Origin of the sequence: Flavobacterium sp. DSP2-3-1 (assembly GCF_049896865.1) — a bacterium.
In the GTDB taxonomy this organism is placed as follows: Bacteria; Bacteroidota; Bacteroidia; order Flavobacteriales; family Flavobacteriaceae; genus Flavobacterium.
In genome coordinates this window covers 173,014-230,684 of sequence record NZ_JAFCVD010000003.1, presented here as the reverse complement: position 1 = coordinate 230,684, position 57,671 = coordinate 173,014, and the positions used below count along the sequence as shown (strand labels likewise).

Below are 57,671 nucleotides of genomic sequence, written 5' to 3'. Positions count from 1 at the left end.
CAATATAAAAACGGAAACAAAAGATAGTTATGATTATTGAACCAAGAATGAGAGGATTTATTTGTACGACATCACACCCAAAGGGATGCGAGCAAAATGTTAAAAATCAAATAGAATACATACAATCAAAAGGCGCAATTGACGGTGCTAAAAAAGTATTAGTAATTGGAGCTTCAACCGGTTTTGGATTGGCTTCCAGAATTACAAGTGCTTTTGGTTCTAATGCAGCAACTATTGGTGTATTTTTTGAAAAAGCTCCTTCTGAAGGAAAAACAGCTTCTCCAGGTTGGTACAATTCTGCTGCTTTTGAAACGGAAGCACATAAAGTGGGTTTGTATGCAAAAAGTGTTAATGGTGATGCGTTTTCAAATGAAATAAAACAACAAACATTAGATCTTATAAAAGCTGATTTAGGGCAAGTAGACTTAATTATCTATAGTTTAGCTTCTCCGGTTCGTATGCATCCGGTTACCGGTGTTTTGCATCGTTCTGTATTGAAACCTATCGGTGGAACGTATACCAATAAAACGGTTGATTTTCACTCAGGTAAAGTTTCTGAAATCTCAATCGAGCCATGCAGTGGAGACGATATTCAAAACACAGTTGCCGTTATGGGCGGTGAAGATTGGGCGATGTGGATTGATGCTTTAAAAGCAGAAAATCTTCTCGCTGCAGGAGCTACAACGGTTGCTTATTCTTATATTGGACCGTCATTGACAGAAGCAGTGTATAGAAAAGGAACTATTGGTCGTGCCAAAGATCATCTTGAAGCGACAGCCTTCGCTATCACGGATAGTTTAGCTGCTATTGATGGAAAAGCATATGTTTCAGTAAATAAAGCATTGGTTACACAAGCAAGTTCCGCCATTCCGGTTATTCCATTGTATATTTCTTTATTGTATAAAATAATGAAAGAAGAAGGAATTCATGAAGGTTGTATCGAACAAATTCAACGTTTGTATCAAGAAAGATTGTATACTGGAAGAGACGTTCCGGTTGATGAGAAAGGAAGAATCCGTATTGACGATTTAGAAATGCGCCCGGATGTTCAGGAAAAAGTAGCTAAATTATGGATTGAAGCTGTAACTGAAAATTTAGCTGAAATTGGAGATTTAGAAGGATATAGAAAAGATTTCTACAATCTATTTGGCTTTGACGTAGCGGGAGTAGATTATAAAACAGATGCAAACGAAGTGGTAAACATCGAAAGTATTGGCTAATCAAATTAATGAATTTAAAATTTATAAAACCATCAATTAATAGTTGATGGTTTTTTTATCGATAAAGATTACATTTGTTAAAATTTTTTAAGTCTAAAAATACACATTATATTTATGTTTTTTTCCCTAATTATACCTGTTTATAATCGTCCTGACGAAGTTGATGAGCTTTTAGAAAGTTTATCGCATGCAACGTATCCTGAAATATTTGAAATTGTTTTAGTTGAAGATGGGTCTACTTTAGTTTGTAAAGATGTTGCTCAAAAATATGGTGACAGATTGAATATTTCTTATTATTATAAAAAAAATACAGGACCTGGCGATTCCAGAAATTACGGAATGCAGAAAGCCAGAGGAGATTATTTTATCATTTTCGATTCGGATTGTATTATTCCAAAACAATATTTATCGGAAGTTGACGAAGCCTTAAAACAAAATTATGTGGATTGTTTTGGAGGATCTGATAAAGCTTTAGATAGTTTTTCGGATATTCAAAAAGCGATCAATTTTGCAATGACTTCGTTTCTGACTACAGGAGGAATTAGAGGCGGTTCGGAAAAAATTGATAAATTTCAACCCAGAAGTTTTAATATGGGATTATCCAGAAAAGCTTTTGAAGCATCAAAAGGTTTTGGAAATATCCATCCTGGAGAAGATCCTGATTTGTCAATTCGTTTGTGGAATTTGGGTTTTGAAACCAAACTGTTTCCTAATGCTTACGTGTATCATAAGAGAAGAATTGATTGGGAAAAGTTTTCAATTCAGGTGAATAAATTTGGAAAAGCAAGGCCTATTCTCAACAGTTGGTATCCAAAATGTAGTAAACTGACTTTTTTCTTTCCTTCCGTTTTCATCATTGGATTTTTTGCTTCCGTTGTATTGTTGTTTGTTTTTAATTTTGATTACCTACTTCAGTTGTATTTTTTTTACTTTTTCGTACTGTTTTTGGTGTCTTCTTACCAGAATAGAAGTGTTAAAATAGGCTACTTATCAATAATAGCGGTTTGGAAACAGTTTTATGGATACGGTTTAGGCTTTATAAAATCGTATTATAAGGTAATTATTTTGAAACAAAAACCGCAAGAAGCTTTTCCCGAATTATTTTTTAAAGTGTAACATGACAAAAATTATTGGTTTAACTGGCGGTATCGGAAGCGGAAAAACTACTATTGCAAAGTATTTTCAATCCTTTGGGATTCCAGTTTATATTGCTGATGATGAAGCGAAAAACATTATGCAATCTGCGGAAATTATTGCTGCGATAAAAAATACATTTGGCGAAGCAATTTTTGAACACGGAACATTGAATAGAGAGAAACTGGCCAACATCGTATTTAATGAACCGGAAAAATTAGAATTACTTAACAATATTGTTCACCCTGCCGTAAAAAAGCATTTTGAACACTGGCTTTTGCAGTATAAAAAAATTCATTATGTAATTTATGAAGCTGCTATTTTATTTGAAAGTGGAGGTTATAAAAACTGCGATTTTATTATAACTGTCACAGCTCCAACAGATACAAGGATTCAACGTGTTGTCGAACGTGATAAAACCACTCGTGAACTTGTTTTAAAAAGGATAAAAGCACAGTGGACAGATGAAAAACGAATTTCTAAAAGTGATTTTGTCATCGAAAATATTTCATTTGAAAATGCAAAACTGGAAGTGTATCGAATTCTTAAAATTTTAAAGATTAAACAAAAACATTCATAGGTGTTAATGTTTGGTTAATCTATTATTTAATATATTGTTAAAATACTAAATTTGTTTTGATGAATAAACTTTTTTTTAGAGTACTTGTTTTATTAATGAGCTTGTCCCTAATTGGGATTATTCTAGTTCAGGTGTATTGGTTTAATACCTCATTTAAAAATAATGACGAGCAATTTAAATTTCATGTTAAGCAAGTTATTGGCAGTGTGGCTGATAAGATTCAAAAACAGGAAGCGTATAACTTTTATGATAAAATAAATCACTATCGTGACAGTACAGGAAAAGTACCAAAAAAGGATGATATATTGGAGTTTTATTACGTTCAAAAAAATCCAAGGACCAATAAAACAATAATATACTCAAACAGTATAATTTCTGAAGATTACAATATTTCACCTACGTTCTTTGATAAAAAATTTGATAGTGAAAAGTTTAAGAGCTTCAATTCTAAACGTGTTACAGAAGTTTATAACAATAATTCTATTGATAAATCCAACGTAACACAAAGTTTAATACCAGATATCAGGATTGAAAAAACGGGTAATTTAGATGTGTTAGATAATGCTTCATTTGAAATATTTTACAAAGATTTCGCTTCCGTTTTACCAATTCAGGAAAGAGTTTCAAAAGAGACGTTGAATAAACTCATTAAAAAAGAATTAGAGGAATCAGGTGTAAATACGAAGTTTGAATTTAGTATTTACAATAATAATTTGGCCACTAATGTAAAATCAAACGAATTTAAATACAACAAAGAAGCAACGTACTCCACTCCAGTATTTTCTGATAATGAAGGGAATAGTAAGTACCAACTGTTAGTTACGTTTCCCCACAAAAAGAAATTTTTACTATCTGAATTGGTAAGTATAACGGTTCTGTCAATAATTTTTACATTAATTATTTTAATTGCGTATTCAAGCGCTTTAAATCAGTTAATACGCCAGCGTCAGATTTCTGAAATCAAGAATGATTTTATCAATAACATGACACACGAGTTCAAAACTCCTATTGCCACGATAAACTTAGCTCTGGATGCCATCAGAAATCCAAAAATAATAGATGATAGAGAAAAGGTATTGCGATATCTGCAGATGATAAAAGATGAAAACAAGCGGATGCATGCACAAGTAGAAAATGTACTGCGCATCTCTAAATTAGAAAAGAAGGAATTAAATATCATCAAAGAATCACATAATATCCATGATATAATAAACGACGCGATTGAGCACGTGAATTTGATTCTGGAAGATAGAGAAGGTACAATTAAAAGTCATTTTGATGCTGTAAGAACCACAGTTTTGATCAATGATGTTCATTTTACCAATGTAATTGTAAATATTCTGGAGAATGCTATAAAATATTCTCCAAACGTTCCTGAAATTGAGATTTTTACTGAAAATATCAAGGACATGATTATTATCAAAGTAAAAGATAAAGGATTGGGAATGAGTAAGATTGCTCAAAAAAGAATTTTTGAAAAATTTTACAGAGAACATACTGGCGATATTCACAATGTCAAAGGACATGGTTTAGGTTTAGCGTATGTAAAAAGAATTGTTGACGACCATAACGGTCAAGTTTATGTAGAAAGTGAAAAGGGAAAAGGTAGTACCTTCATAATAAAATTACCATTAATAAATTAGAATATGGAAAATGTAAATAAAAAAATACTTCTAGTCGAAGATGACCTTAATTTTGGTGCAGTTTTAAAAGATTATTTAATGCTAAATGATTTTGATGTCACTTTAGCGAAAAATGGAATGGAAGGATTTGAAAAATTCAAGAAAGATACTTTTGATTTATGTATTCTTGATGTGATGATGCCGTATAAAGATGGTTATACATTAGCCAAAGAAATCAGAGAAAAAAACAATGAAGTGCCAATCATTTTCTTGACAGCAAAATCGATGAAAGAAGATGTCTTGAAAGGATATAAAGCAGGTGCTGATGATTACTTGAATAAACCTTTTGATTCGGAAGTATTGTTGATGAAAATAAAAGCCATAATTCAAAGAAAATCATCTGATACGAAAGCAGAGCAAGTACAATTTGAATTTAATATTGGTAAATTTCATTTGAATTCAAAGCTTCGTTTTTTAACTTTTAATAATGAAGAACCAATAAAACTGTCTCCAAAAGAGAATGAATTATTGAAAATGTTAATTCTTTATGAAAATGATTTGATGCCAAGGGAATTAGCCTTGACAAAAATCTGGAGAGATGATAACTATTTTACTTCAAGAAGTATGGACGTGTACATCGCTAAGCTGAGAAAGTATTTGAAACTGGACGAAGATGTAGAAATTTTAAACATCCACGGAGAAGGATTTAGATTAGTGGTTAAAAATAAAGTAGCAGAATAAATAGAAGCAAGCCTCAAGAAATTGAGGCTTTTTTTTAGAACAAAAAGACGTATTTTATTTCCAGTTCAATTGTAGAGCAAAACTCGTTTTGTCCTCTTTTGTGATACTAAAAACAGTTTCACTCTCTGCAATACTTTCGTGAATGATAACCTTATCATTTAGGGATAATTCTTTTAAAAAATTCATCTCAAAACTTTCAATTTTTTGATTTAGGATTAATTTTTCATCGACAAAATCCAAACACCATTCCAGATATTTGACATTATTGACATGATTTACAATATCTAAATCGGATAAAAAGACGTTTTTTTCGAAAAGAATTTCTTTCTCATTATTGAAATTTATTTTGGAGAAACCATCTTTAGTAGCTCTTTTTTCGGGATATAATTCAAAATGTTCGAATGGCAATTTCAATCCTTCCGGCCGACGCTTTTTAGTATTAAAAACAGCCCAAAAAGTCTCAGAACCCACAATTTTTTCTCCATTTACATGCATTTCCAACGCACGAACGGAACGAGAATTTTCTAGGGAATTGATCCATGTTTTCACAGTTACAGTATCTCCCCATTTTGGTAATTTAGTGATTTCAACTCTCATTCGGCTTAATACCCAAGCTTGGTTAAATTCTTGCATGTCTTTAAAACTGATTCCGCCAACTTCGGAATGTGCTGCTGCTGTTAATTGCAAAATATTGCACAAATCAGTATATTTTAAAAATCCATTTGGCGCACATTGGGTAAAATTAATTTCCCAGTCTTTGTTTAAAACAGATGTGAAGTTAGGAGAGATAGGCATAAAGAGAATTATGAATTATAAATTATTAATGTGGATTCTTTAGTTTTATTTTTTCGAATTGATGTAATCCACAATAGTTTCATACGGAGTTTCGAAATCAAACCATTTTGTATTTTCATTTCTTTTGAACCAAGTCAATTGGCGTTTTGAAAATCGTCTTGTGTTTTTCTTTATTTCTTCAATGGCAAATTCCAATGAAATTTCTCTGTCAAAATAACTGAATAACTCCCGATAACCCACGGTTTGTAGGGCATTGAGATCTTTGTTTGGAAACAACGTTTTAGCTTCAGCCAGAAGTCCTTCATTTATCATGATGTCAACTCGTTGATTGATTCGGCTATAAATTATCTTTCTGTCGGCTTCCAGACCAATTAAAATAGGAGTAAATTTTCTACTATTTTTTTTCTGGTTTAAAAAAGATGAATACGGTTTTCCAGAACCCAGGCATACTTCTACAAAACGCATCATTCGTTGCGGGTTTTGCAATGTTTGAGGATTCTCAGCAGTCAAAGTTTTGTAATAATCGGGATCTAAAACTTCGAGTTTTTGTTGCAAATATCCAATTCCCAGTTTCTCATAGTTCTTGTTTATTTCTGCACGTACTCCAGCATCTATTTCGGGAAATTCATCAAAACCTTTTAGAATTGCATCTACGTATAATCCGGAACCACCCACCAGAATTGCGAAATCATTGGTCAAAAATAGTTCGTCCAGTTTTGCAATCGCTTCTTTTTCGAAATCTCCAACGGTGTAATTTTCGAATATAGATTTGTTTTGGATAAAATGGTGTTTTGCTGTGGCTAACTCAGATTTGTTGGGAACTGCTGTTCCAATAGTCATTTCCTTAAAAAACTGTCGGCTGTCACAGGAAATGATTTCACAATTGAAGTAATTTGCTAAAACAATGCTTAAGGAAGTTTTTCCTATAGCTGTAGGTCCGATGATAGTGATTAGGTATTTCATATTTTTTAGCCCAGATGGAAACGGAAACCCCGCAGTTATGGAAGTTAGTTTTTCTTGGTGTAAAAGAGCGACCGTAGGAAGCTCCTTTTATGCCTTAGAAAAACAATTGAAATAACGAGGAGTTGCAGTGTACAGCTGGAATTGCTTCAAATTAATAAATTATAGTTCTGCTCCGCAATGGAAACAGTATTTGGCATTAAATTCGTGGCCTTCGGTTCCGCAAACAGTGCATGGATTGATTTTTCTGCTCTTGATTTTTTACGGTTGCTGTTTGCAAATTCAGCCGAAACAATTCCTGTAGGCGAGGCTATTATTCCGTAACCCATAATCATTATTACCGACTCGATGGCTTGTCCCAATGTCGTTATGGGCGAGATATCTCCGTAGCTTACTGTTGTGAGCGTGACTATGGTCCCATAAATACTGATTGGAATACTAGTGAATCCTCCTTCTTCTCCTTCGACAACATACATTACGGAACGGATTATGATACTGCTGATGAGCATAAAAAAGATAAAAATCAGTATTTTTCCCCTGCGGGCAATCAGCACTTCTTTTAAGCGAGTGAACTGGCTGGAGAATATAGGATGCTTTGGAATTTTATATAAACGCAATAACCCGAGTGCTCTTCCGATTGTTAAAGTATTTTGTCCAACAAAAAATAACGAGAAATACAAGCGTAAAGTCGCTATCAAATCAATAGTGCCGTAAAAACTAAAGTTATATTTGAGTGGTTTCTTTAGAGAAATAATGCGGAGTACGTATTCTAAAGCGAAGAAAATTGTAATAACCCACTCCAGAATAATAAGATCACCTTGGTATTTTGTATCAAAATCTTTTACAGTTTCAAATATAACGGTTACGACAATGACCAGAATTACGCATAAAAAAACGAGATCAAATAATCGTCCGGAAGCCGCATTGATTCCGTAAAGCACGACATTCCTCTTTTGCCTGAAAGCGTTGAAATTTGACCTTATTCTTTGCATATTTATTTAAGGATTGGCATGCGTTTAGAATTTCACAGTCTTTAATGTTTGGTTTTTTCGGATGTGTCCTTGAATAATGTTTTTAGTATCACGGTTATTTTGCATCGGAATAATGATGTTCCTTAATATTTCGATATTGTTGATTTGATAGTTTAAATCATAGAAAGCGTAGCCTTTGTAAATCCCGTTTTCTATCAAAACTGCTGAACGTTCGCTGATGGTTCTTCCTTTATCAATCAAAACCATATTTTGATTTTGGAATGTATTCTTATCTATAAAATTTTGTACTCTGGCATTATATTCTTCGGGAGAAACCTCTCCAATACAGGCACCATCACACTCTTTTATACTGTATTGAAAACAGTTTGTTTTGGAATGATACAAACCGCTAAGTTTTTGACATAAATTGTAATGGGAAGTGATTCTGAACAACGCATTTTTTCCTTCTTGAATGGAAGTAAAAGAGGTAATTTCTTTTTTTCGGCCATCCGCTTTTTGAAGTTTTAAATTAATGTATCCCTTTTCATCTTTTTCCGCGTACAAAGCCAATTGAAAGATACTTTTTCGCTGTGCTCTGTTGTAGATGGGTTTATTGATTTTTATTTCTTCACTTTCTTTCAATAATGCAATCAATTCACTTCCGGTTTCATCATACGTCACCGTAAAAACTTCGGCTTGAATCTTTTTACATTTAGTAGAAGTTCCTGTAAAATGCTGGTTGATGCGTTTTTTTATATTTCGGCTTTTGCCAATGTAGACCAGGTTTCCTTTTTCATTATGAATGTAATAAACACCTGTTTTGGCAGGTAATCCAGCAACAATATCTAGTAATTTTGGAGTGATTCCTCTTTCTATTTCCAGTTTTATAAAATCCTTTACAATTTCTTTTTCTAAATCTTTTTCCAAAAGGATTTTAAATAATTTCACAGTAGCCAAAGCATCACCGCTTGCTCTGTGGCGATCTGCCATTGGGATTCCAAGAGCACGAACGAGTTTCCCTAAACTATGAGATGGCTGTTCCGGTAATAATTTTTTTGATAATTCGACTGTGCAAATTGTTTTGGCTTCAAAATCATACCCTAATCGTCGGAATTCAGTTCTTAGAATTCTATAGTCAAAAGAGGCATTATGAGCCACAATGACACAATCATTTGTCATTTCGATGATGCGTTTAGCTACTTCGAAAAACTTGGGAGCAGATTGCAACATGGCATTGTTGATTCCCGTCAGTTTTACAACAAATGGCTGAATTGGGATTTCCGGATTTACCAAACTGATGAATTGATCTACTACTTCATGACCATCAAATTTGTAGATGGCGATTTCAGTGATTCCCTCTTCGTTAAATTGTCCTCCGGTGGTTTCTATGTCTAGTATTGCGTACAAAATAAGTATTCAGTGTTCAGTTTTTAGTATTCAGTTTTGAAGTAGAGATTTTTAAATCTGAAATGCTTCGCCAGTTCGCTACCGTTCGGGTCAATATTCGTTAATCTCAAATCAAAAATCAATTTCGTTCCCCAAAGATACTACTTCCTATTCGAACCATTGTGCTTCCGCACTCAATTGCGAGTTGATAATCGCCCGACATTCCCATCGAAAGAATGGTGAATTGTGAATTATTCATTTTGGATTGATCAAAAATGGATTTTAATTGATTAAATTCTTTTTTGACTTGTTCTTTATCATCTGTGAAAGTTGCCATTCCCATTAATCCAACGATTCGGATATTTTTTTGTTGCTGAAAGTCATTCGAAGATAGGAGTGAAGCGAGTTCTTCCTCGTTAAGACCAAATTTAGTTTCCTCTTCAGCAATGTGAATTTGTAATAAACAATCAATAATTCTGTTGTTTTTCTTAGCTTGTTTATTGATTTCCTCTAATAATTTGAAACTATCCACACCGTGAATCAAACTTACAAACGGCGCCATAAATTTGACTTTATTTGTCTGGACGTGACCTATCATGTGCCATTGAATGTCTTTGGGCATTTGTTCCCATTTCTCGGCCATTTCTTGGATTTTGTTTTCTCCGAAAATGCGTTGACCAACTTCGTACCCTTCCATTAAATTCGAAACAGGTTTGGTTTTTGAAACCGCAACTAAGGTTACATGTTCTGGTAAAGTGGATTTTATTTGGAGTAAATTTGTTGCTATTGCCATTTTAATAGTATGATTTTAAAAGGTTATTGAAATCTAAAGTTCATATATAACCAATCCACTTCGGAATTTAGGTTCAATGTACGTGCTTTTTGGAGGCATAATTAAATTGGCATCGGCTAATGCTTTTATTTCTTCAATGTTCGAAGGAAATAATATAAAACCGATTTCAAATTCTCCTTGATCAATTTTATTTTTTATTTCTAAAACGGATTGTTTTCCTGAAAAATATTCGATTCGTTCGTCATTTCGTAAATCTTCAATGGCAAGTATGGGCAGCAACACTTTTTTGTATAAAATTTGTGTGTCTAAACTATCCAAAGCAGTTAAGAAAACTTCATTTTCTTTTCGTAGAATTAAACTATAAAACTCATTGTCCAGATACATTCCGAAATGATGCTTTTGAGAAGGGTGAAAAGGTTGCTGAAATTTATTTTCAAGAATAAAATCCTTTTCTAATTCTTTGATAAAATCTTCTCTCGAGAAACCGTTTAAATCTTTTACTAACCGATTGAATTCGTATATTTTGACATTATTTTCGGAAATTAAATAGCTCAGGATGTGATTTTTTGCTGTATTCTCTGGATTATCATTTTCCTCAGATAATAACTTTAGCGCTTCGGTGCGATGGTGACCGTCAGCGATATAAAGATTATCTGTCTTTTCAAATATATTTTGCAACCAATTGATTTCTAATGCATCTTGAATTTTCCACAGATAATGAATTTCTTTTTTCGTGGTTGAAAATTCAAAATCGGCTAATTTTTGAGTACAGTTATAAATCCAGTTTTCGATGGTTTTATTATCAGGATAGGTCATTAAAACAGGTTCGGTATTGAACTCTGAGTATTTCATATATTCTTTTAGTAATCGAACTCTGAACGCAATAATATCTTCGTGTTTTTTAATGATATTGTTGCAATAGTCTTCGACACTTGTACCTACGATAATTCCGGTGAAAGCGTGTGTTTTGGTAACAATCTTATGAATATAAATTGCTGGTTTATTGTCTTTTATTAAAATAAGTTCATTTTTGAAATCCTCGTATTTTTGATGTACTTGTCGGTATCTTTTTTCAAAAGAAACAGTTTCAGGATTGGTATATGCAGGCTTAAGAATATGTAAAAAGGACAGCGGATTAAAATCCAATTGTGCCGCTAATTCAGCATTTACATATTCTTCGTAAGAGCGACAAGTGACAAGACAAACCTTATCACGAGTGGGACGAACTGCTTTAAAAGGAACTATTTTAGCCATCGGATTTAGTTTTCAGTCACAGTCGCAGTTTTCAGCTGATCGTAAAACCTGAAAACTGCTACCGAAAAGGGTGACTTTTTATATAAATTGTTTAGAAATTTTCTCAGCTTTTTTGCTTTCTGAATAATCGTAGAAACCTTCTCCAGATTTCACACCCATTTTTCCTGCACGAACCATATTTACTAATAATGGACAAGGCGCATATTTTGGATTTTTGAAACCGTCGTACATTACGTTTAAAATAGCTAAACATACATCAAGACCAATAAAATCAGCAAGTTGTAAAGGTCCCATCGGGTGACCCATTCCAAGTTTCATAACAGTGTCAATTTCATAAATACCGGCTACTTTGTTGTACAAGGTTTCGATAGCTTCATTAATCATTGGCATCAAAATTCTATTGGCAACAAAACCAGGATAATCGTTCACTTCAACGGGTGTTTTTCCTAATTTTTCTGAAAGATTCATGATGGTTTTAGTCACTTCGTCCGAAGTGTTATAACCACGAATAATTTCTACCAATTTCATAATTGGCACCGGATTCATAAAATGCATTCCGATAACACGTTCTGGATGTGCCACAACTGCTCCAATTTGAGTAATAGAAATAGAAGAAGTATTGGTTGCCAAAATCGTATTGTGAGAACAAGCTTCGTTTAATTGCTTGAAGATATTTAATTTCAATTCTACATTTTCAGTTGCCGCTTCAACCACTAAATCTACACCTACAACACCATCTTTGATATCCGTGTAAGTTATAATATTGGTAATCGTATTAGCTTTGTCTTCTTGGGTAATACTGCCTTTTGCAATCATTCGATCTAAATTAGCGGCAATTGTTGCCATTCCTTTATCTAATGATTTTTCAGAAACATCTATTAATTTTACGGTAAAACCGCTTTGTGCAAAAGTATGGGCGATTCCATTCCCCATTGTTCCTGCTCCGATTACAGCTATTGTTTTCATTCTTATTTTGGATTAAAATATTTTAATTTTAGGATTTAAAGATTATTTTTTGAAACAATCAATAATTTGGTACGCTACTCTTAATGCTTCAGTTGCTTGTTCCAATGTCACAATGGGAATAGTGTTATTATTTATGGCATCTGCAAATGATTCTAATTCATCAAGAATTGCGTTGTTTTGATCTACATCTGGATTGGAGAAATAGATTTGTTTTTTTACGCCTTCAGCATTTTGTAAAATGATATCAAAATCGCCTGGAATTTCCGGAGCATCTTTCATTTTCACCACTTCACATTTCTTTTCTAAGAAATCAACCGAGATGTAAGCGTCTTTTTGGAAAAAACGAGATTTACGCATGTTTTTCATTGAAATTCTGCTGGCCGTCAAATTGGCAACACAACCATTTTCGAATTCGATTCTCGCATTAGCAATATCCGGTGTATCACTGATAACTGAAACGCCACTGGCATTTATATTTTTTACTTTAGATTTTACTACACTTAAAATAGCATCAATATCATGAATCATCAAATCTAAAACTACAGGAACATCGGTTCCACGAGGATTGAATTCAGCAAGACGATGGGTTTCAATAAACATAGGATTTTCAATCATGTTTTTGGTAGCTATGAATGCAGGATTGAAACGTTCCACATGCCCAACTTGACCTTTAACATTATATTCTTTTGCTAAAGCAATAATTTCTTCGGCTTCTTCCACCGTATTTGAAATGGGTTTTTCTATAAAAACATGCTTGCCGGATTTGATGGCTACTTTGGCACATTTGTAATGAGAAAGAGTTGGGGTAACAATGTCAATTACATCAACTGCATGAATAAGAGTTGCAATTGTGCTAAAATGTTTATAGCCAAATTCTTTGGAAAGCTTTTCGGCATTCTCTTGATTTGGGTCATAAAAACCGACTAATTCATATTTATTAGATTGTTGTAATAGTCGCAAATGTATTTTTCCCAGATGACCAGCACCTAATACTCCAATTTTCAGCATAATGATGTAATTTTTACAAAAATAAGAATAAAATGATTAATCTATTATTGATGCAGGACAATTCTTCAGTTAATTTAAATTTTAAAATCCAACATCTGATTTCAAAAATTGTTTTCTATTTTTACCAAAATAAAACAGTAAATTTTGCAAGACAAAGCCAAGCATCAAGGACTTCGAAATCAATTAGTAAGCGTTTTAGAGCAAAAAGGAATTACAGATAAAAATGTTTTGGATGCGATAAAAAAGATTCCAAGACATTTATTTTTGAATTCCAGTTTTGAAGACTTTGCGTATCAAGATAAAGCATTTCCTATCGGAGCTGGCCAAACGATATCACAACCGTACACTGTAGCTTTTCAATCTCAATTATTAGAAGTAAAAAAAGAACATAAAATTTTAGAAATAGGAACCGGCTCCGGATATCAAACGGCTGTTTTGTGTACTATGGGAGCAAAAGTATATAGTGTTGAAAGGCAAAACGAGTTGTTCAAAAAAACATCTGCTCTGTTTCCAAAATTGAATATTCGTCCCAAACATCTTTCTTTTGGAGATGGTTATAAAGGATTGCCAAGTTACGCTCCTTTTGATAGCATAATTGTAACGGCAGGCGCTCCATTTATTCCCCAACCTCTGATGGCACAGCTAAAAATAGGAGGAAGGCTCGTTATTCCATTAGGCGAAGAGGTGCAAATAATGACTTTGCTAATCAGGAAAAATGAAACTCAATTCGAAAAGTATGAATTTGGAGAATTTCGATTCGTTCCTTTACTAGAAGATAAAAATTAAATAAAAAACACGTCGCGCTTAAATAGCGAAACGTGTTTTTTACTGACCGATAATATTTAAATACCGTTCTAAGCTTTCTTTTTCCATTTGAGCGATAAACAATAAAAAATCTTCTTTATTGTTTTTAGTTTGAGCCGTTTCTAATGTCTGATAATATTGCGTTCTACTATCATAATCACCTTTTATATTAGCGATAATATAGCCATGTTGTAACAATACCAAGTTCATAACCAAGCGGGAAGTTCTGCCATTTCCATCAATAAATGAATGGATAGTGACTAATCGTTCGTGAATTTCGCCAGCCAAAACTAGAGGATGAAGGATTAATTTATTGGTTTCATACCAAATAAAAAAGTTTTCCATTTCTTTGGCATTCAGAAAAGGTTGTGACGGCACATGACTGCTTCCTTGAGTCATCACCTGAACCTTCCTGCAGCGACCCGCATCTTCCAAATGAATTCCCCTCAAAATAAGATTATGAATAGACAGCATTTCGCGTTCATTTATGGAAGTATTTCTTTGCATCAAATCTTTGATGTATGCAATTGCTTCATGATGATTAATTACTTCAAGATGTTCTCGCATGCTTTTTCCGGAAATAGTTAAACCTTCATTGATAACCAAATCAGTTTCTCGAAGCGTCATCGTGTTTCCCTCGATACGGTTACTTTCAAAAGTATATTCCAGCTCTAAAGCTTGTGCAATGCGATAACTGTCAAATTGACGAAACCCATCTAGTTTTGTCTTCAAAGCATCTACTTCGTCTAATACTTTCTGCAGTGTATTAGATAATTTTTTCTTTGCGGGTTTACTTTGATATCTAATCTCTTTTTCAGCCACGAGCAATGCTTTTAAAGCAAACTCGTCATGACCAATTTCATAAATAATTTTTTCTTTAAGCCATGTGACCATTATGGTTTCTAAATCGATTTCCAATAATGATGCTAGTTTTACAACCTGTTCTCTTGTTGGTTTTCTGGTCCCGCTTTCAAATTTACTTATTAAGGCTTGATCAATTCCTAAAAGTTGCGCCACCTCTCTGGTTTTAATCCCTTTCAGTTCTCTTGCATTTTTAAGTAATGTTTTCATTTTAAAGTAAATGTTTTAAATTGTCTTGACAAATTAAGTCATTTTTTAAAGCTAAAAAAACCATTTCAATTTTCTTTTAATTTAAAATGATTTTTTGATTCGGTCTAGATCGCGTTTGGTATCCTGTTCTTTAAGAGATTCGCGCTTGTCATAAGTTTTTTTACCTTTACAAAGCCCTATTTGTAGTTTAGCCAATCCTTTTTCATTAGTAAACAATTTCAAAGGAACTATTGTTAATCCTTTGGCTTGAACACTTTTTAACAAACCTTTTAATTCCTTTTTCTTTAAAAGTAATTTCCGTTCGCTTCTGGCTTTGTGGTTGAATTGATTTCCAAAAGTGTATTCTTCGATATATGTGTTTATGGCAAAAAGTTCATTATTGCTAAATTCACAAAAACTCTCTGTTATGTTTGCTTTTCCTAGTCGAATGGATTTGATTTCGGTACCAGCCAAAACAATTCCAGCATTAAATGTTTCGATAATTTCATAGTCGAATCTGGCTCTCTTATTGAATATATTTATTGTTTTTAGCATAGACTGCAAATGTATAATAAAATTGAAAATTTATTTAGTACTAAGCCCTAAAATAAGTGTAAATAATTTTCAAACTATGATTTATATCAGTTAAAAATGAAAGGCTCAAACATACATTTGTTTAACAATTTAAACTAAAGTTAAAATGAAAAAAATTATCTTAGCCTTTATGGCGGTGTCTTTTTTGACATTAAATGCACAAGCCCAAGAACAAAATAATACTCAGGATTTTAAAAAATGGCAGGCTCGAATCAGGGGAATTGCGGTTATACCATATGAAAGCGCCAAAATCGGAATTATTGGAGGTGATGTCTCTCTTTCAAACACATTTGTTCCGGAACTGGACTTTACTTATTTTTTCACAAAGCATTTTGCAGCCGAGTTAATTTTGGGAACTACCAAGCACGATGTCAATACTGTCGGCTCCGATATTTCTGCTATTGGAGGACCAACTAATGTCAACATAGATTTAGGAAATGTTTGGTTATTGCCTCCAACATTAACATTGCAATACCATTTTACACCTTTTGAAGAAAAAGTATTTAAACCTTATGTTGGTGCTGGTGTCAACTATACTATTTTTTACAATGTAGAGGATGGAAATACAATTAAAAATGTTAGTTATAAAAACAATGTCGCTTATGCTTTCCAAGTTGGTTTTGATTTAATGTTGAACGACACTTTTTTTATCAATGTTGATGCTAAAAAATTATTTCTAAAAACCGACGTAACTGTTGATGCTTCAAATTTAGCAACAGGACTCAGTATTCCTGCTGAAGTAACTATAAATCCATTGATTTTAGGAATGGGATTAGGAATGAAATTTTAAAAAAACTGTCGGAATTAACGATTATACAAAAAGTCACTATCATTCGACAGTGACTTTTTTTTATTTTTACTTCATCTTCAGCAGTATTTTATTCTAATTTCAATAATTGATAAGAAATTATATTATCAACTACGGTTACCATATAAAGATTCCCAAAAGTTCCATCCTCGATATCTGCATATATTTTTTGATTAATCATCTGATAGACAAATTTAGGTGTGGTATTGCTATGTCCTACGATTAAAACTTTTTTTCCTAAAGTTTCTTTTTTGAATGATTCAATGTTTAGGGTTTTAGGATTATACAATTTTATTTGAATCTTTTTTGCTGTAGCGGTAGGACTTGCGGTTTGTATAGTTCTTTTATAATCAGTCGAATAGATTTCGTCAAAATCAACCTCAGAGAATATTTTGTTCCAAAGTTCCGCTCTTTTCAACCCTTTTTCAGATAGATCAGGATTTTGAGAATTATCGACTTTTTCAGCATGTCGAATGAAGTAGTAAGTAGTTGTGCTTTGTTGTCCAAAACTGATATTAAAAAATAATAGTGCAAGTATAAATAGAATTTTTTTCATTTGAATGAATTTAAAAAATTAGTATTTCACGATTTTATATATTTGCTAAATGGAAAATTTAAAATCGAAAGATCCGCTTCACGGAATCACACTTCAAACGATAGTTGAACAATTAGTAGCTCATTATGGATTTGATACTTTGGGAGAACTGATTAAAATAAAATGTTTTACGGACAATGCCAGTGTAAAATCCACTCTAACTTTTTTACGAAAAACCGATTGGGCAAGAAAACAAGTGGAAGATTTATACTTAAAATCAGTCAGTAAATTTACAAAATAAATGGTGATTATAATTTGTAAGAAACCATTACGCCACCTCTATATGGGAACCATTCGCCGCTTTTGTTATATTTCTTTGCTTTGTCGTATCGTTCTCCGGTAGTTAAATCATAACCTTTGTAAAATCCTTGATGCCAGCCGCCACCTAAGAAACAGTCTAACATGAATTTATCATTGATTTTAACCTGGTAACCGATGGTTGCGCCTATAAAATAACCCACTCCTTTTTCATACAAATTAGTATTTAAATAATTCCATTTTTGAAAATTAAAGATACTCGCGCCAATGTGCGCGCCTGCATAAAATCCATTGTATTTTTCTTGAAAATGATATCTGTATTCGGGTGTGAAAGTATAAAATTCTCTGGGTTTGCCGTTTATTGATTTCCAAAAAGAGGCAAGAGCATCAAAGTGTAATGTCGATTTTTTTCCGATACTGGTTTCAATACCCACGTTTGGAATTGTCAACAATGTAGTAAAAGCATTAACTTTTACATACGTTTGCGCTTGCAGTAAGATTGAGAAGAGCAGGAAAAAAACAATAAATAATTTTTTCATAAAAAGAGTTTTTAACACTTAAAACCAATTAAATACGAATTCTGAGTATTACAAATGTAGTATTAATAATTCAAATTTTCTTGTTGAAATTAATTAAACGCCCTAAATTATTTTAGTCATACAACACAAGTACTATCTATTCCACGTAGAATAAATTACTGTATCCAAAAATCGCCCTTCATAAAATTTATTTTCTTTTAAATGCGCTTCCTTAATAAAACCGTTTTTTTCTAAAACTTTTGCAGAAGCTTGATTATCAGGGTCAATTACAGCCTCTAACGAATGCAATTTCATAACAGTAAATCCATAGTTTACGGCTTCTTTTACTGCTTCAGAAACAATTCCTTTTCCATGAAATTCAGGCAATAACATGTACCCAATCTCGGCGCGATAATTTTCCGATTTTATTCTGTGGTGTCCAATAATTCCAACAAGTTTGGGGTTACCTTTCAGCGTAATAGCCCAATTAATACCTTCATTACTATCTATTTTACTGTCAATCATAGCAATGTGTTCCAAGGCATCTTCATCCGTTTTTACTAAAGGTCTTGGAATATATTTCATGGTTTCGGGATTAGATCGCAATGCAAAAATCTCCTTTATATCATTAGAATCTACTCTTCTTAAAAGTAAGCGTTCGGTTTCTAAATTTGGAAATGGACTGAAGTTTATAGTTAACATATTTACTTTTTTTGATTAAAGGATTTCGATACTAAATTTTGAATGGAAAGTTGCATTTGATTCTAAAATTTGTATGCCTTCCTTTTCAAATAGATTTCCGGAATTTTCAGTGGTATCCGCATAACCAAACCAAGGTTCAACACAAATAAAAGGAGCATTTTTTTTGGTCCAAATTCCTAAACTCGGAAAATCCTCAAAATGTACTCTTAAAATTGGATTTTCATTTTCTAAAATCGTCAGCGATTTGGATTTGATTGTTTTAAAAATTAATGCGTCGTCTTCAAATAATTCATAATTCAGAGGAATCTTTTTATCGTGAACTTCTAATTTCTTGGTTTTATTTGAAATTAAATCATTCTCCAAAAGATAATATTCCAAAGATTCTTCTTTTTCAAAAACAATAACATAATTTTCAAATTGATTTGGCAAAGTAAAAGCAGGATGTGCTCCAATGGAAAACGGCATCGCAGTTTTTCCTTTATTTGTTACTTTATAGATTATAAATAAATTATTTTCTCGTAATGTGTAAATGATTTGTAATTCAAATTCAAAAGGATACACTTTTACTGTTTCTGCAGAGGATTGTAGGGAGAAAGTAGCGCTATTTTCGGTTGCATCAATTAATTCAAACTCCATGTCTCTGGCAAAACCGTGTCGCGATAAATGATATTCTATTTCATTATGATGAAAGGAATTATTTTTTAATGTACCAACAATTGGAAACAAAACAGGAGAGTGCTTGCCCCAAAATTCTGGATTTCCTTCCCAAATATATTGTTTATTCAGATTTGTTTTTAAGGAAATTAATTCGGCACCAAAATGTTTGATTTCAGCCGTGAGAATTGAATTTTTTATTATGGTTGTCAAAATTGTTCGTCTTTGATTTAAAAATTGATTTTCTATGGTAAATGTATTTTATAATTTTTAATTCTAATTCAATTTAAGGTTGATTTTATATATTTAAAATGGAATCATTTCTTTCCAAATAGCTTAAAATTCTCTTTTTTTTCCTTAATTTGTGATATAAAATACAAGAATATGAAAAACATTCGTTTCGGAGTCATATTACATTTGACTTTATTATTGGGAGTTACGTCCATTTGGGCGCAACAAACTCCAGCAAGTACAATTGGTAGCGCTGTTTCTAAGTACGATTACCATGATGCTTTTGCTCCGTTTTTTTACTCCAATAATGGAACAAGTACACGATCTGCAAGTGGCCAGCCCGGAGCTGAATACTGGCAAAATAGTGCCGATTATAAATTAACGGCAAAACTGGACGAAAAAAGCAATGAAATTTCCGGAACAGGAATTATAACCTACACAAATAATAGTCCGGATAAAATGGCTTTTGTTTGGATGAACTTAGACCAAAATTTATTCAAAGCTGATTCTCGTGGAAATGCAGTTGTACCTATGACAGGAAGCCGAAATGGGGCTCAAGGCCAAATTTTTGATGGCGGTCATAAAATAAAATCGGTGAAAGTAATAACTACTTTAAAAGGAGTTTCTACTGAAAAAGAAGCTAAGTACGTCATTACGGATACTAGAATGCAGGTTTTTCTTCCGCAAGGATTAAATGCTAAAGGAGGTTCTGTTAAAATCAAAATCGACTTTTCCTTTATCGCGCCTTTTGAAGGCTCGGATAGAATGGGAATTTTGGAAACTAAAAACGGTAAGATTTTCACCATCGCGCAATGGTATCCACGCATGTGTGTGTATGATGATGTGCGTGGTTGGAATACGAATCCGTATTTGGGAGCTTCGGAATTTTATTTAGAATATGGTGATTTTGATGTCAGTATTACAGCGCCATCAAATCATATTGTGGTTGCTTCCGGTGAATTGTTAAATCCTACAGCAGTTTATTCTACTGTGGAGCAAAGCAGATTAGCACAAGCGAAACAAAGTGATAAAACAGTTTTTATCCGTACTGCGGCAGAAGTTGAAAATTCATCTAAAATGGTTTCAGCAACTACTAAAACATGGAATTATAAAATTAAAAATGCTCGAGATTTTTCTTGGTCTTCGTCCGCGGCATTTATTTTAGACGCGGCAAAGATAAATTTGCCAAGTGGTAAAAAATCATTGGCAATCTCAGCTTATCCTATCGAAAGTGCTGGTGAAGCAGCATGGGGACGTTCAACAGAATATACGAAAGCTACCATAGAGAATTATTCTAAAAGATGGTTGGAATATCCATATCCTGCAGCTACCAACGTTGCCGGTAATGAAGGCGGAATGGAATATCCAGGAATTGTTTTTTGTAGTTGGGAGTCAAAAGGAGCTGATTTATGGGGTGTTACAGATCATGAATTTGGACACATTTGGTTTCCTATGATTGTTGGGTCAAATGAAAGAATGTTTGCTTGGATGGATGAAGGGTTCAATACTTTTATTAATTCATTGAGCTCCAGAGATTTTAATAATGGCGAATATAAAGACAAGCCCGCCGATATGCATCAAAGAGCTGAAGCATATACAAGTCCGAATCTTGAAACCATAATGAGTTCTCCGGATAATATGAAAGAAAGCAATATTGGTCTTTTAGCTTATTCAAAACCAAGTTCGGGATTAGTGATTTTGCGAGAACAAGTATTGGGACCGGAACGTTTTGATTTAGCATTGAAAACTTATGTAGAGCGCTGGGCATACAAACATCCGCAACCAGACGATTTTTTCAGAACAATTGAAAATGTTGCAGGAGAAGATTTAAGTTGGTTTTGGAGAGGTTGGTTCCAATACAATTGGCGTTTAGACCAAGGAATAAATTCGATAAAATATGTAAAAAACGATCCTAAGAAAGGCGTTATAATTTCGATAGAAAATTTTGAAAAAATGGCAATGCCGGTAAGTTTAGACGTGAAATCGAAAAGCGGAAAAATAACTCGTGTAAAATTACCGGTTGAAGTGTGGCAAAAAAACAAAGCGTGGTCATTCAAACATAATTCGACGGAGGAAATTGAGAGTATCACGCTAGATCCGGATCATGTTTTACCAGACAGTAATGAAGGAAATAACATTTGGACAGCAGCTACAGGTTTGATTGAAAAAGATGTAATTCTGGATGGTTATTTAGGAACATATTCTACTAAAATGGCACCTTTAAAAATTACTTTTTCAGAAAAAAATGGTGCGTTAAATGTTTTGATACCGAATTATCCAAGTTTCACAGTGGAACCTACAGGGAAAAATAGTTTCGAATCGAAGCAAGCGGGACTTAAATTTCAATTTGATGACAATCTGAACGGATTTGATATGACTGTTCCCGAAGGACAAAAAATACCGTTTACCAGAGACAAATAGTATTTTGGTTTGTTAAAAATAAAAAAGACTTGTAGCAATTAGATCTACAAGTCTTTTTTATTTTCTTTATTTTAAATCTATTCCGGAATTTGCTGACTCAAGCAGTGCAACGTTCCAAAACCCCATATAAAATCAGTTGCACTAATTCCGATGATTTCTCTATCAGGAAAACATTCTGAAAGGATATTCAGCGCTTTTCGGTCATTACTATCGTTAAAAGTAGGAACCAGAACACAATTGTTCAAAATCAGGAAATTAGCATAACTGGCGGGCAATCTTAATCCGTCAAATTCCAAACGTTTTGGCATTGGTAAAACCACAATTACGGGCGGTTTTCCATTTTCCAGTTTGGCGTTTTGCAATCGTTTTAAGTTTTCTTGTAACGGTTTGTAGTTCTTATCGGTTGGATCTGTTTCTACAATGGTAACAATCGTATCCTCGTTGACAAATCGGCATAAATCATCAATATGTCCGTGCGTATCATCGCCTTCAATTCCGTCGCCCAGCCAAATCACATTTGTAATTCCAAGGTATTCTTTGAAAACGGCTTCGTAATCGGCTTTGGTGAAATCTGGATTCCGAACCTGAATATCGGGGTGCATTAAGCATTCTTCTGAAGTCAGTAAAGTACCGCGTCCATTAGTGTCAATCGCACCACCTTCAACAATTACCGGTTTTCCTTTGTACATCACTTGAGTCACAGGAATATGGAGAAATTCGCCCACTTTCGCAGGAACAAATTTGTCCAGCTGAATGTTTTTATACTTAGCCCAGCCATTGAAATTAAAGTTTAAAGCTTCTCTCTCAGTTCCTTTTTTTACAATAATTGGACCCGAATCACGCATCCAACTTCTATTTGTTTTATGAATGATGTACGAAACATTTGTTACTTCAACATGAGCTGTTTCCAGCATCGTATTGACTTTTTCTTTTTGGTTTTCATCCGCAACTACCAAAAACACTTGTTCGAAAGTAGCCACTTTTTTAATGAATTCTACAAAAGCCCATTGAACCGCTTCATATTTTCCTGGCCAATCCTTGCCGTTGTGCGGAAAACAAAGTAAAATTCCTTGTTGTTTTTCCCATTCAGCAGGGAATCTTCTGTTATTTGTCGTCATACAGCGTTTCTAATTATAAAGACTGCAAATATAAGCATTAAGCAGGATTTTAAAAAAGTTAGCAACCATTCATTTAGGAGCATTTCATAAATTTATAAGAATAGTTTTGGTAATGATTATATAATATTGAGTTAATTCTTGTCCGGTTTCAGCTCGTTATTTTTGAAAAAATTAAAAATACAATTATGAGAAAACATGGTATTACTTTTCTAGCGGCAATGATGATATTGTCAAGTTGCGAAAATGACGCTAATAAAGAGGAATCTCCTGCGCTCGTTGTAAATGAAAATACAGCTAGTTTCAAAGAGATTGGTTCTATTACTATTGGAGGATCAGGAGCCGCTGAAATAAGCGCTTATGATGATGTGTCTAAAAAATTGTTTGTAGTTAATAACAGTAATACAAATAGAATTGACGTTATTGATTTGTCTAATCCAGCAATTCCTGTTTTTGTTACAAGTATCGATTTGACACCTTTTAATGGAACTTCAAATAGTGTCGCAACGTATAATGGAAAGTTAGCAGTTGCGTTAGAATCTAAACCCAATAAGCAAAATATCGGAAAAGTAATCGTTTTTGATACAACTAATTACAGTGTTATTAAAGAAATTATGGTTGGTGCTTTGCCGGATATGATTGTTTTTTCTCCTGACGGGAATTATATCATGACTGCTAATGAAGGAGAACCAAATGATACATATTCTATAGATCCTGACGGCTCTGTTTCCATTATTGCGGTAAATAATAATTATGCTGTAACGACTTTAAATTTCGAAAGTATGAGCAACCAATTGGGTGTTCTGAAAACAAAAGGATTCAGAGTTGCAAGCCCAACAAATAATTTTACCGCTGATATTGAACCAGAGTACGTAACGATTTCTTCTGATTCTAAAACGGCTTGGGTAACCTTACAAGAAAATAACGGGGTGGCAAAAATTGATTTAGCATCTAAAAAAATAACTAATATTTTTCCATTAGGCTTTAAAGATTTCAATCTATCTGGAAATGCTGTAGATATTAGCGATAAAGATGGTGGTTTCTTTGCAAATACTTGGAAAGTTAAAGGCATGTTTCAACCGGATGCTATTAGTAATTTTGAAATCAATAAAATCCCTTATTTTGTCACTGCAAATGAAGGAGATGCAAGAGAATATTCGGCTTTTGTAGATGTAAAAAGAATCAGCAGTTCTTCTGTTATTCTGGATCCAATACTATTTCCAAATGCTGCGGCATTAAAATTGGAGACAAGTATGGGAAGGTTGAATATCAATACCAAAATGGGTGATATCGATGAAGATGGTGATTTTGATGAATTAGTGTCTTTTGGGGCCCGATCTTTTTCTATTTGGAATGGAAATACAGGAGAAATAGTATTTGACAGTAAAAACGAATTAGATAAAAAAGCCCAAGAATTAGGGATTTACGATGACAATCGAAGTGATGATAAATCGGTAGAGCCAGAATCCGTTGTTGTGACTAAAATGGGCGATAAAATAATACTTTTTGTTGGATTAGAGCGCGTAGATGCTGTTATGGTGTATGATGTCACCAATCCTGCCGCGCCAAAATTTTTGCAAACTTTTAAAACCGGAGATGCTCCAGAAGGATTGCTTTTTATTCCAGCTTCGAAAAGCCCAACCAAAAGAAGTTTAGTGGTGGTGAGTAGTGAAGGGGACGGTGTAGTTAAAATATTTCAACCTGATTTGAATTAGATTTAAAAGTTTATTTTTAAATATGAATCCCTGCTAAAAATAATTTCTTAGCAGGGATTCTTTAATTATATAAAGACGATTTAGTCAATCGCTCTTTTTGTAATATCACCAAAAGCGTCTATTCTTCTGTCTCTAAAAAAGGGCCAGTTCTGACGCACGTTTTCTTGTAAGTCTAAATTTACTTCGGCAATAAGAATTTCTTCTTTATCGTGTGAGGCTTGCGCCAAAATTTCGCCTTGTGGTCCCGCAATAAACGAAGATCCCCAAAACTGAATTCCCGCCGTATCAGGCAAGTATTGTTCTAAACCAATCCTGTTTGCTGCTGCCACATAAACGCCATTTGCAACGGCGTGACCTTTCATTACACTCATCCAAGCACCATGTTGGTTTACTCCATATTCCTCTTTTTCACCTGGGTGCCAGCCAATTGCTGTAGGGTAAAATAACACTTCTGCCCCTTGTAAAGCAGTTAAGCGAGCGGCTTCCGGATACCATTGATCCCAACAAATCAGCGTTCCAACCTTTCCTTTTTTAGTTGGAATCGTTTTAAAGCCTAAATCACCTGGAGTGAAATAAAATTTCTCATAAAAATGAGGGTCATCTGGAATGTGCATTTTGCGATACAATCCTGCTTCTGTACCGTCTGTGTCAATGATGTACGCACTGTTGTGGTAAATTCCTGCCATTCTTTTTTCGAAGAAGGGAACAATAATAACCACGCCTAATTCTTTTGCCAAAGCGCTAAAAGCAATAAACGAAGTACTGTACAATGGTTCTGCCAAAGCAAAATTATCTACATCTTCGCTTTGACAAAAATAATGACTGCTGTATAATTCCGGTAATGAAATCACCTCGGCACCAAGGTTTGCGGCATCACGAACCCAACTTAAACATTTTATCAGGTTGTTTTCGGCAATATCATTAAGGTTTAATTGAATGACCGCTATTTTGTATTTCTTGTTTGACATGACTAAAATTTTATACTGCAAAAATAGTGAATTTTATAAAGAGTAAAAAATAGGGATTCTGTGTTTTTCAAAAAGTATGTGATTACACAGTTGCTCAGGTGCAAACTAAATTTTTATCGGTTATAATTTCCATTATTGAGTCTATTGCTGTTTATTATCTTACTTTAAAATATCTCCTACTTAATAGAAATAAGTAACTTTAAATCAATCATATAAATTTTTAAATTAATTACATTGGTGTCGATTGTAAGGCTTTACATTTATTTTTTAGAGAAAAAATTTAGGATGTCGCCGCAATCCCTTTATTAAGCTACCCGAAAAAACTTAGATATTTTCATCTCTTAATTAAAGATTTTTAAATTTGTATTTTCTGGAAATAACATTTTCAGTTGCTAAAGACAAGCGGTATTGCCTTGTACAAAGCCCATTTCAATCATGGTTGCAATTTCTTTTTATTTGAAAAAAAACATTTTGAATTCTACTGAAATACCCGATGCTGTGGCAGTAAAAACAATAATTCATTGTTAAACCGGCAACGAAGAATTAACGTTTCCTTCTTCATCACCAAAACTATCTTTAATTTTAAAACTCAAATGCGGCGAAATGGCTGTGTAGCTCATGCGTACCCAATTTTTTTATTTTCAAGTCCTGTAATAATGGATAACCACTGACCGCCAACAAAAAGTGCATCGTTTTTGTTTCAGTTTTCCAAGGTTTTGGTTCTTATCATTTTTCTAACAATTCGCCTTCGGTGCAAGCACGACAAACTTTTTTAAGCGGGGCGCTAAATGTCCTGGAAATTAGAATTGATTTTTCTTTTAAATCTTTTACAACGCGTTTTTTGGGAGTAGTTGCCATTTTATTTTGATTTAAGTCTAATACTTCTAATGGATTGATTCAGAATTTATTACTTTTCATTCGGATTGAAAAATGAACAATAGAGGTTAATTTATTTTACCCAAACAAACATTTGATTCATGTACCAAATGGATTAAGTATTGAAAGCCTTCTTTTTGCTGTAAAGCACTATATCTTAATAGAAAAAATGATGTAGAATGATTTTAGCGTACCGTGGAAACGCAACGAAAAGGTGAACGTTGCGTACCTGCGGCTCAGTAACAAATTTCATATCTAATTGCTGTCGATATTTGGTGCTTAACATCACATTCCAATCCTTCATTCAAATGAAAAATTAATCAGTAAAAATTATCCAATCCTTTTTTTCATAACAATAAATTCCAAAGGTTCTTCCGCAATTGGAATATGAACATCACTTGCCGGGAACGGTTCTCTTACGCCCGTATCCGCATAACCATTACGTTTGTACCAAGCAATCAGTTCCTCCCGAATGGAAATTACAGTCATTACAATTGTTGGCAATCCTAATTCCAAAGCATGAATTTCTGCCTGTTGCAGTAATTTTTTTCCAACACCACTATTTTGTAATTCGGGTGAAACTGTCAGCATTCCTAAATACAATTCCTGCTCTTTTTCGACCAATAAAACACAACCTATAATCTGGTCATTTTCCGTAAATTTTAGAATCGTATTTTTATAGTCTTGAATCATTTCAGTCAGTTCCTCTTCAGTAGTTCTGAGTCCTTCCAAAATATTTGCTTCAGTTGTCCATCCTTTTTTAGAGGATTCCCCGCGGTACGCTGAATTGATTAATTTATTTAATTGCGAAACGTTCTCTAGTGTTGCTTTTGTGATCATCCGTAGTAGTCTTGTGTTTTTGTATTTTTCAAAGGTAAAAAAAAGGTTTACACAATTGCATTAAGCTGTGGATTCTCTTTTTTGCACAAGTTTTTTTACGCTACAATTAATTTGCAAAATATCAACATTAAAATATTGATAATCAATATTTTGTATTTTTAAGTAAAGATTTTTTTTTATCTTTGAGTAAAGAAACGGAGCAAACAATTTAAAAGTTATAATTATGAAAAATCTAAATAGTATTTGGTTAATAATAATGGTTTGTGTTTTAAACACAGCACTATTATTTGGGCAAACGACCACGAAAAAGAATAAAATTATTGTTGACAGCGAGACTGCAAAAACAGAATTTATCAAAAGTGATCCGTTGATGAAAGCACTTTTTGAAAAAGCCTACGGCTATGTTATTTTTCCTAATGTGGGCAAAGGAGGATTTGGTATTGGAGGAGCAGCGGGCAACGGTGTCGTTTATGAACAGAACAAGCGAGTGGGTATGGCCAAGCTGTCGCAAGTGAGCATAGGATTTCAAGCGGGCGGACAAGCGTATCGGGAAGTGATATTTTTTGAGTCCAAAAACGAAATGGACCGTTTTAAAGAAAGCCGATTCGAGTTTTCGGCACAAGCCTCAGCGGTTGCGGCAACTGAAGGCGCTTCCGCAAATGTAAAATACACCAATGGCGTGATGGTCTTCACCATGCAAAAGGGAGGACTCATGTACGAGGCATCAGTTGGCGGACAAAAATTTAAGTTTAATAAAATGTGATAAAAACCAAAACGGCTGAAAAAATTTTCTCAGCCGTTTTAGTTTTTTAGTGAGTAAATCATTTCTTTTTCTTCTCTAATACAATGTACTTTTTGAATACATATTTCCAAGGCATGAAAAATATCGGTATAATAATTCCTGAGAACATATACGCCATTTCTTCGGCTGGTGAACCTTTTAGCGTGCCTACGGACCATAAAGGATATGCGACAACAATAAGCCAAAGTCCTTTGTAGAAAATCATAAAAAGCATAATGGGTAACATTCGCAACGTATGGAATACTCCTAAAAGTGCCAATGTTGAATAAGCAGCCCAAGTACACCAAGCAACAGCTTTTATGGGGTCCCATGCAACTTCATGGGTAAGAATAAACGTCCAGGAATCTGTGGCAACAAAAACAAACATTAACGCGAAAAACAGCCGCATCACATAAATATTGATTCTGCGAACCCCTTCGTAGTTTTCGTAGTCCGGAACAAAAATGTTTTTGATGCTGAACTTTGATGACTTTAGCTGCTGTGGTACTTGCTCTACTGTGTTCATAGTTTTTCTATTAGGTTTTTATTGTAGAACTAAGGTATAAAAAAAGCTACATCCTTTTGAGTCAGTAGCTTATTTTGTTTTTTGTCTTGTTATGTCTCAAAATTGTGCGCACGGAAAATATTTTCACGCAGTCCAAGTGAAAGATATTATGATATCCGAGTGATCGGGTTTAATTTGAGTTTTTTGGTTATTATTGTAATTGGCATAAAGTTAATATTTAAAATGTGAAAATTTATAAAAGGGATTAGTATATTTGTTCAAAAATAAAAACTAAGTGCAAAATATTATTGAAAATAAAATGACTCCAGTACAAATTAGATTACATACAGAGGATTTTAGGTCGATTAATTCGGCCGATATAATTATAAATGGAATTACTGTTGTAGCTGGTGAAAATGGATGTGGTAAAAGTACTTTGTCAAAATTATTATATTATTTATACAAAACTATTTCTAATTATGATGTATTAGTTTCAGGAAAATTGAGTAGCGATTTAAGTAATGTTGCAAGATTTCTAGAAATTGCTCAAATGGAATTGTTTAATAAAAGTTATGATAGACCACAACGTTTAGAGTTTCAAAAAGATTTTAACAATTTAAGAAGAGAAATAATTAGAGTTACACCAGATGAAAAACAATTGCAAGATTGGTTGAAGTTTGTTGACAAAATTGCATTTGCAATTTCGCTTAAAAATCCATTAATGACCGAAGGTAGACATCGATTACGATACATTGCCAAAGATATTATAAAGAATATAAAAATTGATGATGTTGGTGCTGATGATAACCCTTTTGAATTAGTAAAATTACACGTGGATTCTTTATTTAAGGAAACATTTGGATTGATTACTTCAAGGTCTACAAATCTTTTTAAAAACGAATTGCAAAATGTTTTTCATGATAGTAATATTCCTGGAATTTTCGATGTCTTTGAGTTTGGTCAACAAATCGTTGGCTTAAATAAAAATAATTTGTCAATACCATACACAATTCAAAATGTAATTTACATCGATACTCCAATGATGATTGGTGTAGAAACAGATGAGAATGAATATTGGAAAGATTTAAATAAAATTTTGACTAAAAAAAGCCTCAATTCATTTTCTCAATTTTCTGAATTGATTTCCAAAGAAATTATTGATGGTGACGTATCTTTTGACGATAGTATTTTAGCTCTCAATGATTTTTCCTACAAAAGATCTGATGGCTCCGTATTTAATTTATTAGATTGTGCAACTGGAATAAAATCATTTAGTATACTTCAATTATTGTTAAAAAATGGTTCGTTATCTGATAAAACATTACTTATAATTGATGAGCCAGAATCTCATCTTCATCCCCAGTGGATAATCGAATATGCAAGATTGATTGTGTTATTAAATAAAAATATTGGAATTAAATTTTTTATAGCTAGTCATAACCCAGATATGGTTAGTGCAATTAGAATAATTTCTGAGAAAGAAGACACGTTAAGTGATTTAAATTTTTATTTAGCTGAAAAAATTAACAAGTATTCCTATGATTACAGACATTTAGGAATTGAAATAGACCCAATATTTGAATCTTTTAATATTGCACTTGATAGAATGAATTTATATGGGGGTGAATAATATGGAGTATTGTAAAGATTTAACAAAAAACCACCCTACAATTTTTTTGTATCCAGAAAGTATTGAGTGTATAATTTATTTATTAAATAACGAAGGTTGTGATATTGATCCTTCACCATTTTTTGGAAGTGGAGTAGAGGTTATAAATGGTGATAAATTAGAAGGAAGTATTGCTGTTGCAACAGGTAGAGGTTTGCATAGAAAAGCAAAATCTATGGATGTTATTTTTGGTGTTAAAGATAAAAAAACTTCTGCTGAAACTTATCAATTTATTGAATTGAAATTGAATTCAAAAAGTTGTTATTTTTTAGATAAAGATAGTTTTTCAGAAAAAGTTATTGGGTCAACTAATGCATTAGGAAATTTAAGAACAATTAACACAAAATATTATATAGTTTTTAAGGTAAGTAATTTACAAGTAGGTCGACGTTATTTATTTCGTAAACATCCTAGATTAGATAGTAGTTACAACGCAGTCGATATAAATGGATTATTTAATACATTTTTTTTGTAAAAGATATTGTATTGGGTTAATTATCGCCAACTTATTATTTACCTAAATTTGGTTTGATTTGTGTTTCTCATTATTTTTTTTACTCAATTAATCTTAATGATTTTACTTAGAATTTTTTTTTAAGTATAACTAAATTTCATAAAAAAAACCGATAGAAAATCACTTCTCAGTCGGTTTGTGTTTTAGAATAAATCTTTAAATACAATGCGATTAAAGCTTTCAATTTCTTCTCAATCGTAACTTGTAAACTCCCTTTTTTTTAGGCTAAATAGTACTCCTTATTGCCGTTTGGTGCTGTTATTTTTTAGAATTAGTTTAGAATAAATCTAAAAAATAATGGTTTCTTGTGGTGCTTTCTTGGTTGTTTTTAGTATTTTGGCAGTAGAATCATTTATAATTAACTGATTAGTATGAAATATAGAGTCGCTACTCCGTCATTAAATCTAAGAGATTTTCCGGCAACGCAGGATAATTCCAAAATTTTAATACAAATACCATTTAGACATACCGTTAAATTAATTGAAAAAACAGCTTCAGATTGGTGGAAAGTAAAACTTTTAAACACTGAAAAAGAGGGTTTTGTGTTTTCAAAAGACATCGAGCTTGTCGATGAAACGAATCAAAAAAGTATGGATATCGAAGTGCCCAATTTTGAACCGGATGCTAAAGCAAGTCTGGACAGTAAAGAGGAAACATACAAACCTATTGGCGATCCTTCAATTCCGTTTAGAGATTTAACAAGTCTGGAGTCTAAACTGACATCAATTCGTAAGATAATTACTGCGCTAAATGTTTCAAAAAGTTTCCGGTATCAGAAAGACGCATCGGATACCTATTGTAATATTTATACTTTTGATTATTGTTTTTTTGCCAGGGTCTATATCCCCAGATTGAGATGGACTGATAAAGCAATCGAGCAACTGGAGAAAGGAAACGAAGTAGTATTGGTTTTTGATGAAACGGTAAGGCCTTTTTATTCCAATTATATCTACGATTGGTTTTTGCAATCGGGAAGTGGGTTTGGTTGGGAAAGAATCGATGATGTTGATGAACTTCAAAAGAAAGTAAATGCCAATGGAGGAGTAGGAATCATCTGTGCCAAAAGATTTATCCTGAATAAATCAGGACATATTGTAGTGGTCGTTCCGGAAACGGATACAGATAAAGCTTTTAGGAAAGACGGCAAAGTCATTTATCCGTTGCAATCGCAAGCAGGAGCGGATAATTACAATTATTTTTCAGAAATCAGAAAAGATTGGTGGGACAATAAAGATCCGGAAAAAGGATATGCGGCTGCTATCTTTTATTATCATGATTAGTTTTAAAAAAAATTGTATAAATAAATACCCTTCTTGCGGGCTTACTGTCAGCGAGAAGGGAAATTAAATAAAGCTTATTATAAAAAGACACCTTGCATTTGTGATGCATGCTTATTTTTTAATTAGTAAAGAACTACAAAAGCCTTTTTCGTAATAGGTAGCGTGTAAACTGCTGAATATTTGATCGTAAATTTCTAAAGGATCATTCGATTCTATCGTAATAGACAATATGTTTTCTAAAAGGCCGATGAATTTTGATGGTACATGCGTTTCTTTGCCGTGGATAATAGATTCGTAGACAAAGTTATTCCATTCCAAATCGCAAATAGGATTTTCGATTTCGTTTAACAAGGCATGATCCATAATAAAAACAAGAAAATTCAAAACCTCTTGTAAGTGCTTTTCATCGAAATAATCAAATATTCGAAATTCAATACCATGATTTTTGTGCTTGTGAAAATTGATGTCTAGCCCAATTTTATCAATTTTTTCATAATCCGATATTTCAGAATAACGATTTACCCACCATAGCGGATTATCATGCATCGGATGTTCGTCAAAATTCATCTGGACGATTTTCCCGGTTTTCATTACATTGGTGTCATAGGTTCCCACCCCAATGTATCTCGACATGGCACATCGTTGTGATGCTTTTGTTAAATTGACGCTGCTGTCATTGTGCGATAAATAATCAGAAGAACCGAATTTAATCATAAATAATGGACTCAACCATTGGAATAATCGAATTGCTCTCTGGTGTTTTTTTATAAAACCTATTTTGTCTTTAATTTCACCATCTGTATTTAACTCAGTAGGAATAGTTAAATTGAAGTGATAGGTCATATTATTAAAAACAGAATAATTAGTATTATTTGAAATAAATATCGCAAAAGGATGGTTTGTAGAGCATATTTTTATGGCGCCATATTCCGCAAATATTTTATCTTTATCAAAGGCGCTTTGTAAGTTGTTTATGAAACCTTGCTTTATTGTTGCCAGTTCAGCAATGGCCGAATCAATATCTGTTTTGTAAAATTTTTGCGTAACAAATTCAACTGTGTCACCGTCAAAAATGAATTCTTTTTGAAGCTCGTCTATAAAATAAGGATTGTTTTTTTGTAATATTTCAAAGATACTTTCCCCTAAATATTCAGGATTTGGTTCATTATCTATGGGATCAAAAGTCTTATGCTGGTTGTTGATGTCCGTTTTTGTAAACGAATGGGAGTTCATCAGTACAGGTAAATAATATTCTTTATCGGATAATATTTTTAGTAATGAATTCTGGTAAATGTTTTCTTTGTAATTCTTAAAATGATTAACACTATACTTTTCATGAAGTCCTTTAGTCAGTAAAAAATCTTTGTCCACCACACGGTGGTTTTCAAACTCTAAATAACATTCATTTTCGATTCCTACGCCCCAATACAAATCATTTGACTTATATTGATTCCTGTAATCTTTGTGCTTATCCAATAATTCAATTTCAAAACTAACAGCATTCATGCTATGATCCGTCATAAACTTTTTTCTCCTTCTTTTAATAAATTATGTTGATATGGGATGCTACTTTATCAGGTAGTTTTTTTGAAGTATTTTTAATCTGCTGATTTTAAGTTAAGATTCAAACAGCTTCTCAAACACTTAGTTGTTTTTTTGATGCGGTTCAGGTTTATTTTTTCGCTTGCAAAAGACCTGATAGAGACAACTCAATTTTTTTGCAAATTTACGTTTAATTTAAATCATATTCAAGCTATTTTTTCAAATCTGGAATTTTATTTTTTTGTGGTAGAAAGTATTGTTTTGCTTCACTGTAAAATACTCATAATTATACATTTAAAAGGGACGTGTAAAATGCGTAAAATTGTTTTTTTGTTCCAAAATAAAAGTTTACGACCACTTTATAACTAGACTTATTTAGACACAAAAAAAAACGATTAATATTGGATTTTTAGTCGTTTTCTATTTGTTAAAACAGGTATTTTTATCCCAAAAAAGCTTTCAATTCCTCATACGTTTTAATTTTTACGCTCACTTTTTCCTTTCCCAATACGCTTTCAATTTGTGTAGGAATCGGCAGTTTTACCTTTAATGTTGCTTCGACGGTGTCTAAAAACTTAATTGGGTGAGCAGTTTCTAAGAAAATACCAATCGCATTCGGGTGATTTTCTAATTCTTTTTTCAATCCCAAATAACCAACTGCTCCGTGCGGTTCTGCAATGTAACCGTCGGTATTGTAAATGGTTTTCATGGCTTCAATCGTTTCTGCATCAGAGAACGTAAACGAAGAAAAATCTTTTTTGAGTTGTTCCAAATCATTTTGGTACATTTCCTGAATTCGGATAAAATTACTTGGATTCCCCACATCCATCGCATTCGAAATTGTAGCTTTGGAAGGTTTTGGATCATAAATTTCGTTTTCTAGAAATCGGGGGACCGTATCATTTACGTTCGTAGCCGCTACAAAATGTTCAATTGGCAATCCCATCTTTTTTGCAATAATACCCGCGCAAATATTTCCGAAATTCCCACTTGGGCATGAGAAAACTATCGGTTTGTTTTGTTTCTTCAATTCTTTATACGCAAAAAAGAAGTAAAACATTTGTGGCAACCAACGCGCAATATTTATCGAATTTGCCGAAGTCAGGTTTTTATGCTTTAGACTTTCGTCCATGAACGCTTTTTTGACCATCTCCTGACAATCATCAAAAACACCATCCACTTCAAGCGCTTTTATATTCTGTCCTAAAGTGGTCAATTGTCGTTCCTGAATATCGCTCACTTTTCCAGATGGATAAAGTATAATCACTTCTACACCTTTTACGCCAAGAAAACCACTGGCCACAGCACCGCCAGTATCGCCCGAAGTCGCTACAAGAACCGTGTTTTTGCTGTCTTTGTTGTCTTTATTGAAATAACCCAAACAACGCGACATGAATCTAGCGCCTACATCTTTGAAAGCCATCGTCGGGCCGTGAAACAATTCAAGGGAATAAATACCTTTCTCCACTTCTATTACAGGAAAATCAAAACACAACGTTTCGGAAATGATTTGTTTTAAAGTGGCTCCTGGGATTTCGTCGCCCACAAATTGTTGAATCGCTTCAAAAGCAATTTCTTCATTGCTCATATTTTCTATAGTTTCAAAAAAAGCAGCAGGTAAAGGTATTAACGTTTCCGGAAAATACAACCCTTTATCGGTTGCCAATCCTTGTATTACGGCTTCTTTAAAAGAAACTTTAGGTGCGTTATGGTTTAAACTGTAATATTTCATTGTGAGTAATAATTGTAGAATCCGCATCCCAACCCTCTCCACAGGGAAGGGAAACGAAACTGGATTTAGAATGTATTTATTGTAATTTTAAAATCGCTGTGTTTTTTCTTTTATTCCCTTTTCGGGGGTTAGGGGGCTATTATTTTCATTCCTTCATCATTCACTCTAGAAACGTGAATTTCATACGGTAAATTCATTTCGTCGTATACGGCACTCATGGCTTTTGCGATTTTATCAGCGGTTTCCTTTCCTTTGCTTAAAGCAAAAATAGAGGGACCTGAACCCGAAATTCCAGAACCCAAAGCTCCGTTTTCTAAAGCAGTTTGCTTGATTAGATCAAATCCGGGAATCAAAACACTTCGCAGTGGTTCCACGATTTCGTCATGCAGAGAACGCCCGATTAAGTCATAATCTTTGGTGTACAATCCGGCAATCAGTCCGCCCACATTTCCCCACTGCATAATAGCACTTTTCAAGGAAACCGTTTGCTTCAATACCGAACGCGCATCCGAAGTTTTCAATTCAATTTGCGGATGAACCACGGTGGCATACAATTCAGATGGGCTTTCAATTTTTATGATATCTAATGGATTATAACTTCTTACTAACGTAAAGCCTCCCAACAGGGCAGGAGCGACGTTATCGGCGTGGGCGTTTCCACTGGCTAGCTTTTCGCCTTGCATGGCAAATTGCACCAACTCTTTTCTTGTAAATGGACGTCCCAATAATTCATTGATGCCAAAAACAGCTCCAGCTGAACTTGCGGCGCTACTCCCAATTCCACTTCCGGCTTTGATGTGTTTGTAGATTTCGATTTCAAAACCAAATTCTGTTTCAATGGCTTCCAACATCGCTAAAGCAGATACACCAGCTACATTTTTTTCAGTTTGCAAAGGCAAGTCGGCACCCACAATTTTAGTGATGCGAATCCCTTTTATATTTGATTTTCGAATAATCATTTCGTCACCCGCAGTTTCTAAACACAGTCCGAGGACATCAAATCCGCAGGAAAGATTGGCTATCGTAGCAGGACAAAATATTTTTATTTCATTCATAATAGTAGTCTTAAAGTCTAAAGTCATAAAGTGGTAAAGTCGTAGAAATGAAAATAAAATCAAGTTGCTATCTTTCAAACTTTACGACATTTGACCTTACGACATATTTATAGGTTTCCAATTCTGATTACATCAGCAAATATTCCTGAAGCCGTTACTGCAGCTCCCGCACCAGCGCCTTTTATTAATAAAGGTTGGTCCACATAACGGTCCGTAAAGAATAGTACAATATTGTCTTTTCCTTCCAGATTATAAAAAGGATGGTCTTTCGGAATAAATCTTAAACCAACATTTGCTTTTCCGTTTTCGAATTGCGCGACGTATTTTAGTCTGGATTCTTTGCTTAACGCTTCTTTATAGATAGTTTCAAAATGTGTTGCATGTTTTTTCAGTGATTCGAAGAAAGCTTCATTTGAAGTAGTATCTAGACATTCTGCCGGCATAAAAGATTCATTGACAATTTCATCGATTTCCATTTTGTATCCACTTTCTCTGATCAGGATCAATATCTTTCTGGCAACGTCAATTCCGCTTAAATCAATCTTAGGATCCGGTTCTGTAAATCCTTGTACTCCTGCTTCTTTTACGACATCATAAAAAGTATTGTTTTCGTCAAAATTATTAAAGATAAAATTCAAACTTCCTGATAAAACAGCTTGAATTTTATTCACTTTATCACCTGAGGCAATCAGATTTTTTACGGTATCAATAATTGGTAATCCAGCTCCAACGTTGGTTTCAAATAGAAAAGGAGCGTTAAATTGTCTGGATAATTTTTTTAATTTTTTATAATTTTCGTACTCCGAAGCACAAGCAATTTTGTTACAAGTTACTACGGCAATATTGCGTTTTAAATACTGTTCGTAGGTTTTGGATACACTTTCATTCGCCGTAATATCAACGAAAATGCTGTTGCGTAAATTGAGTTCTTTTACATTCGCAATGAACTTTTCTTTATCAGCTGGTTCTCCGGTTTCTAGTAAAAATTGCCATTCTTTTAAAGCGATTCCATCCTCATCAAAATACATTTTTCTGGAATTGGACAAAGCAATAACGCGTAGGTTTATTTTCAGATTGTGTTTAAGGAATTTTTTTTGTTGGTGAATTTGCTCGATGAATTTCTCCCCCACATTTCCAACGCCCATCACAAATAGGTTTAACTGTTTCGTATTTTCTTCAAAAAAGTTTTCGTGTAAAGTATTTAGTGCTTTCTTAACGTCTCTTTCATTGATAACCGCTGAAATATTTCTTTCGGATGCACCTTGAGCAATCGCTCTGATGTTGACGTTGTTTTTACCCAAAGTGCTAAACATTCTTCCACTTAAACCTTGATGATTTTTCATGTTTTCGCCAACCAAAGCAATGATACAAAGGTTTTTTTCAACAATGCATGGATCAATTTTGTTTTGTAAAATCTCTACTTCGAAAGCTTTGTTGATGGCATCTTCAGCCAAATCAGCATCAGAATTTAAAATTCCGATACAAATTGAATGCTCTGATGAAGCCTGAGTAATAAAAATCACATTGATATTTTCATGTGATAATACTTCAAAAAGCCTTTTGGATGAACCTGTAACGCCAATCATCCCGGGTCCTTCAAGTGTAATCAAAGTAATATTGTCAATATGGCTAATTCCTTTCACAGGATTGTTGTGACCCATTTCCTGATTTGAAATATAAGTTCCTTCGGCTTCCGGTTCGAAAGTATTTTTGATGAGAATTGGAATATTCCTTTTCAATACCGGTTGAATGGTTGGCGGGTACAAAACTTTGGCACCAAAATGCGACAACTCCATTGCTTCCTGATAAGAAATGAAAGCAATAGATTGTGCTTGTTTTACAATTTTTGGATTTGCAGTGTACATTCCGTTTACATCAGTCCAGATTTCTAAGTCTGATGCATTCAAAGCTCCGGCAAGAATAGCAGCCGTATAATCCGATCCTCCGCGACCTAAAGTAGTGTTTATGCCGTCAAGTGATGCGGCTATAAATCCCGGAATAACTACCACCTGATTTTCATTCGAAGCAAAGAAATCAGCAATTAATTGGTTCGAAACTTCAAAATTTACGGTTGCTTTTCCGAAATGATTATCGGTTTTTATCAATTCGCGACTGTCTTTATAACCGCTATTTTTTAGATTTTGTTTTAAAGCTTCTGCTACAATGTAAGAAGACAATAATTCGCCAAAACTCAAAATAGTATCTGAAGTTCTGGGAGATAATTCGCCTAAAAGGTAACATCCGTCCAGTAAGGTTTCCAGATGATTGATGATTCTTTTGATGTGGCTCAAAAGACTGCTTTGTTCGCTAACGGGAATAAGTTCTTTTAGAGCATCTAGATGTTTTTTCTCAATATCGGCAAGAATATTTTTGAAGCTTTCGTCACCGGCAGCCGCGTTTTGGGAAGCAAGTTGAAGCAAATCAGTAACTTTGCTAAAAGCAGAAACCACAACGATTAATTTTTCCTCTCTAGCTTTATTACTAACAAGGGTTAAAACCAGTTTTATATTTTGTGCATTGGCAACCGAAGTTCCGCCAAATTTTAATACTTTCATAACGAAGTTATTTATTTTTTATGCACCTGTGAATCGCCATTTTCGTGATTAATAGAATGTGGGCGATGTATTGGTGTGTGTTGTTTTTTATAAAAAATGTAATGCTTATTATACATCCAAAGACTGCCTTTCTTTCGAAAAAAAATATAATAACATAGGATTATATGTAAAATGTTTACCCCAAAGGGGTGATTGTAGTTGTTGTAGTAAACGTAACATTAGCGCCAACCCAGATTTGAGTTGTTATAGAAGAGTGATATGTAGCTTTGTTGTTTACCATTTTGATATTTCAAAAATACGAATTTTTATAAAAGACAAATCATTCAATCATGTTTTTGCGAATATTTGAAAATAATAGATGCTATTCGAGGATTGTTAAATATTGTATGATTTGCGAAGGCGGTAATGGAGTTATTCGTATAAATCTTCAGATTTTTCGAATAATGTTCACGGTTGCAGCTTAATTTTATTAGAGATCGAGATTGCAAATCGGCCTTTATTTTTTTTAAGTAATCAAATTTACTTTTCTCTAATACAAAAAAAGTTCACTTTTCATCATAAAGGGAGGATTATGTGACAATTATAAAATGCTGTATTGTAGGTTACATAAGAATATTTGCATAAAATCAAATTTTTGGTTTTGTTTAACTGTAAGTTTAAATTATTGGCAATAAATGTTGTGTAATTATAAAGATTTATTCAATTTTACTTTTCAAACACCTTCAAAATGGACAATACGCATTATATTAGCAATCAATTACTTAGCCTGGAAACATTGACTGAAATTGTTTCGCATCATAAATTACTGGCTTTGTCAGATGAGGCGAAAATAAATATTCAAAAATGTCGCGATTATTTAGACAAAAAAATGGCTTCGCATTCGGATCCTATTTATGGGATCAATACAGGTTTTGGATCGCTTTGTAATGTGAAAATATCCAAGGAGAATTTATCAAAACTACAGGAAAATTTAGTAAAATCACATTCTTGCGGAACGGGGGAGGAAGTGCCAACCGAAATTGTAAAATTGATGTTGTTGCTCAAAATCCAGTCGCTGAGTTATGGACATTCGGGAATTCAATTGCAAACGGTCGAGCGATTGATTGCATTTTATAATAATAATATTCTGCCGGTAATTTATACACAAGGTTCATTGGGAGCTTCGGGAGATTTAGCGCCTTTAGCACATTTATCATTACCTTTATTAGGAGAAGGCGATGTTTATTTTGAAGGAAAGAAAGTGCATTCCAGCGAAGTTTTGAAACATTTTAATTGGGAACCGATTGTTTTGCAGTCAAAAGAAGGATTGGCTTTGTTGAATGGAACGCAATTTATGACTGCTTATGGCGTGCATATTTTGATGAAAGTGAGCAAATTTTCTTATTTGGCTGATTTGATAGGAACAATTTCACTTGAAGGTTTTGATGGGAGAATCGAACCTTTTAACGAATTGATACATTTTATCAGACCTCACAAAGGGCAAATTGTAACAGCCAATCGCATAAAAGGATTTTTGGAAGGAAGTCAGATTATTGAACAGCGCAAAAATCATGTGCAGGATCCGTATTCCTTCCGATGCATGCCGCAAGTTCATGGCGCTTCTAAAGATGCGATTGATTATGTCAAAAAAGTATTCAAAACAGAAATCAATTCAGTGACAGATAATCCTAATATTTTTATAGAAAGCGACCAAATTATTTCCGGAGGAAATTTTCATGGGCAACCATTGGCTTTGGCTTTAGATTTTATGGCAATCGCTTTGGCCGAATTAGGAAGTATTTCTGAGCGAAGAACCTATCAATTGATTTCAGGAAATCGAAATCTTCCCGCATTTTTGGTGGATAATCCCGGTTTGAATTCTGGTTTGATGATTCCACAATACACTGCCGCCAGCATTGCCAGCCAAAACAAGCAACTGGCAACTCCCGCCAGTGTCGATAGCATTGTTTCCAGCAACGGACAGGAAGATCATGTCAGTATGGGCGCAAATGCCGCTACGAAAGCATTACGTGTTTTGGATAATCTGGAACGCATTTTAGCGATCGAGTTAATGAATGCTTCGCAAGCCATTGAATATCGAAGACCATTGCTATCAAGTGATTTTATTGAAATGTTTTTACAAGCGTATCGCGAAGAAGTACCTTTGATTAAAGAAGACCGAATTTTGCATTATGATATCGAAAAGACAGTTTCTTTTTTGAACACTTTTCAAATAGAAAATAATTTGTTAACAATAGCATAACATTAGCAGGTAATAATGAAGTAATTTTGCAAAACTAAATTTTAATGAAATGAACATAAATAATTTTTTCCAATTTTTGGTTCCTAAAGACAAAAAGTTCTTTCCACTTTTTGAAGAAGCGTCAAGTAATTTAATTGAAATTGCTACAAATTTGCATGAAGCTGTAAACCTTCCTTTAAAAGAGCGTGAAGTTCTTTTTCAGAAAATTGATGTTTTAGAGCAAAAAGGGGAGGATATAACGCGTCAAACCAACCTTGAGTTGAGTAGAAATTTTATTACTCCATTTGACAGAGAAGATATTTACTCATTAATAAGTTCGATCGACAACGTTGCCGGTAATCTTCATGGTGCAGCGAGTAGAATGCGATTGTACCAAGTGGATAAAATTACAAAATCTATCAGAAAACTGACCGAAATTAATCTTGAAGCTTGTCAGAACATTGATGTCGCGATAAGAGAATTGAGAGATTTGAAAAAAATGAAGAACATCACTGATGCTTGTCTTCGAATTAATAAGTTGGAAAATAAATCAGATAACGTTTATGATAAAGCAGTTCTTGATTTATTCGAAAATGAAACTGATGCTAAAAACATTATCAAATACAAAGAAGTATTGTCAGTTTTAGAAACTGCAACGGATAAATGTAAAAGTGTAGCGAGTGTTTTAGAATCAATTTCTGTAAAACATTCTTAATTCAATCACTTTTCTTCTGAAATTATAATTATGGAATTTACTCTACTTATAGTTATTATAGTTCTGGCATTGATCTTTGATTACATTAATGGTTTTCATGATGCTGCCAATGCTATAGCAACGGTCGTTGCCACAAAAGTATTAAGTCCTTTTCAGGCAGTTGTGTGGGCAGCTTTTTTTAATTTTTTGGCTTATTGGGTTTTCGGTTTTGGAGTAGCGGATACTGTTGCGAAAACAGCTAACACGATGGATATCAATTTAGTTGTGATTCTAGCAGGTGTTATTGCTGCAATTATTTGGAATTTATTTACCTGGTGGCAGGGAATTCCTTCAAGTTCGTCCCATACTTTAATAGGCGGATTTGCCGGAGCAGCAATTGCTCATGCAGGTTTTGGTGTTGTTTCTTGGTACAAAGAAGGAAAAGATGGTGGCATGCCTTCAGGAGTTTTAATCATTGTTGCTTTTATTATTTTAGCACCCTTGTTAGGAGCTTTAATTTCTTATTTAATCTCGATTTGGTTGCTTAATGCTTCTAAAAAGAGCATTTATCCAAAGATTTTTACAGCTTCTTTAATGCTTATGACAATCTGGTTTGTAGAAAGCCAGATGATATATTACGATCAAATCACAAAACCACGTTTCGACTCCCATTTTTGGAGTGTAGCGTTAGAAGCTCATAATATAAAATGGTTTTTAGTTGCATTCATTGTTCTTTCTATCAGCACATTCTGTTTGATATTTAGTAGTTTAAATTTAAATCAAGCAACGGCATGGCTAAAAAAAATGCAATTGCTATCTTCTGCAGCTTTTAGTTTAGGACACGGTGGGAATGACTCCCAAAAAGTGATGGGTATCATCGCCGCAGCGGTTGCTGTTTATATTAATACAAGTGGTGTTGCCCAAGAAGCATTGCCTAGTTGGTTAGATGTGGTGTTGCCAAATGATGAAGGTGCCTTCAAAATGCCGACTTGGATTCCGCTAGCGTGTTATTCTGCAATTGCAGCTGGAACATTAAGTGGTGGCTGGAAAATCGTAAAGACGATGGGTTCAAAAATCACAAAAGTAACTTCTTTTGAAGGTGTTGCCGCAGAAACTGCCGGAGCACTGACCTTATATTTTACGGAGCATTTTAAAGTGCCTGTAAGTACAACACATACGATTACCGGATCTATCATTGGAGTAGGACTTACTAAAAGAGTTTCTGCAGTACGCTGGGGAATGACGGTAAGCTTATTATGGGCGTGGGTATTAACCATTCCAATTTCAGCAATATTAGCTGCAATCATTTATTATACTTTCAGTATTTTTATTTAATATGTGAATACCATCCATAAAAAAACCATTCTTCAGGAATGGTTTTTTTATGCACTAAAATTAAGTTGGCTAAAACTGGAGATCTTGAATTTCTTTTGTTTTATCAAATATGCTTTTCGCAAATGAACATGTGGGCACAATTTTAAAATTGTTTTCTCGAGCGTATTGTGCGGCTTGTAATACCAGTTTTTTGCCCACATTTTGTCCCGAAAAATCAGGATTTACTTCGGTGTGGTCAATGATAAATTTATCGGTTCCCGACCAAGTATATGTCATTCTTCCGACTTCTACTTGATTGACAACCGCTTTAAAATGGCCATTTTTAGTTTCGTTTAAATGTTCAATTGTCATAAATTTATAATTTAATTTGTTACTATTTCAAAGGGAGGTATGATTAATTTATTCCACTTAAACTTTTGTGAATGTGTTTTCGTTTGTGATAGGTTTGTTTTAAATTTTGATTGCCGGAGATAATGCTGATGTTGCCATCTATTTCAAGCATTGCGAGTTTTACATCTTTAAAATATTCGATTCCATGTTCGCGCATGGCTTCTTTCAATTCATCAGAAGAAATGTTTAATTTGCTCAAGGTTTTAAAATCCAAATTTCCGTCATGGATTAAAATCTCTGGTTTTTCTTGCATGAAATCACTGAATTTGGGGTACTTAAACATCAATTTCTTTAAAATAAAATTAGTGATAAATAGGACTGAAGCTGCGGCCAAACCTCCCCATAAACTGGTGTTGTTTCCAACCATTGCATTTTGAACGGCGTTGCTGATGAGCAGAATCAATATTACATCAGCGGTGTTCAGCTGTGACAATTCTTTCTTGCCAAAAAGACGTAATGCAATAACCATAAAAAAATAAACGGCACTACTACGGAGAATTATCACTAAATACTCGTTCATTTTTTTAGGTTTAATATATTTTTAAAAAGTACTACAAGGACAATAATTCAATATACTGTATTTATAGTGATGCAGAATTATTGGTTATTTCAACTCAGTTTTTTGTTTGAAATTTTTTTCAATTGCTTTGATCATTTCTCCGGCTATGTCTTTATTTGTAGCTCCTTCAATTCCTTCTAATCCCGGTGATGAATTTACTTCCAGCAATAATGGTCCTTTAGCGGAACGAATAATATCAACGCCAGCTACTTTCAAGTCCATTGCTTTCGTTGCTTTGATCGCAATCCGTTTTTCCTCTGCAGTAACTTTTATGACAGATGCCGTTCCTCCAAGGTGGATGTTGGCTCTAAATTCGCCTGGCATCGCTTCGCGCTGAATGGCAGCCACTACTTTTCCGTCAATTACAAAACAACGAATATCTTTTCCGTTGGCTTCCTTGATGAATTCCTGAACTAATATATTGGCATTTAAACTTTTGAAAGCATTGATAACGCTTTCTGCGGCTTTTTTTGTTTCGGCTAAAACGACACCCTTTCCTTGAGTTCCTTCCAATAATTTTACGATTAAAGGAGAACCACCTACCATTTTTATCAAATCATCGGTATCCAAAGGCGAATTAGCAAAACCAGTAGTAGGAATTTCTACACCGTGATTTAGCAGTAATTGCAAAGAATATAATTTATCGCGTGATTGCGTAATGGCGTTCGATGAATTTAAACAATATACTTTTAAGGCTTCAAATTGTCTCGTCAAAGCGCAACCGTAAAAGGTAATACTTGGTCTGATTCTAGGAATGATGGCGTCAAATTGATTTAATATCTTACCTCCACGATAATGGATTTCAGGTGTTTTTGCATCAAGTTTCATGTAACATTCCTTGATGTTTAAGAAATGCATTTCATGACCTCGCATTTCTCCGGCTTCCATAATTCGCTTGTTGCTGTACAATTCAGGATTACTGGCCAGAAGCCCGATGCGTAAACCGGATGTCGCTTTTTCAGAATTTTTATATAATTCTTTTAAAGTATCGGTTGTAGGTTGTCCTAAAAGATATTTTTGTTCAGGATCTACTAAAACTCTTCCACTCATTGCTTCACGTCCCAAAAGCATTCTGAAACCCATGGAATCTCGATTAGTCAGTGTCATTTCTATTGGCCACTGTGAATTTCCAATTTGTAGATTTGTTTGAATAACATAGCGTTGCTCTCTAAAACCACTGGAACTTTTCACAATACGTTTATCAATTAAAGCTGCTTCACAATGAATTACCGTTTTTTGATTATTTTGTATCGGATTAATGTCAAATTTTACCCAGTTGCTCTCATTTTTTATAAATGGAGCGATGTTGATAGCGTGTAAAGCTGATGTTTTTGCACCTGAATCCACTCGGGCTTTTATCGTGGGAATTCCTAATTCAGGAAAAGAACACCATTCTTCACTACCTAGAATAACTTTATTATCTGACATAAAACAATTTTAATTAACCTTTTTTATAAAGACCAAATGTAAATATTTGTTTTCAAAAAAAGTGTGTTAATCGTAAAGAATAAACCCGCTATGTTATAAAAACGTAACGGGTTTACATTATATATTCCTACCAGAATTTAAAGGTTGGTAGGCTCTCCGGCTTTGTGAACCTTAACTGTTAATTCTTGTGCACCATCTTCTATATCCATGAAAATCTCATCTCCAATTGTAATTTTTGAAGTAATAATTTCCTCAGCCAGCGTGTCTTCAACATATTTCTGAATGGCTCTTTTTAATGGTCTTGCGCCAAATTGCCTGTCGAATCCTTTATCCGCAATAAAAGCTTTGGCTTTATCAGAAAGATTCAATTGATAGCCTAATTCTGCTACTCGAGCATATAGTTTTTTCAATTCAATTTCAATAATCAAATCAATATCATGTTTTTCTAAAGCATTGAACACAATTACATCGTCAATTCTATTTAAGAATTCTGGCGCAAAAGTTTTTTTCAATGCATTTTCAATGATACTTTTTGAATTATCATCTGCCTGAGCCACTTTGGCAGCAGTGCCAAAACCAACACCTTGTCCAAAATCTTTTAATTGTCTGGCTCCAACATTTGAAGTCATGATAATTATAGTGTTTTTGAAATCAATTTTTCTACCTAAACTGTCTGTTAAATAACCATCATCCAAAACTTGCAACAACATGTTGAAAACATCAGGATGCGCTTTTTCTATCTCATCTAACAATACAACGCAATATGGTTTTCTGCGAACTTTTTCCGTTAGCTGCCCACCTTCTTCATATCCTACATATCCTGGAGGCGCTCCAACTAAACGAGAAATTGCAAATTTTTCCATGTATTCACTCATGTCAATACGAATTAAGGCGTCTTCAGAATCAAATAATTCCTTCGCCAGAACTTTTGCTAATTGGGTTTTACCAACACCGGTTTGTCCCAAGAAGATGAAAGAACCAATTGGACGATTCGGATCTTTTAATCCCGCACGATTTCTTTGTATCGAACGAGCAATTTTCATTACTGCTTCTTTTTGTCCAATAACCTTCCCTTCAATTAGTTCTGGAAGTTTAGCTAGTTTGTTACTTTCTGTTTGAGCAATACGATTTACGGGAATCCCGCTCATCATAGAAACTACATCGGCTACATTATCTTCTGTAACTTCTATTCGGTTATTTTTAGCATCTTCTTCCCATTGTTCCTGAGCAACAGCTAAATCTTTTTCAATGCGTTTTTCATCGTCACGAAGTTTTGCGGCTTCTTCGTATTTTTGTTTTTTCACCACAACATTCTTCAATTCACGTACATCTTCTAATTGACGTTCGAGATCTAAAATTTGTTTTGGAACTTCAATATTGGTAATGTGAACTCTAGAACCTGCTTCGTCTAATGCATCAATCGCTTTGTCCGGCAAGAAACGTTCAGACATATATCTGTCCGTTAATTTAACACAAGCTTCTATTGCTTCTTGTGAGTAGGTAACATTGTGATGGTCTTCATATTTGTTTTTGATGTTATTCAAAATAGTTATCGTTTCGGAAACTGATGTAGGTTCCACAATTATCTTTTGAAAACGTCTTTCTAATGCACCATCTTTTTCTATGTATTGTCTGTATTCATCTAATGTTGTGGCACCAATACATTGAATCTCTCCGCGAGCTAACGCAGGTTTAAACATATTAGAAGCATCAAGTGAGCCTGTTGCGCCACCGGCACCCACAATCGTGTGAATTTCATCTATGAAAAGAATGATATCGTCATTTTTTTCCAATTCGTTCATCACCGCTTTCATGCGCTCTTCAAACTGTCCACGGTATTTAGTACCTGCAACAAGACTGGCTAAATCTAAAGTGACCACACGTTTATTAAATAAAGTACGTGATACCTTTTTCTGGATTATACGTAAGGCTAAACCTTCGGCAATAGCTGATTTCCCCACTCCTGGTTCCCCAATAAGTAATGGATTGTTCTTTTTTCGACGGCTCAAAATTTGAGAAACACGTTCAATTTCTTTCTCGCGTCCTACTACAGGGTCAAGTTTTCCTTCTTCGGCCATTTCTGTTAAATCTCTTCCAAAATTATCTAAAACAGGAGTCTTCGATTTTTTATTGGATTTATTGGCTGGATTATTGAAAGTTCCTTCTTTTAGACTGTCATCTTGTCCTGAATCGTCATTATATGATTCGTTTCGGGGCAAATTTTCTATAAAATTTTCTTCGTTTGGAGTCATGTTTAAATATTGTTCTTTAGCAACGTCATAATCAATTTTGAGTTTATTCAGTAGCTTGGTTGTTGGATCGTTTTCGTTTCTTAATATGCACAATAATAAATGCGCGGTGCTGATGGACGAACTTTGAAATACTTTAGCTTCTAGGAAAGTGGTTTTCAATGCTCGTTCTGCTTGTCGTGTTAAGTGTAAGTTTTTCTTTTCAACATTTACTTCCAAGCTTGGACTCGCTGGGCTCAGGATTTCCACTTTTCGACGTAAGTAATCTAAATCAACATCCAGGTTGTTCAATATTTGAATTGCTTTTCCGTTTCCGTCTCTTAAAATGCCTAACATTAAGTGTTCCGTGCCTATAAAGTCATGCCCTAATCGCAAGGCTTCTTCTTTGCTGTAAGTAATAACGTCTTTTACTCTTGGTGAAAAATTATCATCCATAATATATATTTGATATCGTAAATTTAGTGAATTAATGATAGAGAAACAAAAACCATTCCCATAAGAAGTCATGTCAGCTAAGAGACAAAAATAATCATAATATAATAGTTAATTTTCCCTTAAATTATTAACTAAAAACGAAGTTTAATTTGTTAATAAATCATTGAAATAAGTATTTTAAAATTAGTTTAAAAATTTCAAAAAAGCGTATATTGGCACGTTTTGAAACTAATATAATTATTTAATATAACAACCTATGTCTGAAGGAGAAAAGTTAATTCCTATTAACATTGAAGATGAAATGAAAACAGCTTACATCGATTATTCGATGTCAGTAATTGTATCAAGAGCACTTCCAGATGTCAGAGATGGCTTGAAACCAGTACATCGAAGAGTACTTTATGGAATGCATGATTTAGGAGTAAACTCCAGATCTGCCCATAAAAAGTCCGCAAGAATTGTCGGGGAAGTTCTTGGAAAATATCACCCACACGGTGATACCTCTGTTTATGATGCCATGGTTCGTATGGCACAAGAATGGAGTATGCGTTATTTATTGATTGACGGTCAAGGTAATTTTGGTTCCGTGGATGGGGATAGTCCTGCGGCAATGCGTTATACGGAGGCTAGAATGCGTAAAATTTCGGAAGAAATCTTGGCGGATATAGATAAAGAAACTGTTGATTTTAAATTAAATTTTGATGATACTTTAGAAGAGCCAACAGTTATGCCAACGCGTGTTCCTACCTTATTAATAAATGGGGCAACAGGAATTGCAGTGGGTATGGCTACAAATATGCCTCCTCACAACTTAACCGAGGTAATCAACGGTACGTTAGCCTTCATGGATAATAATGATATAGAGATTGATGAGTTGATGACGCATATCAAAGCCCCCGATTTTCCTACAGGTGGTATTATATATGGATATGAAGGCGTTCGTGAAGCATTCAAAACAGGTAGAGGACGTATTGTAATGCGTGCCAAAGTAGGTTTTGAAGAAGTGGACGGAAGAGAATGTATTATTGTTACCGAAATTCCTTATCAAGTTAATAAGGCCGATATGATTAAGCGTACGGCTGATTTGGTTAATGATAAAAAAATTGATGGAATTGCGAATATCCGAGATGAATCGGATAGAAACGGGATGCGTATCGTTTATATTTTAAAACGTGATGCTACGCCAAACGTAGTTTTAAATACACTTTATAAATTTACACAATTACAGTCTTCTTTCAGTGTAAACAATATTGCAATTGTAAAAGGGCGTCCGCAAATGTTGAATCTGAAAGATCTGATTCATTATTTTATAGAGCACCGTCATGATGTGGTGACTCGCAGAACGCAATTTGAATTGAAAAAAGCGGAAGCTAGAGCACATATATTAGAAGGTTTGATTATCGCTTCGGATAATATTGACGAAGTAATTGCTTTAATCAAAGCTTCAAAAAGTACCGAAGAAGCAAGAGAAAAATTAATCGAAAGGTTCAATTTATCCGATATTCAATCTCGTGCAATTGTTGAAATGCGTTTGCGTCAATTAACAGGTCTTGAACAAGATAAGTTAAGAACAGAATACGAGGAAATCATGAAGTTAATCGAGCATTTAAAAGCTTTATTAGCAGATGTAAACTTAAGAATAGCCTTGATTAAAGAAGAACTAACGGAAATTCGTGATAAATATGGCGATGAACGTCGTTCTGTTATTGAATATTCAGGAGGAGATGTAAGTATTGAAGATTTAATTGCCGATGAAAATGTAGTTATCACGATTTCTCATGCAGGATATATTAAGCGTACGAACCTTACAGAGTACAAAACTCAGAATAGAGGAGGAGTTGGACAAAAAAGCGCTGGTACAAGAGATCAGGATTTCTTGGAGCACATGTTTGTGGCAACGAATCACCAATACATGATGTTCTTTACCCAAAAAGGAAAATGTTTCTGGATGCGCGTTTATGAAATACCGGAAGGAAGTAAAACGGCTAAAGGCAGAGCGATTCAGAACTTGGTAAATATTGAAAGTGACGATAAAGTAAAAGCATTTATTTGTACCCAAGATTTAAAAGATCAAGATTACATTAAAAGCCACAACCTTATTATGGTAACTAAAAAAGGTCAGGTTAAGAAAACTTCTTTAGAGAAATATTCTAAACCGAGAGTTAATGGTGTTGCTGCAATTACTATAAAAGAAGGCGATGAATTATTGGAAGCGAAATTAACTAATGGTGAAAGTCAAATTATCTTGGCACTTAAATCTGGGAAATTAGTTCGTTTTGAAGAAACAAAAACCCGTCCTATGGGAAGAACAGCTTCTGGAGTACGTGGAATTACTCTTAAAGATGAAACAGACGAAGTTATTGGCATGGTTACTGTTGACAAGGAAAATATTAACGATTCACAAATTTTAGTTGTAACTGAAAATGGATATGGTAAACGTACCAAATTAGTCGATGAAGATGGTGAAGATGTTTATAGAATTACTAATCGAGGAGGAAAGGGTGTCAAAACACTTAACATTACAGAAAAAACCGGAAAACTTATTTCGATTAATGCAGTTACTGATGCTGATGATTTGATGATTATCAATAAATCTGGATTAACAATCAGAATGGCTATTGAAGATTTGCGTGTAATGGGACGCGCAACCCAGGGAGTTAAATTGATAAATCTAAAAGGTAAAGATTCGATTGCTGCAGTAACTAAAGTAATGAAAGACGATGTTGCAGAAGTGGTCGTTGACGAAGAAGGTAATGTCATAGAAACAGAAGCTATCGAAAGAGTGAAGCCTATTTTAGAAGTTCTTGAAGATGAAGGTGCAGATGAAGATGATGAAGAAGATGATTCTGAACAAGAGGAAGTTGATGACGAGGCTGAAGGTGACGACTAAGACGATCAAGCATAAATAAAAATAGATAACAAGAATAATTATAAAACAAACTTAGAATATTATGAAAAGTAAATATGTATTACTAGCATCAGCGTTATTGATATCAGTAGCTACTTTTGCTCAAAAAGATCAAATAAAAGCTGCTGAAAAATTATTAAAAGGAGGTAAATCGCAGGAAGCAGCAACGATCTTGATGGAAGCAGAGTCGTTACTATCTAATGCGACAGATGCTGAGAAAGCGCAGTTTTTCTTTTTAAAAGGAAATGCCTTATTGGATTTGGCAAACAAAAATGTTGATGCAAACACGAATCTTTCGCTTGCAGCAAAAGCTTATCAAGATTTAATTGCTGCTGAAAAAACTTCTGGAAAAGCTAAATTTTCAACACAGGCAGCTGCTTCAATTACTGATATTAAATTTAAATTGATTAACGGTGCAATTGCTGATTCAAAAGTGGATAAGCATTCAGATAGTGCTAAAAAATTATCTGACGCTTATTTGTTAGATAAGAAAGACACAATCAATTTGTATTACGCAGCTTCTACTTATGTTAATGCAAAAGAATATGACAAAGCGCTTGAATTGTATGATAATTTAAAAACGCTGAACTATTCCGGCAAAGGAACGAGTTATTTTGCTGTTAATAAATTAACTACTCAAGAAGATTTTTTTACTACTGCTCAAGAAAGAGACAGAATGGTGAAACTTGGAACGCATGAAAAGCCAAGAACTGAAGTTGTGCCTTCTAAAAGAGGAGAAATTTATAAAAATATGGCGTTAATTTTAGTTGAAAAAGGTAAAACTGAGGAAGCTAAAAAAGCAATCTCTGAAGCGAGATTGGCAAATCCTGAAGACACATCTTTGACTTTGACAGAAGCTAATCTTTATTTAGAAACAAAAGATTATGAAATGTACAAAAAATTAATCGCTGAAGTTTTGCAAAAAAATCCGAATGATGCGGATTTGATTTTTAACTTGGGAGTAATAAGTGCAAATGCAAAAAATGTTGCAGATGCTGAAAAATATTACAAAAGGGTTATAGAAATTAATCCAAAATATATCAACGGTTACATCAATCTTGCTGCAATGAAGTTAGAGAATGAAAAAGCAATTATTGACGAAATGAACAAATTGGGGACTTCTGCAAAGGATATGAAACGTTATGATGAATTGAAAAAGAAAAGAGAAGAGCTTTTTAAAGCAACAATTCCTTATCTTGAAAAAGCGGTTGAATTAGATCCTAAAAACGTAGATGTTTCTAAAACTCTTTTAGGCGTTTACAGCGCGTTAGAAATGACTGCGCAATACAAAGCATTAAAAGCAAAAATGTAAAATTTGCTTTTGAAATGTACAAAAAAACCTGTCTATATTTAGACAGGTTTTTTTATACTATTTTTTTAATTACTCTCAATTTGTGTGTATGCTTGTTTGTTTCAGCATTAAATATTCCTAAATGATCCAAGCGGTCTATCCGAACTTTTCCACTGGCGTGAATGATATAATTGTCGGCCATTATAATTCCAACATGAATGATGTTGCCTTCTTCATTATCAAAAAAAGCTAAATCTCCAGGTTCGCTCTCTTCAATAAAACTTAAGGCTTCTCCTTGCGTTGATTGTTGCGAAGCATCTCTCAGCAATTTGTAGCCATTGAGTTTGTATACCATTTGAGTAAATCCGGAACAATCTATACCAAAAGGAGTTTTTCCTCCCCAAAGATAAGGAGCATTCAAATACATAAAGGCTGTATTTAGTAGGCTTTCTTTAGTTTTCTCGCCGCTGGTTTTAGTTCCTTCAAAGTCAAAATTTGAAATATTTATCTCATTGTGATTTATAAACGATATCGAAGAACCAAGCGGAATCGGTATCAACAGACTATTTGGTGTCGTGATATATTCTATTAAATCGGCATTTAAAATTATGGCCTCGTTCGATAATTGATTAAAATTGGCTTCGGAAATCAGTTGTAATTGTTTTGAATCTATCCATCCTTCGTAACCGTCATATTGCATTCTGATTTTGGACCACTGTTTTAGTTGTTCTAAAATTTCAAAATGTTCACCAAATAAAACTTGAGAAACGGTTTCGCTTCTGTCATTAGGTTCAATTCTAAGTGGGATTATGGCTAGATTACAAATTCCGAACATTTAGATTCTTTTATGAGTTAAGAATTAAGAGTTATAAGTTTTTTATGCCGATAACTCTTAAAATATAATTATTTAAGCTCTTTCAATTACAATAGCTGATGCACCTCCGCCACCATTGCAAATTGCGGCAGCACCGATTTTAGCATTGTTTTGTTCTAAAACATTTAATAATGTAACGATGATTCTGACTCCGGAACAACCTAGAGGATGACCTAAAGATACGGCACCACCATTTACATTTACGTTGCTGTCACTTAAACCCAAAATTTTTGAATTAGCTAAACCTACAACAGCAAATGCTTCATTGAATTCAAAATAATCCACATCATTGATTGTTATTCCGGCTTTTTCCAATGCTTTTGGAATCGCTTTTGCAGGGCTTGTAGTAAACCATTTTGGCTCTTGCGCCGCATCAGCATATCCGTTAATATACGCCAATGGTTTTAGTCCTAAAGCGATTGCTTTTTCTTCACTCATCAAGATTACTGCTGCTGCACCATCATTTATTGTTGATGCATTGGCTGCGGTTACAGTTCCATCTTTTGTAAAAACGGCGTTTAGTGATGGTATTTTATCTAATTTTACATTAGTAAATTCTTCATCTTTGGAAACTATGATAGGATCTCCTTTTCTTTGTGGAACAGGAACAGGAACTATTTCATTGTCAAATTTTCCGGAATCCCATGCTTTTGCGCTACGCTCATACGATTGAATTGCGAAGTTGTCTTGGTCTTCACGCGTAAAGTTATATTCTGATGCACATAAGTCCGCACACACTCCCATAGCGCTGTTATCGTAAGCATCGGTAAGTCCGTCTTTCTGCATTCCATCAATCATGGTTGCAGGACCAAATTTAGTTCCGTTTCTCAAATGCATGTAATGTGGAATCAAACTCATGTTTTCCATTCCACCGGCAACCACAATTTCGGCATCGCCACATTGAATAGCTTGCGCACCCAACATAACTGCTTTCATTCCTGAAGCGCAAACTTTATTTATTGTGGTGCAGGCAACCGTATTCGGTAAACCGGCAAATATAGCAGCTTGTCTGGCAGGAGCCTGTCCTACGCCAGCTTGAACTACGTTACCCATAAATACTTCATCAATCAAATTTGGATCTAAATTTATTCTATCCAAAGCGCCTTTAATAGCTATTGCGCCTAATCTTGGAGCGGTAACTGTAGACAGTCCCCCCATAAAACTTCCGATAGGTGTTCTAACGGCAGAAACGATAACAACTCTTTTGTTCATGACTTTCATAATGTTAGTTTATGTAGCAAATTTAATCTTTTTTAAACAATTTCATATTTTGATGTTCAGATTATCTTTTTTAAATTTATTTTTATTCTATATGTTTGATTGTGAAGCTTTTTTATAAAAATGATGAAAAAGATTAAAAAAAAGAAGTAAAATAGTTGTGAGAAGTGTAAAGATGTCTTATTTTTGCAACCGCAAAACAGGTCACGTTTCCTTGAGCTTGGAGGGGTGCCAGAGTGGTAATGGAGCAGTTTGCTAAACTGTCATCGAGTAATCGGTGCCAGGGTTCGAGTCCCTGTCCCTCCGCTGTTATAATTTTGTTTTTCGGGGTGTAGCGTAGCTCGGTTATCGCGCCTGCTTTGGGAGCAGGAGGCCGCAGGTTCGAATCCTGCCACCCCGACTGAATTTTTTACATGAACAATGGAGGCATAGCTCAGCTGGATAGAGCACCTGCCTTCTAAGCAGGCGGTCGAAGGTTCGAATCCTTCTGCCTTCACAACAAAACTCACTGAATTCAGTGGGTTTTTTGCGTTTACTGATTTTTTGTATTTCTTGTTTTCGTACATTTACAGCAACAAAACGCAACTTTTTGCGACATTTTCACGGACAAATCATAAACATGAAAATTGAAATTAAACTGATCACTTCCCGAAAATAATTTTTTGAAGGGTTTTCTTTGGTGGTGTAAATTTCGCAACAAAACAAATGTAAATCCAAAACGTTTGCTTTTTGTGCAGCTAATCATTTTATGCAGGACAGAAAAACGATATTTAATTAGCATCCGGATTATGATGTTTTGGTACCTAATTAATATTGAATTGAAAATTTGAGCACGCAAATTGATTTTGAGTGGTGTTACGGATATTAAAAAAACGTTTCAGGTTATGTTTGCACTGGATTTTTTGCAAATTGTACTTTTGGATTATGCTAATTATCGAAGTCCCTTAGAATTGATAATTAATAAAAATATATTTTTTTTCATTTTAAATCTTTATTTGAATTCATCTTTTTTTTAAAGATATAATATTTTAATATTGGATTGTATTCTCTGCTAAAATTCTTTATAGTCGTGCTATTTCTTGTCTTAATACAAATGCTTCTTTAAACGTACTTGTGATCTGCTGTTGCAATTCTGTTGCATCTGGAATTGTTATATTTTTTTAAGCTCTTCAACTTTATCCTTATCTTTTCAATTTACGGAAGCAAACAACCGTAAAACAGATACAACTGACAACAATTATGGCATTTTTGGACAAATCTCAGCCTGTTACGTTGATGATTTTTCAACTTCCTACAAATGGAAAAATCGGAAATGGAAAGTTGTAATTACTAATTTCAAAAACAACAGTTATTTTACAAGTAGCGCTGTAGGTTATCCAAGTCCAGATATAATACCTTCTGATATTAAAACTTTTTACACAAATTAAGAATTTGTTTTTTAATGTTTTAGAGTAAAAAAAGGCTACCTGGCTTTTCTCCTAAAGTTAATGGTAAACATTAAAATTAGTGATTACTGGAAGTTGCCTAATAGTATTTTACCGTTCTTTTTCATCTCGCCATTTCTGGCATTTATATTTTATTAAAAACGAGCAACGGTATTTTGGCTTTGAAGGAATAATTGACTGAGTTACTGGAGAAAAATATTTTATCGAAAAAACTTCTGTTTTGTTGCGTGAACATGATTATCATTGCAGGTTTTGACCGCTTGATTACCGCTTCTATATTTGAAATTAAACTTTCGGCGAGATTGATCTTTTCGACATGCAGTTTGATATTATGCTTTGAATTTTTTTTTACCAGTTCATTTATGACGTTTTTACTGGTTTTTATTTCGGTTGGGTAATTGAAATGGAGTATTTCAACTTTTGCCTTTAATGGCTTTGTGAATTCAATTACTTTTATCAGTTCATTCTCAAGATTTACAAGGTCTGAGGCGTAGAGGATATTTTTTATTTCACTTCTGTGATAATTGTGTGGCACGGCTATAACAGGAACCGTGGAGTGAGTGATTAGACTGGAAGTGTTTGTCCCAAATATTTTTTTTAGTTTTCCTAGGCCTCTGGTGCTGATACAGATAAAATCGAATTTATTTTCCTGAGCATATTCCCTAATATTACTGTCTGCAAAAACAGCACTATTTATTACACAATCTTTTTTTTTGGAAACAACATCCATGTCTCTGTAAACCGATTCTACAAATTGGTTTAGTTTTTTTTGAATTTTATCAGCTTCTTTCCTTTCACAATCAGCAAAGGCGGAATCGCTCATTGACGTAAGATTTGCAATGTAATAGGAATGAAAAAAAGTCAGCTCAAATTTATTTTGTGATGCCAATTGAATGGCAAAACGCAAACCTGCTTTTGAGTTAGAAGAAAAATCGGTGGTAACAAGAATTTTATCCATAATCGTTTATGTTAATTATTATTTTGACTAAATACAATTCAATTGACTGATTAAACCTATTACGTTCTCCTACTTGATATTGATGATGTTGCAATGCTCAAGATTAAATTAATAACTATTACCAACAACACAATTTGTATTGGCAACTTGCAGAAATCAATCACCAACATTTTTAATCCCACAAAAATTAATTTAAAAGCAAGCCCCTTTTATAAATACCAGAATTTATCCATCAAACCCGTGAGTGGAAAATACGGAGAACGCAAGCGATGTATGGCGTACACATTTCAAGTGTGAACAATAAAATGCTCTTGCGTAGAGGCCAGTATTACACGAATGCTATCTGCCGAAAAAATCAAATCGGTGGTTTCAATCAACACCAAAACTAAAAATAAAGACGTTGCAAAAGGTTTTCCGTCTTGTTTTATACAAATTTTTCACTCATGCATATCAC

49 protein-coding genes and 3 tRNA genes are annotated in these 57,671 nt (G+C 33.9%); 22 read left to right on the top strand and 30 right to left on the bottom strand.

All coding sequences use genetic code 11. The features are described from left to right. Positions 1-29: 29 nt before the first annotated feature. The 5 genes from fabV to ACP7AT_RS04970 all read left to right on the top strand — a co-directional run bounded on the left by fabV (position 30) and on the right by ACP7AT_RS04970 (position 5,297). Positions 30-1,220 carry an enoyl-ACP reductase FabV gene (gene fabV, locus ACP7AT_RS04990; RefSeq protein ID WP_426063247.1) on the top strand — a complete coding sequence of 397 codons (1,191 nt, stop codon included), beginning with the start codon at positions 30-32 and terminating at the stop codon, positions 1,218-1,220. Positions 1,221-1,334: 114 nt separating this feature from the next. After that, positions 1,335-2,336, top strand: a complete 1,002-nt coding sequence (locus ACP7AT_RS04985) for a glycosyltransferase (RefSeq protein WP_426063246.1) — start codon at positions 1,335-1,337, stop codon at positions 2,334-2,336. A 1-nt stretch (position 2,337) separates the two neighbouring features. After that, the gene (gene coaE / locus ACP7AT_RS04980) at positions 2,338-2,934 is read left to right on the top strand and encodes a dephospho-CoA kinase (protein WP_426063245.1); all 597 of its coding nucleotides are present in this window, start codon (positions 2,338-2,340) and stop codon (positions 2,932-2,934) included. Positions 2,935-2,993: 59 nt separating this feature from the next. After that, positions 2,994-4,577 carry a sensor histidine kinase gene (locus tag ACP7AT_RS04975; RefSeq protein ID WP_426063244.1) on the top strand — a complete coding sequence of 528 codons (1,584 nt, stop codon included), beginning with the start codon at positions 2,994-2,996 and terminating at the stop codon, positions 4,575-4,577. Positions 4,578-4,580: 3 nt separating this feature from the next. Next, a complete protein-coding gene (locus ACP7AT_RS04970) occupies positions 4,581-5,297 on the top strand; it encodes a response regulator transcription factor (RefSeq protein WP_091204557.1) in 717 nt (238 codons plus the stop codon). Positions 5,298-5,351: 54 nt separating this feature from the next. Here ACP7AT_RS04970 and ACP7AT_RS04965 read toward each other — a convergent pair whose 3' ends face one another. The 8 genes from ACP7AT_RS04965 to ACP7AT_RS04930 all read right to left on the bottom strand — a co-directional run bounded on the left by ACP7AT_RS04965 (position 5,352) and on the right by ACP7AT_RS04930 (position 13,430). After that, positions 5,352-6,092 (bottom strand): acyl-[acyl-carrier-protein] thioesterase, encoded by a 741-nt coding sequence (locus ACP7AT_RS04965; protein WP_426063242.1) that lies wholly within the window; start codon positions 6,090-6,092, stop codon positions 5,352-5,354. A gap of 45 nt (positions 6,093-6,137) precedes the next feature. After that, positions 6,138-7,055 carry a tRNA (adenosine(37)-N6)-dimethylallyltransferase MiaA gene (gene miaA, locus ACP7AT_RS04960; protein ID WP_426063241.1) on the bottom strand — a complete coding sequence of 306 codons (918 nt, stop codon included), beginning with the start codon at positions 7,053-7,055 and terminating at the stop codon, positions 6,138-6,140. Positions 7,056-7,201: 146 nt separating this feature from the next. Further along, the gene (locus tag ACP7AT_RS04955) at positions 7,202-8,044 is read right to left on the bottom strand and encodes an ion transporter (RefSeq protein ID WP_426063240.1); all 843 of its coding nucleotides are present in this window, start codon (positions 8,042-8,044) and stop codon (positions 7,202-7,204) included. A gap of 24 nt (positions 8,045-8,068) precedes the next feature. Further along, positions 8,069-9,430 carry an exonuclease domain-containing protein gene (locus ACP7AT_RS04950; protein ID WP_426063239.1) on the bottom strand — a complete coding sequence of 454 codons (1,362 nt, stop codon included), beginning with the start codon at positions 9,428-9,430 and terminating at the stop codon, positions 8,069-8,071. A gap of 118 nt (positions 9,431-9,548) precedes the next feature. Continuing rightward, complete coding sequence (locus ACP7AT_RS04945) at positions 9,549-10,202, bottom strand: YggS family pyridoxal phosphate-dependent enzyme (protein WP_426063238.1); 654 nt, start codon at positions 10,200-10,202, stop codon at positions 9,549-9,551. Positions 10,203-10,235: 33 nt separating this feature from the next. Continuing rightward, positions 10,236-11,456, bottom strand: a complete 1,221-nt coding sequence (locus ACP7AT_RS04940; RefSeq protein ID WP_426063236.1) for a DUF1015 domain-containing protein — start codon at positions 11,454-11,456, stop codon at positions 10,236-10,238. A 78-nt stretch (positions 11,457-11,534) separates the two neighbouring features. Continuing rightward, positions 11,535-12,422, bottom strand: coding sequence for a 3-hydroxyacyl-CoA dehydrogenase family protein (locus ACP7AT_RS04935; RefSeq protein WP_426063235.1), 888 nt, complete (start codon positions 12,420-12,422; stop codon positions 11,535-11,537). 42 nt (positions 12,423-12,464) lie between these two features. Next, complete coding sequence (locus ACP7AT_RS04930; RefSeq protein WP_426063234.1) at positions 12,465-13,430, bottom strand: Gfo/Idh/MocA family protein; 966 nt, start codon at positions 13,428-13,430, stop codon at positions 12,465-12,467. A gap of 144 nt (positions 13,431-13,574) precedes the next feature. Between ACP7AT_RS04930 and ACP7AT_RS04925 the strand changes: the two genes are divergently transcribed. Further along, a complete protein-coding gene (locus tag ACP7AT_RS04925; RefSeq protein ID WP_426063233.1) occupies positions 13,575-14,216 on the top strand; it encodes a protein-L-isoaspartate(D-aspartate) O-methyltransferase in 642 nt (213 codons plus the stop codon). Positions 14,217-14,255: 39 nt separating this feature from the next. Here ACP7AT_RS04925 and ACP7AT_RS04920 read toward each other — a convergent pair whose 3' ends face one another. Together ACP7AT_RS04920 and smpB are read right to left on the bottom strand one after the other, a co-directional pair. Beyond that, positions 14,256-15,305, bottom strand: coding sequence for a Fic family protein (locus ACP7AT_RS04920; protein WP_426063232.1), 1,050 nt, complete (start codon positions 15,303-15,305; stop codon positions 14,256-14,258). 81 nt (positions 15,306-15,386) lie between these two features. Continuing rightward, entirely contained in the window at positions 15,387-15,839 is a 453-nt protein-coding gene (gene smpB, locus ACP7AT_RS04915) for an SsrA-binding protein SmpB (RefSeq protein WP_091204586.1), read from the bottom strand. A 145-nt stretch (positions 15,840-15,984) separates the two neighbouring features. On the opposite strand from smpB, the gene ACP7AT_RS04910 reads away from it, so the two are divergent. Further along, positions 15,985-16,668, top strand: coding sequence for an OmpW/AlkL family protein (locus ACP7AT_RS04910; RefSeq protein WP_426063231.1), 684 nt, complete (start codon positions 15,985-15,987; stop codon positions 16,666-16,668). An 88-nt stretch (positions 16,669-16,756) separates the two neighbouring features. Here the strand turns inward: ACP7AT_RS04910 and ACP7AT_RS04905 are convergent, their stop codons facing one another. Then, positions 16,757-17,242 carry a phosphoglycerate mutase family protein gene (locus ACP7AT_RS04905; RefSeq protein WP_426063230.1) on the bottom strand — a complete coding sequence of 162 codons (486 nt, stop codon included), beginning with the start codon at positions 17,240-17,242 and terminating at the stop codon, positions 16,757-16,759. A gap of 49 nt (positions 17,243-17,291) precedes the next feature. Between ACP7AT_RS04905 and ACP7AT_RS04900 the strand changes: the two genes are divergently transcribed. Then, on the top strand, positions 17,292-17,522 hold the full coding sequence (locus ACP7AT_RS04900) for a VF530 family DNA-binding protein (protein WP_426063229.1): 231 nt from the start codon (positions 17,292-17,294) through the stop codon (positions 17,520-17,522). A gap of 7 nt (positions 17,523-17,529) precedes the next feature. On the opposite strand, the gene ACP7AT_RS04895 is transcribed toward ACP7AT_RS04900, so the two are convergent. The 3 genes from ACP7AT_RS04895 to ACP7AT_RS04885 all read right to left on the bottom strand — a co-directional run bounded on the left by ACP7AT_RS04895 (position 17,530) and on the right by ACP7AT_RS04885 (position 19,626). After that, a complete protein-coding gene (locus ACP7AT_RS04895; protein WP_426063228.1) occupies positions 17,530-18,078 on the bottom strand; it encodes a DUF3575 domain-containing protein in 549 nt (182 codons plus the stop codon). Between the two features lie 132 nt (positions 18,079-18,210). Next, on the bottom strand, positions 18,211-18,759 hold the full coding sequence (locus ACP7AT_RS04890) for a GNAT family N-acetyltransferase (RefSeq protein ID WP_426063227.1): 549 nt from the start codon (positions 18,757-18,759) through the stop codon (positions 18,211-18,213). A 15-nt stretch (positions 18,760-18,774) separates the two neighbouring features. Then, entirely contained in the window at positions 18,775-19,626 is an 852-nt protein-coding gene (locus ACP7AT_RS04885; RefSeq protein WP_426063226.1) for an aldose 1-epimerase family protein, read from the bottom strand. Between the two features lie 171 nt (positions 19,627-19,797). On the opposite strand from ACP7AT_RS04885, the gene ACP7AT_RS04880 reads away from it, so the two are divergent. Further along, on the top strand, positions 19,798-22,065 hold the full coding sequence (locus ACP7AT_RS04880; RefSeq protein WP_426063225.1) for a M1 family metallopeptidase: 2,268 nt from the start codon (positions 19,798-19,800) through the stop codon (positions 22,063-22,065). A gap of 77 nt (positions 22,066-22,142) precedes the next feature. On the opposite strand, the gene ACP7AT_RS04875 is transcribed toward ACP7AT_RS04880, so the two are convergent. Continuing rightward, positions 22,143-23,183: an agmatine deiminase family protein gene (locus ACP7AT_RS04875; protein WP_426063224.1), complete on the bottom strand. Its 1,041-nt coding sequence runs from the start codon at positions 23,181-23,183 to the stop codon at positions 22,143-22,145. 185 nt (positions 23,184-23,368) lie between these two features. Here ACP7AT_RS04875 and ACP7AT_RS04870 point away from each other — a divergent pair, with 185 nt between their 5' ends. Continuing rightward, positions 23,369-24,895, top strand: a complete 1,527-nt coding sequence (locus tag ACP7AT_RS04870) for a choice-of-anchor I family protein (RefSeq protein ID WP_426063223.1) — start codon at positions 23,369-23,371, stop codon at positions 24,893-24,895. Between the two features lie 80 nt (positions 24,896-24,975). Here the strand turns inward: ACP7AT_RS04870 and ACP7AT_RS04865 are convergent, their stop codons facing one another. Continuing rightward, the gene (locus ACP7AT_RS04865) at positions 24,976-25,863 is read right to left on the bottom strand and encodes a carbon-nitrogen hydrolase (RefSeq protein WP_426063222.1); all 888 of its coding nucleotides are present in this window, start codon (positions 25,861-25,863) and stop codon (positions 24,976-24,978) included. A 1,206-nt stretch (positions 25,864-27,069) separates the two neighbouring features. Beyond that, positions 27,070-27,579, bottom strand: a complete 510-nt coding sequence (locus ACP7AT_RS04860) for a GNAT family N-acetyltransferase (protein WP_426063221.1) — start codon at positions 27,577-27,579, stop codon at positions 27,070-27,072. 223 nt (positions 27,580-27,802) lie between these two features. On the opposite strand from ACP7AT_RS04860, the gene ACP7AT_RS04855 reads away from it, so the two are divergent. Then, a complete protein-coding gene (locus ACP7AT_RS04855; protein ID WP_426063220.1) occupies positions 27,803-28,342 on the top strand; it encodes a YSC84-related protein in 540 nt (179 codons plus the stop codon). Between the two features lie 58 nt (positions 28,343-28,400). On the opposite strand, the gene ACP7AT_RS04850 is transcribed toward ACP7AT_RS04855, so the two are convergent. Next, complete coding sequence (locus ACP7AT_RS04850; RefSeq protein WP_426063219.1) at positions 28,401-28,886, bottom strand: hypothetical protein; 486 nt, start codon at positions 28,884-28,886, stop codon at positions 28,401-28,403. A 274-nt stretch (positions 28,887-29,160) separates the two neighbouring features. Here ACP7AT_RS04850 and ACP7AT_RS04845 point away from each other — a divergent pair, with 274 nt between their 5' ends. The 3 genes from ACP7AT_RS04845 to ACP7AT_RS04835 all read left to right on the top strand — a co-directional run bounded on the left by ACP7AT_RS04845 (position 29,161) and on the right by ACP7AT_RS04835 (position 32,328). Further along, positions 29,161-30,495, top strand: a complete 1,335-nt coding sequence (locus tag ACP7AT_RS04845; RefSeq protein WP_426063218.1) for an AAA family ATPase — start codon at positions 29,161-29,163, stop codon at positions 30,493-30,495. Then, a complete protein-coding gene (locus ACP7AT_RS04840; protein ID WP_426063217.1) occupies positions 30,482-31,009 on the top strand; it encodes a hypothetical protein in 528 nt (175 codons plus the stop codon). The genes ACP7AT_RS04845 and ACP7AT_RS04840 overlap by 14 nt, the downstream gene beginning before the upstream one ends. 410 nt (positions 31,010-31,419) lie before the next feature. Then, the gene (locus tag ACP7AT_RS04835) at positions 31,420-32,328 is read left to right on the top strand and encodes an SH3 domain-containing protein (RefSeq protein WP_426063216.1); all 909 of its coding nucleotides are present in this window, start codon (positions 31,420-31,422) and stop codon (positions 32,326-32,328) included. Between the two features lie 111 nt (positions 32,329-32,439). On the opposite strand, the gene ACP7AT_RS04830 is transcribed toward ACP7AT_RS04835, so the two are convergent. From ACP7AT_RS04830 to thrA, 4 genes are all read right to left on the bottom strand, one after another. Then, the gene (locus ACP7AT_RS04830; RefSeq protein ID WP_426063215.1) at positions 32,440-33,849 is read right to left on the bottom strand and encodes a hypothetical protein; all 1,410 of its coding nucleotides are present in this window, start codon (positions 33,847-33,849) and stop codon (positions 32,440-32,442) included. A gap of 463 nt (positions 33,850-34,312) precedes the next feature. Then, a complete protein-coding gene (thrC, locus tag ACP7AT_RS04825) occupies positions 34,313-35,602 on the bottom strand; it encodes a threonine synthase (RefSeq protein ID WP_426063214.1) in 1,290 nt (429 codons plus the stop codon). 128 nt (positions 35,603-35,730) lie between these two features. Continuing rightward, complete coding sequence (locus ACP7AT_RS04820; RefSeq protein WP_426063360.1) at positions 35,731-36,657, bottom strand: homoserine kinase; 927 nt, start codon at positions 36,655-36,657, stop codon at positions 35,731-35,733. A 107-nt stretch (positions 36,658-36,764) separates the two neighbouring features. Continuing rightward, positions 36,765-39,212 carry a bifunctional aspartate kinase/homoserine dehydrogenase I gene (gene thrA, locus ACP7AT_RS04815; protein ID WP_426063213.1) on the bottom strand — a complete coding sequence of 816 codons (2,448 nt, stop codon included), beginning with the start codon at positions 39,210-39,212 and terminating at the stop codon, positions 36,765-36,767. A gap of 727 nt (positions 39,213-39,939) precedes the next feature. Between thrA and hutH the strand changes: the two genes are divergently transcribed. Genes hutH through ACP7AT_RS04800 form a run of 3 tightly spaced genes read left to right on the top strand, consistent with a single transcriptional unit; the run spans position 39,940 to position 43,462 of the window. Then, positions 39,940-41,454, top strand: a complete 1,515-nt coding sequence (hutH, locus tag ACP7AT_RS04810; protein WP_426063212.1) for a histidine ammonia-lyase — start codon at positions 39,940-39,942, stop codon at positions 41,452-41,454. A gap of 49 nt (positions 41,455-41,503) precedes the next feature. Further along, entirely contained in the window at positions 41,504-42,148 is a 645-nt protein-coding gene (locus tag ACP7AT_RS04805; RefSeq protein ID WP_426063211.1) for a DUF47 domain-containing protein, read from the top strand. Positions 42,149-42,178: 30 nt separating this feature from the next. Continuing rightward, positions 42,179-43,462 carry an anion permease gene (locus tag ACP7AT_RS04800; protein WP_426063210.1) on the top strand — a complete coding sequence of 428 codons (1,284 nt, stop codon included), beginning with the start codon at positions 42,179-42,181 and terminating at the stop codon, positions 43,460-43,462. Positions 43,463-43,531: 69 nt separating this feature from the next. On the opposite strand, the gene ACP7AT_RS04795 is transcribed toward ACP7AT_RS04800, so the two are convergent. The 4 genes from ACP7AT_RS04795 to ACP7AT_RS04780 form a co-directional block, all read right to left on the bottom strand. After that, the gene (locus ACP7AT_RS04795; RefSeq protein ID WP_426063209.1) at positions 43,532-43,813 is read right to left on the bottom strand and encodes a GNAT family N-acetyltransferase; all 282 of its coding nucleotides are present in this window, start codon (positions 43,811-43,813) and stop codon (positions 43,532-43,534) included. Positions 43,814-43,856: 43 nt separating this feature from the next. Beyond that, positions 43,857-44,372, bottom strand: coding sequence for a DUF421 domain-containing protein (locus ACP7AT_RS04790; protein WP_426063208.1), 516 nt, complete (start codon positions 44,370-44,372; stop codon positions 43,857-43,859). Between the two features lie 84 nt (positions 44,373-44,456). Next, a complete protein-coding gene (rimK, locus tag ACP7AT_RS04785) occupies positions 44,457-45,839 on the bottom strand; it encodes a 30S ribosomal protein S6--L-glutamate ligase (RefSeq protein WP_426063207.1) in 1,383 nt (460 codons plus the stop codon). A gap of 137 nt (positions 45,840-45,976) precedes the next feature. Further along, positions 45,977-48,523 (bottom strand): ATP-dependent Clp protease ATP-binding subunit, encoded by a 2,547-nt coding sequence (locus ACP7AT_RS04780; RefSeq protein ID WP_426063206.1) that lies wholly within the window; start codon positions 48,521-48,523, stop codon positions 45,977-45,979. 256 nt (positions 48,524-48,779) lie between these two features. Between ACP7AT_RS04780 and gyrA the strand changes: the two genes are divergently transcribed. Together gyrA and ACP7AT_RS04770 are read left to right on the top strand one after the other, a co-directional pair. Then, positions 48,780-51,413 (top strand): DNA gyrase subunit A, encoded by a 2,634-nt coding sequence (gyrA, locus tag ACP7AT_RS04775; protein ID WP_426063205.1) that lies wholly within the window; start codon positions 48,780-48,782, stop codon positions 51,411-51,413. A 61-nt stretch (positions 51,414-51,474) separates the two neighbouring features. Further along, positions 51,475-52,743, top strand: a complete 1,269-nt coding sequence (locus ACP7AT_RS04770) for a tetratricopeptide repeat protein (protein WP_426063204.1) — start codon at positions 51,475-51,477, stop codon at positions 52,741-52,743. A gap of 52 nt (positions 52,744-52,795) precedes the next feature. On the opposite strand, the gene ACP7AT_RS04765 is transcribed toward ACP7AT_RS04770, so the two are convergent. Together ACP7AT_RS04765 and ACP7AT_RS04760 are read right to left on the bottom strand one after the other, a co-directional pair. Then, a complete protein-coding gene (locus ACP7AT_RS04765; protein ID WP_426063203.1) occupies positions 52,796-53,557 on the bottom strand; it encodes an NlpC/P60 family protein in 762 nt (253 codons plus the stop codon). 72 nt (positions 53,558-53,629) lie between these two features. Then, positions 53,630-54,808 (bottom strand): acetyl-CoA C-acyltransferase, encoded by a 1,179-nt coding sequence (locus ACP7AT_RS04760; RefSeq protein ID WP_426063201.1) that lies wholly within the window; start codon positions 54,806-54,808, stop codon positions 53,630-53,632. Between the two features lie 228 nt (positions 54,809-55,036). Between ACP7AT_RS04760 and ACP7AT_RS04755 the strand changes: the two genes are divergently transcribed. The 3 genes from ACP7AT_RS04755 (at position 55,037) to ACP7AT_RS04745 (ending at position 55,310) form a co-directional block, all read left to right on the top strand. Further along, positions 55,037-55,120, top strand: a tRNA-Ser gene (locus ACP7AT_RS04755). Positions 55,121-55,139: 19 nt separating this feature from the next. Continuing rightward, positions 55,140-55,214 (top strand) — tRNA-Pro (locus ACP7AT_RS04750). A 22-nt stretch (positions 55,215-55,236) separates the two neighbouring features. Beyond that, a tRNA-Arg gene (locus ACP7AT_RS04745) sits at positions 55,237-55,310 on the top strand. 1,073 nt (positions 55,311-56,383) lie between these two features. Here the strand turns inward: ACP7AT_RS04745 and ACP7AT_RS04740 are convergent. Then, entirely contained in the window at positions 56,384-57,217 is an 834-nt protein-coding gene (locus ACP7AT_RS04740) for a universal stress protein (RefSeq protein ID WP_426063200.1), read from the bottom strand. Between the two features lie 287 nt (positions 57,218-57,504). Continuing rightward, positions 57,505-57,645, bottom strand: a complete 141-nt coding sequence (locus ACP7AT_RS04735) for a TerC family protein (RefSeq protein WP_426063358.1) — start codon at positions 57,643-57,645, stop codon at positions 57,505-57,507. Positions 57,646-57,671: the final 26 nt, after the last annotated feature.

Excerpts from the sequence above, each read along its gene's own strand:
- ACP7AT_RS04840 (WP_426063217.1), top strand. The coding sequence starts at position 30,482 with ATGGGGGTGAATAATATGGAGTATTGTAAAGATTTAACAAAAAACCAC.
- ACP7AT_RS04760 (WP_426063201.1), bottom strand. The coding sequence starts at position 54,808 with ATGAACAAAAGAGTTGTTATCGTTTCTGCCGTTAGAACACCTATCGGA.
- thrC (WP_426063214.1), bottom strand. The coding sequence starts at position 35,602 with ATGAAATATTACAGTTTAAACCATAACGCACCTAAAGTTTCTTTTAAA.
- ACP7AT_RS04930 (WP_426063234.1), bottom strand. The coding sequence starts at position 13,430 with ATGCTGAAAATTGGAGTATTAGGTGCTGGTCATCTGGGAAAAATACAT.
- ACP7AT_RS04740 (WP_426063200.1), bottom strand. The coding sequence starts at position 57,217 with ATGGATAAAATTCTTGTTACCACCGATTTTTCTTCTAACTCAAAAGCA.
- ACP7AT_RS04905 (WP_426063230.1), bottom strand. The coding sequence starts at position 17,242 with ATGAAAAAAATTCTATTTATACTTGCACTATTATTTTTTAATATCAGT.
- ACP7AT_RS04850 (WP_426063219.1), bottom strand. The coding sequence starts at position 28,886 with ATGAACACAGTAGAGCAAGTACCACAGCAGCTAAAGTCATCAAAGTTC.
- thrA (WP_426063213.1), bottom strand. The coding sequence starts at position 39,212 with ATGAAAGTATTAAAATTTGGCGGAACTTCGGTTGCCAATGCACAAAAT.
- ACP7AT_RS04955 (WP_426063240.1), bottom strand. The coding sequence starts at position 8,044 with ATGCAAAGAATAAGGTCAAATTTCAACGCTTTCAGGCAAAAGAGGAAT.
- ACP7AT_RS04830 (WP_426063215.1), bottom strand. The coding sequence starts at position 33,849 with ATGACGGATCATAGCATGAATGCTGTTAGTTTTGAAATTGAATTATTG.
- rimK (WP_426063207.1), bottom strand. The coding sequence starts at position 45,839 with ATGTCAGATAATAAAGTTATTCTAGGTAGTGAAGAATGGTGTTCTTTT.
- ACP7AT_RS04805 (WP_426063211.1), top strand. The coding sequence starts at position 41,504 with ATGAACATAAATAATTTTTTCCAATTTTTGGTTCCTAAAGACAAAAAG.
- ACP7AT_RS04985 (WP_426063246.1), top strand. The coding sequence starts at position 1,335 with ATGTTTTTTTCCCTAATTATACCTGTTTATAATCGTCCTGACGAAGTT.
- ACP7AT_RS04970 (WP_091204557.1), top strand. The coding sequence starts at position 4,581 with ATGGAAAATGTAAATAAAAAAATACTTCTAGTCGAAGATGACCTTAAT.
- ACP7AT_RS04880 (WP_426063225.1), top strand. The coding sequence starts at position 19,798 with ATGAAAAACATTCGTTTCGGAGTCATATTACATTTGACTTTATTATTG.
- ACP7AT_RS04770 (WP_426063204.1), top strand. The coding sequence starts at position 51,475 with ATGAAAAGTAAATATGTATTACTAGCATCAGCGTTATTGATATCAGTA.
- hutH (WP_426063212.1), top strand. The coding sequence starts at position 39,940 with ATGGACAATACGCATTATATTAGCAATCAATTACTTAGCCTGGAAACA.
- ACP7AT_RS04765 (WP_426063203.1), bottom strand. The coding sequence starts at position 53,557 with ATGTTCGGAATTTGTAATCTAGCCATAATCCCACTTAGAATTGAACCT.
- ACP7AT_RS04945 (WP_426063238.1), bottom strand. The coding sequence starts at position 10,202 with ATGGCAATAGCAACAAATTTACTCCAAATAAAATCCACTTTACCAGAA.
- ACP7AT_RS04965 (WP_426063242.1), bottom strand. The coding sequence starts at position 6,092 with ATGCCTATCTCTCCTAACTTCACATCTGTTTTAAACAAAGACTGGGAA.
- ACP7AT_RS04900 (WP_426063229.1), top strand. The coding sequence starts at position 17,292 with ATGGAAAATTTAAAATCGAAAGATCCGCTTCACGGAATCACACTTCAA.
- ACP7AT_RS04855 (WP_426063220.1), top strand. The coding sequence starts at position 27,803 with ATGAAAAATCTAAATAGTATTTGGTTAATAATAATGGTTTGTGTTTTA.
- ACP7AT_RS04860 (WP_426063221.1), bottom strand. The coding sequence starts at position 27,579 with ATGATCACAAAAGCAACACTAGAGAACGTTTCGCAATTAAATAAATTA.
- miaA (WP_426063241.1), bottom strand. The coding sequence starts at position 7,055 with ATGAAATACCTAATCACTATCATCGGACCTACAGCTATAGGAAAAACT.
- ACP7AT_RS04935 (WP_426063235.1), bottom strand. The coding sequence starts at position 12,422 with ATGAAAACAATAGCTGTAATCGGAGCAGGAACAATGGGGAATGGAATC.
- ACP7AT_RS04940 (WP_426063236.1), bottom strand. The coding sequence starts at position 11,456 with ATGGCTAAAATAGTTCCTTTTAAAGCAGTTCGTCCCACTCGTGATAAG.
- ACP7AT_RS04820 (WP_426063360.1), bottom strand. The coding sequence starts at position 36,657 with ATGAATGAAATAAAAATATTTTGTCCTGCTACGATAGCCAATCTTTCC.
- fabV (WP_426063247.1), top strand. The coding sequence starts at position 30 with ATGATTATTGAACCAAGAATGAGAGGATTTATTTGTACGACATCACAC.
- ACP7AT_RS04895 (WP_426063228.1), bottom strand. The coding sequence starts at position 18,078 with ATGAAAAAATTATTTATTGTTTTTTTCCTGCTCTTCTCAATCTTACTG.
- ACP7AT_RS04920 (WP_426063232.1), bottom strand. The coding sequence starts at position 15,305 with ATGAAAACATTACTTAAAAATGCAAGAGAACTGAAAGGGATTAAAACC.
- ACP7AT_RS04870 (WP_426063223.1), top strand. The coding sequence starts at position 23,369 with ATGAGAAAACATGGTATTACTTTTCTAGCGGCAATGATGATATTGTCA.
- coaE (WP_426063245.1), top strand. The coding sequence starts at position 2,338 with ATGACAAAAATTATTGGTTTAACTGGCGGTATCGGAAGCGGAAAAACT.
- ACP7AT_RS04795 (WP_426063209.1), bottom strand. The coding sequence starts at position 43,813 with ATGACAATTGAACATTTAAACGAAACTAAAAATGGCCATTTTAAAGCG.
- gyrA (WP_426063205.1), top strand. The coding sequence starts at position 48,780 with ATGTCTGAAGGAGAAAAGTTAATTCCTATTAACATTGAAGATGAAATG.
- smpB (WP_091204586.1), bottom strand. The coding sequence starts at position 15,839 with ATGCTAAAAACAATAAATATATTCAATAAGAGAGCCAGATTCGACTAT.
- ACP7AT_RS04780 (WP_426063206.1), bottom strand. The coding sequence starts at position 48,523 with ATGGATGATAATTTTTCACCAAGAGTAAAAGACGTTATTACTTACAGC.
- ACP7AT_RS04890 (WP_426063227.1), bottom strand. The coding sequence starts at position 18,759 with ATGTTAACTATAAACTTCAGTCCATTTCCAAATTTAGAAACCGAACGC.
- ACP7AT_RS04790 (WP_426063208.1), bottom strand. The coding sequence starts at position 44,372 with ATGAACGAGTATTTAGTGATAATTCTCCGTAGTAGTGCCGTTTATTTT.
- ACP7AT_RS04800 (WP_426063210.1), top strand. The coding sequence starts at position 42,179 with ATGGAATTTACTCTACTTATAGTTATTATAGTTCTGGCATTGATCTTT.
- ACP7AT_RS04835 (WP_426063216.1), top strand. The coding sequence starts at position 31,420 with ATGAAATATAGAGTCGCTACTCCGTCATTAAATCTAAGAGATTTTCCG.
- ACP7AT_RS04875 (WP_426063224.1), bottom strand. The coding sequence starts at position 23,183 with ATGACGACAAATAACAGAAGATTCCCTGCTGAATGGGAAAAACAACAA.
- ACP7AT_RS04865 (WP_426063222.1), bottom strand. The coding sequence starts at position 25,863 with ATGTCAAACAAGAAATACAAAATAGCGGTCATTCAATTAAACCTTAAT.
- ACP7AT_RS04975 (WP_426063244.1), top strand. The coding sequence starts at position 2,994 with ATGAATAAACTTTTTTTTAGAGTACTTGTTTTATTAATGAGCTTGTCC.
- ACP7AT_RS04910 (WP_426063231.1), top strand. The coding sequence starts at position 15,985 with ATGAAAAAAATTATCTTAGCCTTTATGGCGGTGTCTTTTTTGACATTA.